Raw genomic sequence first — 57,671 nt, forward strand, 5'->3', positions numbered from 1 at the left:
GCCCGGGGCACGTCACCGCCTCGACGCCCCTGGCGTCGCCAGCGGGCGAGCCCCTCGCGGCGGAGTTCGCCGTCTTCGCACGTTACCTCGGCACGCGCACCCCTCCGCCGCGCGCCGTCGCCGCGTACCTGCGCGCGCACGCATCCGTCGGCGAGTCGGGCGACCGTTTCGACGCGTGGCTGGTGGGATTCGCCCGACGCTCGGCGATGGCGTGCGGGCTGGCCGACTCGTACGCGCGCCTGGTGCGTCCGTACGGCACGCTCCGGCGCAAGCTGACCCTCGTCCTCGCGGTGCTCGAGTCGACGCCCGCCACGCACTCCGACTACGACACGCCGCGCCCGTCCACGGCGGCCGTGGCCTGGCTGGCGATGGTCGCGTTGGGGACCATGTGGACGTTCCGCACGGCCTGCGCCGTCGCCTGCCTCGCGCCGCTGCACCTGGCGGCTCGCCTTGCAGCTGTGGGATCCTCGCGTGGCTAGGTACCTGGTGGTGGGATCGGGGGCCACGGGCGTCCACTTCGCCCAGACCCTCCTGGACCGGGGCGAGACGGTGGAGCTCGTCGACGTGGGGTTCGAGCGCCCGAGTGCCCCCCTCCCTGACACCGACTTCTCGCACCTCAAGGAGCGGTTGGACGATCCCGAAGCCTATTTCCTGGGAGAGCAGGGCGAAGCGGTGGTGTACCCATCGCCCGCCGCCAAGCCGTACGGCTTCCCGCCCAGCAAGGGCCATGTCTTCAGGCGCCCGGCCGAGGTGTCGATCACCGAGCGCGGGTTCTCTCCCATGGTGTCGTACGCGCGCGGAGGATTGGCCGAGGCGTGGACGGGGGGATCGTACGAGTTGCGCGACGAGGAGCTCGCCGACTTCCCGTTCGATGGCGCGGCGCTGCGGCCGCACTACGCGACCGTCGCGCGTCGCATCGGGATCACCGGCGTCGCCGATGACCTCGGCCGCTTCTCGCCGCTCTCCGCCCCGTATCTCTCCCCGCTCCCGATGGACGCCCACTCGGCGTGGCTCCATGCACGCTACGACGAGCGGCGCGCGCGCCTCAACGCGGCGGGGTTCCACCTGGGGCGGTCGCGCGTCGCGGTCCTCTCGCGCGACCTCGGGACGCGTCGTGCCTGCGGCGAGCTGGGACGCTGCCTGTGGGGGTGCCCGCGCGGGGCGCTCTACACCCCGAGCCTCACGCTCGCCGACCTCCTGGCCCATCCCCACTTCACGTATCGCGGGGGGATGCTGGTGCGCCGCGTCCTCACGACCGCGCACGAGCGGGCCATCGGGGTCGTCGCCGTCCCCGCCGAGGGAGGGGAAGAGGTCGAGTTCCGCGCGGACCGGATCGTGCTCGCCGCGGGCGCCCTCGCGACGACGCAGATCTACCTCCAGACGCTCGCCGCCCTCGGGATGGATGAGGTCGTCCTCCCCGGCCTCATGGACAACCGGCACGTGATGATCCCGTTCGTGAACCTGCGGCGACTCGGGGCCGATGTGCAGCTGGCGAGCTACCAGTATCACATGCTCGCCCTCGCCCTCGACACCGGGCATTGGCGCTCCGACGTGCACGGACAGGTGAGCGCACTCAAGGCCGCCGCCGTTCACCCGATCGTCCACTCCCTCCCGTTCGACCTGCGCACCTCGCTGCGCGTCTTCCGGCGCATGCGCGGGGCGCTCGGGGTGGCCAACATCTGGCTCTCCGACACCCGGCGTCGCGAGAACGTCGCGCGGCTCGAGCCGCGCCGCGACGGGACGTTCCGCCTGGTGCTCGAGTATGGCGACGATACCAGCGACCTGTCCGCCACGCGCGATGCCATCCGCCGGACGCGCGCGGCGCTCGGCGCCCTCGGCTGCATCGCCCCGTCGGGAATGGCGAAAATCCTTCCCCGCGGTTCGAGCGTGCACTATGCCGGTACGATCCCCATGATCGACGAGGCGCGCGAACACACCACCGGTCCCGACGGGGCGGTGCGTGGATTCAGCGGTCTCTACGTCGTGGATGGCGCGGCATTCCCCTGGCTCCCCGCGAAGAACCTGACCTTCACGCTCATGGCGAACGCGACGCGGATCGCGTCGGATATCGACTGAGCGGTACGCCCGTCGCCGTTCGCGAAGCGGCATTTCCTGCCGGCTCGTCGCGCAAGGGCTACACTCGCGCGGTGCATGTGGCGAAGGCTCCACATCGCGGCCCGGTCCGGGTGGTTTTTCGCGCGCGAGGCTCGCGCGCCAACTGCGGCATTACTCGTGCATTGGCAACGACTTGGGGCCACGGCGCGACGCGTGCACCGTTCCCCGCCGTGCGGGCAATCGCCTTGCACTATGAGAACACACCAACTGGCAACTTCGGCGCAGCAATGGGACGCGATTTCACCCCTGGCCAGCGCCGTCACGAATACGGGAGCCACCGAATGAGGGAGATGGTCGATCGAATGCCGTTACGGGACGTCGGCGCGACACGTCGCGCACCACACCTCCCGACGCTCTCCGTGGTGCTCCTGTCGCAAGGCGATCGCTCGGCGCTCGAGCGCGCGCTGGCTGCCGTGGCCGCGCGCTGCCGGCGCATGGAGGCCGAGATCATCGTCGTCCGGCCATCGACGGAGGACGAGCTGGCGACGTTGGGCGCTGCCTACCCCAGCGTGACCTTCCTTGGCGCTCCGAACGGGATGGGGAGCACGCAGATGCGCGAGCTCGGGATGAATCGGGCCACCGGCGACATCGTGTCGCTGCGAATGGACGGCACGGTGGGCGACGGGATGTGGCTCGACGCCTTCGGCGGGACGATGGGATGCGTGGACGATGACGTGATGGTCGAGGTGGAGGTCCCACTCGTCCCGGTCGTCGACAACACGGCGATCGCCGCAGGCGAACGCAGGCGTGGACGCGCGTATCTGGCGCCGTCGGTGGCGGCGTCGCCAAGTTGGCGGAGCGAGCCCGTGCGCCCGAGCGTGGGGATCGCCGGCCTCGAGTCTGATGCGCGGGTGATGGAAGCTTCGAACGATCGGTAGGTGGCCGCGCCGGCACTTTCGGTGGTCGTCCCCTCGGTGAACGGGTTCGACGACCTGTCAGCGACGTTGGGGGCACTCGAGCGCCAGCGTCTCGACGTGCCGCTCGAAGTCCTGGTCGTCGATCGCCTCGGCCCTGCGCTGCGCGAGCAAGTACGCTCGCGCTTTCCGCATGTGCGCATCCTCGAGGTCCCCTCGGACGCGACCATCCCCGACATGCGCGCGCGTGCCTTTCGCGAGGCGACCGCCCCGTCGGTGGCGGTCATCGAAGATCACGTGATCGTTCCGGACGGGTGGGCCAAGGCGCTGCTGGCCGCGCAGACACCATCGACCCCGGTCGTCGCCGGGGCGGTCGAGAACGCGGCGACCGAGCGCCTGGTCGACTGGGCGGCGTACCTGTGCGAGTACAGTCACTGCACTCCTCCCCTCCCCGCTGGCCCCGTCGAGTGGCTAACGGGGAACAATGTCGTCTATCCCAGGGAGCTGCTGGAGCGGTACCGGGGGGTGGCCGAGTCGGGAGGGTGGGAGAACCGGTTGCACGACGCCTTCAAGGGCGATGGGATCGTGCTGACGTGTCGCCCGGAGATCGTCGTCGGGCACAAGATGCACTACACGGTCGGGCTCTACATGTCGCAGCGATACCTGTATTCGCGGTCGTATGCCGGGGCCCGCATGCACGGGGCGGGGGTGGCGAAACGGCTCCTGATGGGTGCGGCATCTCTGGCGCTACCGCCACTCCTCTTCTGGCGCACCGTCTCCCGCATTCGGGCCAAGGGGCGCCACACCTCGGAGCTGGTACGTTCGTTGCCGCTCATCGCGCTATTCGTCGTGGCATGGGCTGTTGGCGAGGCGGTGGGCTCGGTGGCGGGAGCGGGGGATTCTCTGTCGAGGGTACGGTAACGTGAGCGGGTTGTCAGCAAACGCACCGCGCAGGGTCGCGCAGCTCAAGGCCGGCGATCGCGTCGTCATCATCGGCGGCGGTCCGGCGGGGTTGACGGCCGGCTACATCCTGGCCAAGGACGGGGTGAAGGTCACCGTGCTCGAGGCTGACACGCAGGTGGGTGGCATTTCCCGCACGGCGCGCTACAACGGCTATCGCTTCGACATCGGGGGGCATCGCTTCTTCACCAAGGTCACCCCGGTGGAGGAGCTGTGGAAGGAGATCCTTGGCCCCGAGTTCATCAGCGTCCCGCGCCTCTCGCGCATCCACTACGGCGGGAAGTACTTCGACTACCCGCTCAAGGCGTGGAACGCCCTCAGCGGGCTTGGCCTGTGGAACTCGTTCCTCTGCGTGGCGAGCTACGTCCGGTGGCACTTCAAGCCGTATCCGGTCGAGGAGAACCTGGAGCAGTGGGTCACGAACCGCTTCGGGAAGCGCCTGTTCGAGATCTTCTTCAAGACGTATACGGAGAAGGTCTGGGGTATCCCGTGCACCGAGATCCGGGCGGAATGGGCGGCCCAGCGCATCCAGGGGCTGTCGCTCGCGAAGGCGATCCTGAATGCCGCGTCGCTCCAGCGGCGTAGCGAGACGATCAAGACGCTGATCAACGAATTCCAGTACCCGCGCCTCGGGCCGGGACAGATGTGGGAAACCGCGGCGCAGCGCATCGAGGCGATGGGGGGGGACGTCCTCCTCCGGCACGAAGTGGCTGCGCTCGAGATGCGGGACGGGGAGGTGGTCGCCGTCCGGGCGCGCACGCCCGATGGCGAGGTGCGGCTCGAGGGCGATCACTTCATCAACACGATGGCGATCCGCAACCTCGTGCGGTCGTTCGATCCGGCCCCGCCGGCCCCCGTCATTGCCGCTGGCGACGGACTCAATTACCGCGACTTCCTCACCGTCGCCCTGATGATCGACCAGGAGGCGCTCTTTCCCGACAACTGGATCTACATCCACACGCCGGGGGTCACGGTTGGGCGCATCCAGAACTTCAACAACTGGAGCAAGGCGATGGTCCCGCGCCCCGGGACCACGTGCCTCGGCCTCGAGTACTTCTGCTTCGAGGGGGACGGGCTGTGGAGCAGCCCCGACGACGCGCTCGTCGAGCTGGCGAAGAAGGAGCTGGGGCAGCTCGGCCTCGCCGACCCGGCGAAGGTCATCGACGGGTGTGTGGTCCGGCAGCAGAAGGCCTATCCCGTGTACGACTCCGAGTACTCGGCGCACCTGCAGGTCGTCCGCCGCTTCATCGACGCCGTCCCGAACCTGCATACCGTCGGGCGCAACGGGATGCACAAGTACAACAACGCCGATCACTCCATGCTGACCGCCATGATGGCCGTCGCCAACATGCGCGGTGCCTCGCACGACGTCTGGGCGGTCAACACCGACTTCGACTATCACGAGGAGCAGAAGGTCGAGCCGGACACCGCAAAGGGGGCCCCCCCGTCCTCGGTCGTGCAGGCCCGGGCGGGAGCTGCGTGACGGCGGAGTGCGGATCGGCGTCGACGCGACGTGCTGGGCCAACGCACGCGGCTACGGCCGGTTCGCCCGGGAACTGATGCGCGCGATGGCCGCGCAGGGGCCGCAGCACCAATTCGTGTGCATCGGCGACCGGCGCGCCTTCGACGCCTTCTCCCTCGACGCGCCCAACGTGCAGCGCATCGTCGTGGCGCTCGGCGAGTCGCCGACCATGGCCGCCTCCGCCGACGGCGCCCGCTCGCCGCGCGACATGCTTCGCTTGACGCGCGCGGTGTGGCAGGCGGCCCCCGACGTCTTCTTCTCTCCCTCCGTCTACACCTACTTTCCCCTCCCTCCGGGCCAGCGCGCCGTGGTCACGATCCACGACGCGATCGCCGAGCGGTTTCCCCGGCTCACCCTCCCGACGCGGCGTGCCCGGCTCTTCTGGAAGCTCAAGGTCTCCCTTGCCCTGCAGCAGGCGCGGTTGGTGCTGACCGTCTCGGACTATGCGGCGCGCGACATCGCGCGGGTGCTGGGCGTTTCCCGCGAACGCATCCGCGTCGCGGTGGAGGCGCCGGCCGCGGAGTACGCGCCCGTGCCCCGGCACGTGGCGGAGGCGGAAGCCCGCGCCGCGGGCGTCCCGGCCGGGGCACCATGGTTCACCTACGTCGGAGGGTTCAACCCGCACAAGCGCCTCGACCTGGCCATTCGCGCGCATGCGTCGCTGGCGGGCGAGCTGGCGGTGGCGCCGCACCTCCTCCTGGTGGGGGCCACGTCGGGCGACGTCTTCTTCGGCGAGCACGCCAGGCTGCGGGCGCTCGTCGACGCGTGCGGCACGGGCGCGCTCGTCCACTGGACGGGGTTCGTCCCCGACGAACGCCTGCGGGCCCTCCATGCGGGAGCGATCGCGACGCTCCTGCCATCGGAGTGCGAGGGGTTCGGCCTCCCAGCGGTCGAGGCGGCGGCGTGCGGCGCGCCGGTCATCGCGACGGTGGAAAGCCCGCTCCCCGAGCTCCTCGAGGGTGGGGGGATCTTCGTGCCGCCCGGCGACGGCGGCGCGCTGCTCGAGGCCATGCGGCGCCTGGCCACGCACCAGGCGTTGCGCGACGCGTTAGGCACCGAGGCGCTGGCGCGCGCCCGCGCCCTCACCTGGGACGGTGCGGCACGCGCCACGCTGGCGGCGCTCGAGGAGGCGGCCGCATGAGCGCCCTCCGCTTCCTCATGCTCACGACGTTCTATCCGCCGTACAACTTCGGCGGCGACGGCATCGGGATCCAGCGCCTCTCGCGCGGCCTGGTCAAGCGCGGCCATCACGTCACCGTCGTCCACGATGCCGACGCCTACAACCTCCTGAACGCGGGGCCCGAACCCGCCGCCTCGCCGCACGACGACGACGAGGGGGTCGAGGTGATCCGCCTCCGGAGCCGCGCCCCCATGCTCTCGGCCCTCCTCACGCAGCAGCTCGGACGCCCGGTGGTCAACGGCGGCCGCATCCGCCAGCTCGTGGAGTCGGGGCGCTTCGACGTCGTCAACTTCCACAACATCTCCCTCATCGGCGGGCCGGGGCTGCTCCGCCATGCGGGCGAGGCGGTGTCGCTCTACATGGCGCACGAGCACTGGCTGGTGTGCCCGATGCACGTCCTGTGGCGGCACGGCCGCGAGCTGTGCACGGGACGCCAGTGCCTTCGGTGCGCCATCAGCTACCGGCGCCCTCCCCAGCTCTGGCGGTACACCGGGTTCCTCGAGCGCGAGATCGAGCGCGTGGATGCCGTGATCGCCATGAGCCGGTTCTCGGCGGAGAAGCACCGGGAGTTCGGCTTTCCGCGGGAGATGGAGGTGCTCCCCTACTTCCTCCCGGATCCCGAGGGGAACGGGGTCCCCGTGGCGGAGGGGGCGCCGCCGCACCCGCGCCCGTACTTCTTCTTCGCCGGCCGCCTGGAGCGCATCAAGGGGCTCGACGATGTCATCCCCGCCTTCCGCGACTTTCCCGACGCCGACCTGGTGATCGCCGGCGACGGGACGCATGGCGACGCGCTGCGGGCGCTGGCACGGGGCATGCCTAACGTGAAGTTCCTCGGGCGCGTCGCGCCGGACGACCTGCGCCAGTTCTACCAGCACGCGGTGGCGCTGATCGTGCCGTCGGTGTGCTACGAGACCTTCGGGATCGTGCTGATCGAGTCGTTCCGGCAGGGGACCCCGGTCATCGCCCGGCGCCTTGGCCCGTTCCCGGAGATCGTGGAGCAGTCGGGGGGTGGGGAGCTGTTCGGCAATCGGGCGGAGCTGCTGGAGGCCATGCGGCGGCTGCAGGGCGACCCGCGCCACCGCGCGCGTCTCTCCGCCGCCGGATATGCCGCCTACGTGAATCGCTGGTCCGAGCGGGTCGTCGTACCACAGTATCTTGGAATCGTGCGGCGCGCCGCGGTGCGCCGCGGACATGCGCGCGTCGCCGACGCGCTGGCGGCGGAGGAGGTCGCGTGAACGTCTTCATCACCGGTGGGTGCGGGTTCATCGGGTCTCACCTGGCCGAGCGGCTGCTCGACCGGGGCGACCGCGTCCAGGTGCTCGACGACCTGTCGACCGGGAGCATGCAGAACATCGCCCATCTGGTCGGACGCCCCGACTTCGGCTACCGCATCGGATCGGCCCTCGACATCCCCCTCGTCACCGAGTTGGTGGACATGGCCGACGTGACCGTGCACCTGGCGGCGGCCGTCGGCGTCAAGCTCATCGTCGAGAAGCCCGTCCACACCATCGAGACCAACGTCCGCGCCACCGAGGTCGTCCTCGGCGCCGCCGCTCGCAAGAAGAAGCTCGTCGTCGTCGCCTCGACGTCGGAAGTCTACGGGAAGTCGACCTCGATCCCGTTCCGCGAGGACCAGGACCTCCAACTCGGCCCCACCTCGCACTCGCGCTGGGCCTACGCCTGCTCGAAGGCGCTGGACGAATGGCTTGCCCTCGCCTACCTGCGGGAACGCGGCGTACCGGTCATCGTGACCCGCTTCTTCAACACGGTGGGGCCGCGCCAGACAGGGCAGTACGGCATGGTGCTCCCCAGCTTCGCCGCTCAGGCGCTGCGGAACGAGCCCATCACGGTCTACGGATCGGGCGAGCAGTCGCGGTGCTTCGGCCATGTGCGCGATGCCGTGGAAGGGATGCTGCGGCTGATGTCGACGCCGGCGGCGGTGGGAGAGGTCTTCAACATCGGCTCCACGCAGGAAATCAGCATCGTGCAACTTGCCGAGCGGGTGCGCGACGCGGCGGGGAGCCGCTCGGAGATCGTCCTCGTCCCCTACGGGGAGGCGTACGCCGCCGGCTTCGAGGACATGATGCGACGCGTCCCCGACGTGTCGAAGCTCCAGGCCGTGACCGGCTTCTGCCCCGACACGTCTCTCGACGTGATCATCCGCGACGTCGTGGAGGATCAGCGCGCCCGGCTGGCGGCCGCCGCTGGAGGGGGCGTTCCCTTCATGACCCTCCGCACGTGACCGGCATGCGCGCGATCCTCACCTATCACTCGATCGACGAGTCCGGCTCCCCGATTTCGGTGGGGCGCGAGGTGTTTCGCGCGCACGTCCGCTGGCTGGCCTCCGGGGCGGTGCGGGTCCTGCCGATTGCCGACCTCGTGGCCCGTGGCGATGACGGCGACGCCGTGGCCCTCACCTTCGACGACGGCTTCCAGAACTTCGCCGACGAGGCGGCCCCGTTGCTGGCAAACGCGGGGCTCCCCGCGACCGTGTTCGTCGTGCCCGAGCATGTCGGCGGGGCGAACGACTGGGGCGGGCGCCATGCTCCCGGGATCCCGGCACTCCCCCTGATGGATTGGTCCACGTTAGGCACGGTAGCCGCGCAGCGGGTCGCGCTGGGCGCGCACACGCGCCGCCATCGCGACCTGACCCAGGTGCGCGGGGCCTCGCTCGAGGACGAGGTGGCGGGCTGCGTGGAGCGCATGGCCGCCGAGCTTGGCTGTCGTCCGACGAGCTTTGCCTATCCGTACGGCGCCGTGGATGCGGCGGCGGCCACGGTGGTGCGCGACGTGTACACCCACGCATGCACCACCGAATTGCGTCCCCTTCGCCACGATGACGATCGCGCCCTCCTTCCCCGGCTCGACATGTTCTACTTCCGCGAACCGGGGCAGTTGGAGGGGTGGGGGAGCGCGGCCTTCCGCAGCCGCCTCTGGCTGCGGGCGCAGGGGCGCCGCGTGAAGCGACTCGTGCAGGGGCGGGCCGCATGAGTGCCGCGCGCCCGTTCTACTCCGTCATCGTCCCGGCCCACCAGGCGTCGGCCATGTTGCCCCGCACGTTAGGCGCGCTGGAGGCGAGCGACTTCCCGCGCGACCGGTGGGAACTGATCGTCGTCGACGACGCGAGCACCGACGAGACGGCGACGGTCGCGGCGCGCCATGCCGACACGGTGATCCGGCTGCCCGGCATGCCGCACGGGCCCGCGTACGCCCGTAACCGGGGCTTCGAGGTCTCGCGCGGCGACGTGGTGATGTTCTTCGACGCCGACGTCGTGGTCCATCCCGACACGATGCGCCGCTTCGCCGAGGTCCTGGAGGCCGAGCCGGACGTGGGCGCCGTCTTCGGCGCATACGACACCAGTCCCCCCGCGCCGGGATTCATGTCGCAGTACCGCAACCTCCTGCATCACTACGTGCACCAGCGCAACGCCGGCGACGTCGAGACCTTCTGGGCCGGGGCAGGGGCAGTGCGGCGACAGGTCTTCGACGATGCCGGGATGTACGATGAGTGGCACTTCGCGCGACCGCAGATCGAGGACATCGAGCTCGGCGCGCGCATCCGTGGACTGGGACAGACGATCCGCCTCTGCCCCGACATCCAGGTCACGCACCTCAAGCGCTGGACCTTCGCCAACGTCGTCCGCACCGACCTCCGCGACCGGGGCATTCCCTGGGCGCGCCTGCTCGCCCATCGCAAGGCGGTCCTCAGCACGGCGACACTGAACCTGCGCTGGATCGAGAAGCTCAACACGATGCTGGTGTGGGGCGCCGTCCTCCTCCTCGGCGTGGCGGCCTGGGATCGCTCGTGGTGGGTGGCCGTCGCCGCGCTGTTCGCGCTGCTGTTCGTCGTTGTCGCCAACGCGCCGATGCTCGGCTTCTTCAGCCGCGTGCGAGGGCCGATCTTCGCGCTCCGGGTGATCCCGGTACACCTGATGTACTATTTTCTGAACGGAATCTCGTTCGGGACCGGGCTCTTCCTGCAGCAGACCATCGGGGCACCGCTCCCGAACCCCACGACGGAAGCGTACGCCGAGATCGGGGTACAGCGCTGGCCCCCCATCCCCTCGAGGCACCGCCGGAGCTCGTGGACCGCCGACCAAGAGTAGTCGTCAAGAGCGGAGGAGTTGCCATGTCACCGAACCAGGGACTGATCCTGGACGAGGGGATGGAGGGAGGACGCGACACGCGTGACGACGAAGCGCGGCTCATGCCGGCGCTGCGGCTCGCCTTCGCCCCGCTGCACAAGGCGGCGTTCGGCACCGCGACCGGGGTGGCCGGGGCCTTGCTCATGGCGACGCTGACCGCGGTCGCCCTCCTCAGTGCGCGCGCCGCCGACTTTCCGCTCGGCCTCCTCTCGCAGTACTTCGTGGGCTACACCGTGTCGTGGGAGGGCGTCCTCGTGGGCGCCCTGTGGGGCTTCGTGGTGTCGTTCGTGGCCGGCTGGTTCGTCGCCTTCTGCCGCAACCTCGCCCTCGCCATCGTGGCCTTCGCCTATCGGACCCGGGCCGAGCTCGAGCAGACGCGCGAGTTCCTCGACCACATTTGAGTCTCGCCTTCCTTCCCTAACGGGTAACCATGACCTCGCCACGCGACGAAAACCTGCAGAGCACGCTGCTGTCGCTCAACGCGCGCGCCTGGGGGATCGCTTTCGGGCTCGTCCTTGGCGGCGGGCTCTTCCTGGCGACGCTCGTCCTCGTCGTCAAGGGAGGGCCTACACCAGGACAGCATCTGCAGCTCCTGGGGGCGTTCTTCCCGGGATACCGCGTGAGTGTGCTGGGGAGTCTCGTCGGATTCGTCTACGCCTTCGTCGTCGGCTACGCCCTCGGGCGTGTGATCGGCGAGGTGTACAACCGCCTCGCCCTGCGCTGAACAGGCGCTGCCGCCGGCGGCTGCGTGACGCTCCGCCGGCCGGGCGCCGCCGTCCCAATCCCCCCACTGCCTGATATGCCCGCCTTACGTGTCGCCGTCGCCGGCCTTGGCAATGCGGCGGTGAACTTGCACCTGCCGGCACTCGCCGCCATCCCGCACGCCCAGTTGGTGGGCGGTTGCGATCCGAGCGAGTCGACCCGCCTCGCCGCGGGCAAGCGGTTTGCCTTCCCGGTCTTCGCCACCCTCGGCGAAGTGCTCTCGTCCACGCGTCCCGAGGCGGTGATCATCTGCGCCCCACCCAGGGCGCACCGCGCCCTCTGCCTGGAGGCGCTGGCCGCGGGGACGCACGTGATCTGCGAAAAGCCCCTGGCGACGAGCGTGGCCGAGGCGGAGGAGATCCTGGCCGCCGCGGCGAAGGCCGGGCGGCGGCTGGCGCTGAACCACGAGTTCCGCGAGATGCCGGCCTTCCGCGCCATGCTCGATGCGATCCGCGCGGCGGAGGGCGGCGCCGTCTTCGCGCAGGCGTGGCAGAACATGGATCTCCCGCCGTGGGCCGAGCCCGGATGGCGCGGCACGCTCCTCAACGGCGTCCTCTACGAGGCTGGGATCCACCTGGTCGACTTCGTCGTCGCAGCGTTCGGCGAGACGCCACGTGCGGTCACGGCGACCATGTCGTCCTGCGGCACGCGCGACGAACAATCGGACGCCGTGGCCCTGGTTGCCCTGGAATTCTCGCGCGGCCGGCTGGCGCAGGTCACCCAGAACCGCCTCTGCAAGGGAGAAACCCAGTACTTCGAGGTCCGCGTGGACACGCCCCATGCCTCATACCGGGTGTCGTACGGCGGTCGGGCCCGCGTATCGTTGGGGCTCCTGCGCAGCCGCAAGCCGCACCTGCGACTGGAACTGGGAGGAGCGGGGATGGCGTGGCGCGAGGTGGCGCACGACCGCGCCGCCATCGCCGCGAATCCGGGCAACGCCCCCATGATCGCAACGCGCAACCTCCTCGACCGGACGCTGCGCGCCTTCATCGACGGCACCGCCGCCCCCGCGCCGGGTGAAGCGGGACGGGACATCCTCAAGGTGCTCGCGGCGGCCTATCTCTCCGCGGCCGAAGGGCGACGCGTCGCCCTCGACGACCCGGCGGTGGCCGCCTACACCTTTCAGGCCTGAGCGGGCGCGGCTACCAGCCGCGGAACTTGAGGAGCACGGCCGGCACCGTCTTCAGCATGATGCGGATGTCGAGCCAGATGTCCTGTGTCTTGATGTACTGCAGGTCCCAACGGACCTTGGCCCGCACATCCTCGAGGCACGCGTCGTAGTGCTGGTTGATCTGCGCCAGCCCGGTGAGCCCAGGGCGAACGCGGTGCCGGTACCGGTACTCGGCGATGTCCTCGCGCAGGCGCGCCACGATGCTGGGGCGCTCCGGACGGGGGCCCACGATGTTCATGTCGCCGCGCATGATGTTCCAGAGCTGCGGGAGCTCGTCGAGCCGGAACTTGCGAAGCATCCGGCCGAGGTTGGTCACGCGCGGGTCGTTCTCCTGCGCCCAGACCGCCCCCGAGAAGCGCTCCGCGTCCACCCGCATCGTGCGGAACTTGAAGATCGTGAAGACCTGCCCCCCGAGGTCCTCGTGCCGCCGCTCGCGGAGGGCGAGCGTGTCGCGCCACCTCCGGTCGAGCCCCACCCGCGTCTGCGCGTAGATGATCGGGCCGCGCGACGTGAGACGGATCGCGATCGCGATCAGGAGGAGGACCGGCGACAGGAGGAGGAAGCTCGTGCCGGCAATCGCGATGTTCAGCGCCCGGTTGATCGACTCCGACCGCTCGCGAGGGAAGACTTCGGTCACGGCGTCGCGCTCATCGCCCCGGGAACCATCCACCGAGCGCGGACGCTCGATGCCGCGCCCGCCCTCGCCCCCTTCCAGGCGGCGCTGGCGCCGCGTGGAAGGCGTCGGGATGCGGGCGGGGTAGTCTCCGGCGAACTGCGACACTCTGGACTCCATCGTCAGGACTCGGGGGGACACGTCGGTCGGGAGGGGGAGCGATCGTGCGGAAGCGGAGGACGTCCTAGAAGATCCTGCCGCGGTTGCTGTTGCTCAGGACGCGAACGAGGAAGATGAGTGGGGTCACGACGCCGAGCACCTTGACCCACGTCTGCACCCCCGACGTCGCCGTCGCGGGCGGGACGTAGATCTCGTCGCCATCGCGAAGCGACAGATCCCCGACCGTTCGCGCGAGCCGGATCGCCTCCTGGAACTGCTTCTTCCCAATCAAGACCTTCCCGCTGCGCTTGACCTCGGCCTGGTCCAGTCGCGCGCCCGGACCGATCCCCCCCGCCGTCATCAGGACGTCGGTGATGGCCTGGTCCACAGGGAAGGTCAGGAAACCATTGCGGGCCACGCCGCCCGTCAACGTCAGGCGGACCATTCCCGTCGCCGAGACGACGGGGTTCTTGAGATAGCGGCTCAACTCCGTGGTGAGGAAGCCGCCAAGCTCCGAATCCAGGACGCCCGCCAGGGTGATGTCCGGAATGTTGGGGAGCTGGAGGCGGCGGTCGCCTCGCACGGTGAAGGTATCGGTGAGTGCCGAGTCGCCCAGAACCACGATGTAGATCCGGTCGCCGGGGAGGAAGTCGCCATTGCGGAGGCGCTGCCGGATCGCGACCGCGTCCGAGAGGAGCTTCTCGCGCGTTTTCTGGTCCGGTGCGACTACCGCCGCCTGCTCGGTCGCCTTGGCCGCCTGCTCCAGTTCGGCTCTCGTCGCCTGTCGCCTCCCCTCACCCAGCGAACTCTGGGCACCGGCGCCACTCGGCGCGGACAGGAGTGCCCCGGCAAGGGCCGCGACGACCACGAGTGATTTCATCGATCCGGAAAGTGGGTCAGGCATACGGTTGCAGCTCTATGCACCCTTCGTGCTAACACGGTTCGCGGGGGCGCCGACCCCCAATGGTGACGCATCATACTTTGCTGGTGCTGCGAACGGCATCACGGATGATGGCTCCAGCGACGCGGGAAGGTGGTCCGGCCCCGGCTTCGTGGCGCCGGTGCGTCACGATTCGCTCTGGGAGGCGCCGTGCCGGAGGTGGCGGTGCCGGTGGCTGAGCTGGCGGTGGCTGGTCTGCGGGTGGCTCACCTGCCGGTGGCTCACCTGCCGGTGGCTCACCTGCCGGTGGCTCACCTGCCGGTGGCGGACGTTCAGAAGGGGGTCGTGACCACCTGGGAAGCGGTGCGACGAGAGCCGGGAAGAGGAGGGCGACCCGGCACATGTCGAATGGCGCCCGAGGTCGGTACAAGGACGATTCAACGTGGCCCTCGTCGCACATTTGCCGCGCTGCGTGGCCCGAGTCCGATGGGGGGTGGGGACCAGGACGTGGGCGGCGCATGCCGCGCGTCACCTGTTGCACCGGCGCCGCAATGCGGGGGCCAGCCGCGCCAGAATGCCCCCCTGTACATGCGAAATCGCCCATTCTCCCCTCCGGTATGGCTGCACGACTCCTGCATGTAGGTGGGCACGAGGCCGGGCGCCCCGCATGTGGGACCTCGGCCCTCGCGACTTCCGCAGGCTTCGACCGCACGCGTCCCCTCCCATGCCCGAACACCAAGCGGATCCGTCCCCCCCGCCTCTCGTCCTACTGGCGAACGATCAGGAGTGGTCGGCGCGTTCGCTCGAGAGCGTGCTCGGGCCGCACGGCTACGCCTCGGTGCGGGCCTTCACGGGGCGGCAGGCGATCGAGCTGGCGCGGCGGGTTCACCCCGATGTGGTCATCATCGATTCCAGCATGCCGGACATCACGGGGATCGAGATCTGTCAGCGCCTGCGCGAGGACCCCGAGTTTCCGCGTTCGACCCCGATCGTGGTGATGACCTCGGGGCCGGCCTCGCGCGCCCAGCGCCTCGAGGCGCTGCGGGCGGGGGCCTGGGAGTTCCTGACACAGCCGATCGACGCCGAGTCGCTCCTGCTCAAGCTCGACCTGTTCGTGCAGGCGCGGCGCGAGATCGACCGGTCGCGCGACGAGAGCCTGCTCGATTCCGCGACGGGGCTGTACAACGTGCGGGGGTTGGCGCGCCGGGCGCGGGAGATCGGCGCCGACGCAAGCCGGCGTCGTGCCCCGCTGGCGTGCGTGGCCATCAGCCCATTGCTCGATGACCAGGGTGCCGGCTCGGACCATCTCGACGAGCGTATCGCCGCGCATGTGAGCGACGTGTGCCGACGCATGGCCCGCTCATCGGACGCCGTCGGTCGCCTCGGGCGCGCCGAGTTCGCGATCATCGCCCCCTCCACCGATCCCGAGGGCGTCGTGCGGCTCGTGCACCGCCTTCGCGAGGAGGTCGAGGGGGCGCCGGTCACGGTCGACGGGGAACCGTATCCCGTGCGCTGCAAGGTGGGGTACAGCGCCGTCCCCGACTTCGCCCGGTCGTCGGTCGATGCCGTCGAACTGTTGCTGCGTGCGGCGAGCGCGCTCCGTCAGGCGCGTGGCGCCGAGACGGTGCGCGCCACCCTCCAGAACGACGCGCTGGAGCTTCCGCTCGCGCGCTGACGATTCCCGGAATGCAGCGCGCCGGCCCATGCACTGGGCCGGCGCGTCGTGCGTCGTGCGTCGTTGCGCGCGGGTCAGCCGCGCCCGTTGCCGCCGCTCCCTGACCCGAGCAGCGCGGCGTTGCCTTCCTCCGCTCCCTCCAGCGCGCGATACCCTTCGAGGTAGTAGTAGTACTTGAACTGCGGCAGCTCGCCGATGTCGTTGAGGATGGCCCCGACCAGGCGGATGGGCATGCGATCGAGGACGGTGAGCTTTGCCTGCGCGAGCTTGCGATCGGTCTCGCCCGCGCGCAGCACCAGCACCATGCTGCCCGTGGCGGTACCGATGGCGAAGGGATCGATCCCCGCGCCCAGCGGCGCCGTGTCGACGATGATGGCGTCGAACTGCGTGCGGAGGTCGCGGATGAGGGTCGTCATGCGCTCCGACGCGAGGAGCTCGGGGCCATGCCGGCGTCGCTTGCCACACGGCACGATCGAGAGGTTGATGTGCTGCTGCGTGGGACGCAGCACCTCGTCGAGCGTCGCCTCGCCCGCGAGATAGTCGACGAGTCCGGGTGCCTGCGCGCAGGGCGCGAAGATGTCGTGCAGCGTCCCCCGGCGGATGTCGCCGTCGACGATGACCGTGCGGTAGCCGGAGTCGGCGAGCGCCGATGCCAGGTTGGCGGAGACGAACGACTTGCCGTCGCCCGGTCCGGGGCTCGACACCGCCAGCTGGACCGGTCCCAGCCCCTCGAAGGCGCTGCGCACCGAGAGGGCGATGGTGCGGAACGACTCGATGAGCTGCGACGCCTCCTCGAGCCGCGCGGCGGCGCTCGTCGGGTTGCGGTACGTGGGAATCGCGCCCACGATGTCCAGCCCGAGCTCGTGCGTCGCCTGCTCGGGATAGCGGAAGCGCTTGTCCAGGCGGTCCAGCAGGATCGCCAGGGCGAGTCCCAGTCCGATGCTCGCGGCGATCGCCACCAGGATGATGCTGAGCGTGGTGTCGGACGAGGGGAAGCGCGGCGCCACGGCCGTGTCGAGGATCGACACGTCGGGCAGGGCGTTCCGCTCGGAGAGGCGCGCCGACATCGCGCGCTGCTGCAGGTCCACGTACATCGTCTGCGCGATTTGCAGCTCGCGGTTGAGGCGCATCTCCTCGACCGTTCGCGCCGGGATCTGCTTGAGTTCCTGCGAGGCGCCGTCGATCCGGCGCTTCATTTCCGCCTCGCGCGAGCGCAGCTCCTGCAACGACGACGCGACCAGGGTCGGGATCGACTGCGACTCCATCACCTCGATCTGCTGCTTCAGGTCCTTCACCATCCGGTATTCGTCGGTGTAGGTCTTCTGCAGGTTGACGAGCTGTCCCCTGGCCTGGTTGAGGTTGGCGATCTCCGCCTGGAGGCTGGTGTTGGAGGCGGTGGCCGACCCCACCGAGCGCAGCGCCTCGAGCGAGATCTTCCCCCCGCGGCCGCGCCCTTCCTCGACGATGCGCTCCAGCGCCTCGCGGTCGCGCCGGACCTGCTCGTAGTTGACCCGGTCGCTGAAGTACGCCTGGAAGACCGGGTTCATCGTGGTCGAGACCCCGGGGGTGATCGCCATCTGCTCGGAGGGGAGCGTGATGGTGTTGATCTTGAATCGCTCGAGGGCCGTCTGCGCCGCCGCCAGCTGCTGCGCCGCTTGTTGCAGCTGCTCCTCGGTCGCCTCGGCCGACACGGTCAGGTTCTCGCGCTTGAGGCGCACGGCCTCGCTCACGAACTCGCGCGCGAGCGTGTTGAGCGTGGTGGCCAGGAGCCCCGCCTTCGACCCCGAGAGCTGGAAGCGCATCAGGTTGGAGTTCTGCCCCACCGTGACCGAGAGCTGGCTCCCCAGGTTGAAGGCCGCCTCGCGCGGCGTCACGACGTAGAAGCCGACCTGCTCGCGCCCCGCCAGCAGCTGCGCCGACGGTTGCCACTGGAAGCCGACCGCGCGCCCGATCGAGTCGCCGACCGCGCCGCGCTCGACCACCACGTCCTGCTCGCCCCGCTGCTGCGCGGGACGCGCCAGGACGTAGCTCGACCCCTGGATGGTGAGACGATAGGGGCCGGGCTGCAGCGAGTCGGACGGGTAGAGGTCGCGCACCACCAGCGTGTCCGCCGCGACGTCGGGGTAGACGTACAGCGCGAGCTTGGAGACGACCTTGTCGAGGACCGAGAACGAGCGCGCCAGCTCCATCCAGGCCACGTCGCTGTTGACCAGCCCGGGGGCCGACACGGGCCCCATCCGACCACTGGGCCCGGGGGTCGCGGCGATCCAGATGGAGGCGCTGACGTCGTACTTGGGCTTCACGAAGCGGGTGAGCGTGACCCCCGCCGTGCTCCCGACCGCGATGACGGCCAGCACGAGCCACTTGTAGCGCTTGATCGCCGCGAGTGTTCGCGCGAGCTGGTCGCCGACCCCCCCCTGGGAGGGCGGCGGCGCCGAGGGCGCCCCCCCCCATTGGGGCATCGGGGCGAAGCCGTCCTGTCGCGGGACTGCCGCGGCATTCGCGGCGGAGGGGACGAGATTGGCGGACATGTCAGCGGAGTCTTCGAATGAGTGCGGCCGACTTCAGACGATCATGCGGCCAAAAGGGCGCACAATCCGGCCTCGCCCTGACTCGGTACGGACACGGACCGGGAGGTGGGGCGATCGACGTTCGAGCCGACATCCCGATGCAATTCCGGGCCCAGTGTCCCAGCTGTGCCCCGGCTGTGACCCCGCGCACCCCGGTGCGTCCTTCAGCAGCACACTGTCGACGTGACTCAACATGGCTGTCGGAGGTGACAGACAACTGCTGTGGTGGCCATGCGGCGGTGTAGCTTGACCTCGGCAAGTCTAAATCGTATTTAACGCAGCGAGACACTGCAGCGCGACCCGTTGCACCGCCGCCACTACAGCTTAAACGCCCACGGTGGCCATGCGGCAGGGCTCCCTCCCGCGTCGTCTGACGTCTCGCCTCGATTCCAAACGCTCGCGACCCACACTGGTTGAAATCGATGGCCACAGGTGCTGCAGTGCGTGACGGGGACCGGGGGTCCTCCGCCCCCGCCGATTCGCGCGACCCGCTCTCCATCTCTCCCGAGGTCAAGGCCAACCTGAGCCTGCTCATCGTGGATGACGACCGCACCCTCCGCGAAGGGTGCGCCAGCGTCCTCCAGATGGACGGGTTCAACGTCACGACCCTCGGCCGCGGTGACGAGGCCATCGACCTGGTCAAGCGGCGACGGTTCGACATCGTCCTCGTCGATCTCTACATGACCCCGGTCTCGGGCATGGAGATCCTCAAGGCGACCCTCGACGCCAGCAAGGACACCATCGTCGTGGTGATGACCGGCAACCCCAGCGTCACGACCAGCATCGAGGCGCTGCGGGCAGGGGCCTGGGACTACCTCCCCAAGCCCTTCTCCGCCACGCACCTCCAGGTCCTGGTCGGGCGCGCCTCGCACGCCGTGATGGTCGCCCGCGAGACGCGAGACCTGCGGGTTCAACTGTCGAAGCAGAGCGGCAACAGCGAGAAGGTCACGCTGCTCGGCGTCTCCCCGGCCTTCCGCAAGGCCGTCGACCTGGCGCGCAAGGTGGCCACCACCGACGCCTCCGTCATGATCATGGGGGAGAGCGGGACCGGGAAGGAGGTCATCGCCCAGTTCATCCACGCCCACAGCCGCCGCGCGTCGCGACAGCTCGTCCCCATCAACTGTGCCGCGCTCCCCGAGGGGCTCCTCGAGTCCGAGCTCTTCGGCCACCGGAAGGGGGCCTTCACCGGCGCCGATCGCGACAAGCCGGGATTGCTGGAAATCGCGAACGGCGGGACGCTCTTCCTCGACGAGCTGACCGAGATGTCGCTCCCGCTGCAGGCCAAGCTCCTGCGCGTCATCCAGGACGGCGTCGTCCGGCGCGTGGGCAGCGAGAAGGAGGATGCAGTGGTCGACGTGCGGTTCCTCTCGGCAACCAATCGCATCCCGCACGAGTGCGTCACGAAGGGCACGCTGCGCGAGGACCTCCTCTATCGCCTCCGCGTCGTCCCCATCCACCTTCCGCCGCTGCGCAAGCGGCTGGAGGACATCCCGCTCCTCGCGAACCACTTCCTCACCCACTACTGGGAGCGGCACCGCGGGACCAGCGAGCCGCAGCCGCGCCTCTCGGAGCAGGCCATCGAGTTCCTGCGCTCCCGTCCGTGGCGCGGCAACGTGCGCGAATTGCAGAACGTGATCGAGCAGCTCTCAGTCCTCACCGAGCCAGGGCACCTCGTGCTCCCCGAGGACGTCCCGGTCTACGACGACATGCCAGCCGAGCCGGTGCAGACGAGCTTCATGCCGACCGTCATGAACGAGTCGTTCCATGTCGCCAAGGACAAGCTGGTCGCGCACTTCGAGCAGGAGTATCTCGCGCAGCTCATCGCCCGGGCCGGGTCCAACATGTCCAAGGCCGCACGCCTGGCGAACATCGACCGGACCACCCTCTACCGTCTCATGGAGAAGCACGGGTTTCGGCGCGACGAGCTGACCGCCGCCTCCGACGAATGACGGCGCACGCCACCTGTTCACGGCAACCGGTGAAGAACCACGGAGGGGCACGAGGGCAACAGGCACCCGACACGAGCGGCCCGGGCGACGCTGCAGGAGCGGTCGACCAGGGGGGCGCGGCGACCGTGATGTGCCCCGCCATCAGGCGCGCGCTCACGTCGGCCGCCGCCGAGGTGACGGCGTCGTGGCACCCGGCCGAGCACACCGCCTCGTCCACCGCAGACGTTCGCACGGCCCTCGCTGTGGTGACGGACGCACTCGCGCGCGTTCTCGCGGGAATGCCGGCCGACATGGGGCAGCTCCCTCCGTTTGTCCCGGCGCGTCGCCTCCTCGAACAGCTCCGCCGCGCGTTCCTCGCGCATGCGGACGCCCCAGAGGTCCACGCCGTGGCCGAGGACGTCGTGCGCGTGATGCGCGCGTTCGAGGGCGTGCAGGTGGCGCTCGACGAGGATGCGGCACACCGGTTCGCCGCCCGGCTCACCGGTAGCGACGCCCAGCAGCTGGTCGTCGAGATGGCGCACGACATGCGCTCGCCGCTCGGCTCCATCCTCATCCTCGCCGAGCGGCTCCGAGCCGGCGCTGGGGGCGAGCTGGCGCCGATCCAGCAACGACAGCTGGGGCTGATCTACAGCGCCGCCTTCGGCTTGAGCGCGATGGCCGGTGACGTGATCGAGCTTGCCCGCGGCGGGACGACCCTGATGGACCAGCAGCCGATGGCGTTCTCGGTCTCCGAGGTGCTGCAGTCGATCCTCGACATCCTGCGCCCGATGGCCGAGGAGAAGCGCCTCACGATGCGTCGCACGGGACCGTCGGCCGACGTGCGCATCGGGCACCCGGCGGCGCTCAATCGCGTCCTGTTGAACCTGGCCACCAACGCCATCAAGTTCACGAACACCGGTGCGGTCGACGTGACGTGCCACGAGCTGGACCGGACGCGGGTGGAGTTCTCGGTGCGCGACACCGGGCGCGGGATTCCCGAGTACGTGCTGTCGAACCTCTTCGAGGCGTTCCGGCGGCGGCAGGTCCCGGGCGACTACGCCTTCTCGAGCGCCGGACTGGGGCTCTCGATCTGCCAGAAACTCGTCGGGGCCATGGGGGGGACCCTGGGCGTCGAAACGGAGCTGGAGAAGGGGACGCGCTTCCACTTCATCCTCGACCTCCCGCAGCCGGATCGCATCTAGGGAGGCGTTCCACTGCTCTGGACGCGAGGCGTCAGCCGGGGCAGGTTACAGGCTGCACGCTCCACCCCTTCCGCTGAGGCCCGCATGACCGATCGCCGCCGCTTCATGTCCTCGATGGTGCGCGCGGGCGTTGCGCTCCCCGCCCTGAAGGGATCGGCCTTTGCCACCTTGTTCCGTGCCGAGGACATCGTGCGCGGCAAGTCTCCCATCGAGTCGGCGGACGACGAGGCGTACTGGTCGCAGATCCAGATGGCGTTCGACGACGACCGAACGCTGGTGAACCTCAACAACGGCGGGGTCAGCCCGGCACCGACGCACGTCATGGACATGATGATGCGCGACCTCCGGTTCTCGAACCAGATCCCGGTCGATCACATGTGGCAGGTGCTGGAGCCGCGCATCGAGACGGTCCGGCGTGACCTGGCGCGCATGTTCGGCTGTGACCCGGAGGAGATGGCGATCACGCGCAACGCGTCCGAGGCCAACGAGACGATGATCCTTGGCATCGACCTCAAGCGGGGCGACGAAGTGATCGTCACCAACCAGAACTACCCGCGCATGATCACGACGTGGGAGCAGCGCGTGCGCCGCGAAGGGATCGTGCTCAAGCAGGTCTCCTTCAAGGTTCCGCCGCCCTCGGACGAGTATATCGTCGAGCAGTTCCGCGCCGCCATCACGCCGCGCACGCGCGTCATCGAGGTCACGCACATCACCAACCTCACGGGGCAGATCCTTCCCGTGCGGCAGATCGCGCGGATGGCGCGCGAGAAGGGGATCGAGACCTTCGTCGACGGGGCGCACGCCTTCGCCCACTTTCCCTTCACGCGCGACGAGCTCGACGTGGACTACTACGGGACGTCGCTGCACAAGTGGCTGCACGCCCCCATCGGAACCGGCTTTCTCTACGTGCGGCGCGACAAGATCAAGTCGCTCTGGCCCATGATGGGGGCCGGCGCGTCGCAGGACGCCGACATCCGCAAGTACGAGGAGATCGGCACGCACCCAGCCGCCAACCACAACGCCATCTCGCTCGCCGTGGCATTCAACCGCGGCATCGGGATGGAACGCAAGGCGGCGCGCCTTCGCTACCTGCGGGACCGCTGGGCCAAGCGGCTCCTGGCGGAAAGCGCGCGCTTCAACGTCCTCACGCCGCTGGACGACCGGCAGTCGTGCGCGATCGCCCTCGTCAACATCGAGGGGGTCGACACCCCGAAGCTCCAGCAGTGGCTCTGGCACAAGCACAAGGTGATGACCGTCGCCATCGTGCATCCGGAGTTCCACGGGCTGCGGGTGACACCCAGCGTCTACACCACGCTCGACGAGGTCGACCTGTTCGCCGAGCTGATGATCAAGGCGTCGAAGCAGGGGATCGCCGCCTGACCGCCAGCCGCAAATCGCGCGGCGCCCCGGTCCCGGCGCCGCTCGCTCCGCGCTTCCATCGTTATGCGCTCCCTCGAACGGGGCGCGGCGTGCGCCATTGGCTCATGAAGACCGAACCCGACGTCTTCTCCTTCGCCGACCTCATGCGCGCCAGGGACCGCACGACCTGCTGGGACGGTGTCCGCAACTACCAGGCGCGCAACTTCATGCGCGATCACATGCGCGCGGGCGACCGCGTCCTGATCTACCATTCGAATGCCGAGCCGCCGGCGGTGGTGGGAACCGCGCGCGTCGTGCGCGAGGCCTATCCCGACCACACCGCATTCGACCCCACCGACGACCACTTCGACCCCGACAGCGATCCCGCCTCGCCCACGTGGATGATGGTCGACGTGCAGGGGGAGCGCCCGCTCCACCCCGTCACCCTCCCCATGATGCGTCAGGTGCCGGGGCTCGAGTCCATGGAGCTCCTGCAGCGTGGGAGTCGCCTCTCCATCACGCCGCTGACGGCCGACGAGTGGGCGATCGTGACGCGACTCGGCCGGTCAGCGCAGCCTGCCGACGAGTAGCCAGACGCCGCTGGCCAGGCCGATGAAGATGATCGCCTGCCGGACGCGCCCCTGCGCGACGCGCTGGGCCAGGCGCGACCCCCCGTAGCCTCCGGCCGCCGCGCCCAGCGCCATGGCGATCGCGACTGGCCAGTCGACCAGGCCGCTGAAGGTGAACGTGGCGGCCGCCATCAAGTTGGTGCAGAGGCCTCCCCAGTTCTTGAGTCCGTTCATGCGGTGGATATTGGTGAATCCCATGAAGCCGAGGGCGGCCAGCATGAGGATCCCGATTCCGGCGCCGAAGTAGCCGCCGTAGACGCCGACCGCGAACTGGTAGACGAGTGCCGTGGTGGACGGCGGGACGCGCGCCGGATCGGGCGGCTCGACCTCGCCTTCCGCGACGCGAGCCGCAGGCGAGTGTTCGCGGAGCCAGCGCATGGCCGGGCGCTGGATCAGGAAGAGCCCGGTCGCGCCGAGGACGAGCCAGGGGACCAGGGCGTCGAAGCGGTCGGCCGGGGTGACGAGGAGGAGGAGGGCGCCGACGAGCCCTCCCGCCAGCGACGGCATGGCGAACCGCACGGCCCAGGCGCGCACGCCGCGCAGCTCTCCCAGGTATCCCAACATGCTCCCCACGGCTCCCGGCCACAGCGCCACCGTGCTGGTGGCGTTGGCCGTGATGGCGGGGATCCCGAGGCCGATGAGGGCCGGGAAGGTCAGGAGCGTCCCTCCGCCCGCGATGGAGTTCACGGCCCCCCCCGCCGCAGCGGCCAGGACGATCAAGGCAAGTCGGGCAACGTCGGACACGGAATGGTGGGCCGGGGGGTGGTGGAACGAGGGGCGGTCTGGAGAGGTTCGGGTATGAGGGCGTGCCCCGATCGGGGGTGAGGGCCTCCGCCGGCAGCACGTGGCGGAGGCCATCCGGCCGGCGGTCCCTGCACGCCGAAGTAAGCAGGGCGCGCAGCTGGCGGCAATGTCGAGCCCCACGACACTCGACTAGCTTGCGCTCATGATCATTTCCACCTCGTAGCGACATCAGCGGAGAGACCGGGATATGAGCACGACGGCGACGCCACAGGCGCCTCAAGTCAACACCGACGCCCTCGAGATCCGCGATACGCGGACCGGCAAGACGTATTCGATCCCCATCACCGACGGCACCATCCGGACGAGCGACCTGCGCCAGGTCAAGGTGGATGCGGACGATTTCGGCCTCATGGGCTACGACCCCGCGTTCATGAACACGGCGTCGTGCCGGAGCGCCATCACCTTCATCGACGGCGACAAGGGGATCCTGCGCTATCGCGGCTACCCGATCGAGCAGCTGGCGGAGAAGGCGAGCTTCCTCGAGGTGGCGTACCTGCTGCGCAACGGCGAGCTCCCCACGCAGCCCGAGTACGACCGGTGGGTGCACGACATCACCTACCACACGTACGTGCACGAGAACATCAAGCGCTTCCTCGAGGGGTTCCGCTATGATGCGCACCCGATGTCGATGACGGTGGCGGGGGTGGCGGCGCTGTCGTCGTTCTACCCGGAAGCGAAGGACATCTTCGACAAGCACCAGCGCGACATCTCGATCATCCGCCTGCTGGCCAAGGTCCCGACCATCGCCGCCTTCGCCTACCGGCACGTGAAGGGGCTCCCGTTCATCTATCCGGACAACGACCTGTCGTACGCCGAGAACTTCCTCTCGATGATCGCGCGCATGTCGGAGCCGCAGTACGAGTCGAACCCCGTCTTCACGAAGGCGATCGAGATCCTGTTCATCCTCCACGCGGACCACGAGCAGAACTGCTCGACCAATGCGGTGCGCGCGGTCGGTTCGTCGCACGTCGATCCCTTCAGCGCCGTGGCCGCCGGAATCGCCGCCCTCTACGGGCCGCTGCATGGCGGCGCCAACGAGCAGGTGCTCCGCATGATCGGCGAGATCGGCGACATCAAGAACGTCCCGGCGTTCGTCGAGAGCGTGAAGCAGGGGAAGGGGCGCCTCATGGGCTTCGGTCATCGCGTCTACAAGAGCTACGACCCGCGCGCCAAGATCGTGAAGAAGCTCGCCGACGAGGTCTTCGCCTCGGTGGGGATGGACAAGGACCTCGAGATCGCGATGGAGCTCGAGCGCATCGCCCTCTCGGACGACTACTTCGTCTCGCGCAAGCTCTACCCCAACGTGGACTTCTACACGGGGCTGATCTACCGCGCGATGAAGTTCCCGACCGACTACTTCACGGTCCTCTTCGCCATTCCGCGCGTGGCCGGGTGGCTGTCGCAGTGGGAGGAGATGCTGCTCGACAAGGAGCAGAAGATCGCCCGCCCGCGGCAGGTCTACACCGGCTATGACGAGCGCCCGTACAAGTCGACGCTCGACTACAGCAAGAAGGTCGAGAAGCTCTAGTCGGGCGCCGCGCGTTTCGGCGGGCGAACCTTGGAGCGGGGGTGGCCGGAAGGCGCCCCCGCTTTTCGTGGCGTCGTCGGCGCCCCCGCGAGGCGGCTCGTCGGCTGCTTCCGTGCCTCGGCCGCAGGGCGCCCCCTCCGCACCTCCGCCGACCGCGTGGCGCAGAGCCGCTGCACGGGACACTGGGCGCAGTGGCGAACGCGCGCGGTGCAGAGCAGCGCGCCGAGCTCCATCAGCGCCTGGTTGTGCGTCCATCCGGTGTCGCCGCGACGCGGGAGGACCGACGCCGCGATGCGCCACAGCTGGCGCAGGTCGCGCGGGCGCTTGGGGTCGAGCCGCGGCGCGAAGACGCGAGCCAGGACGCGCGCGACGTTGGTGTCGACCAATTCGGCGCGACGCTCGAAGGCGAACGACGCCACGGCTCCCGCCGTGTAGTCGCCGATGCCGGGGAGCGCCCGCAGGGCCGCGGGATCACGCGGGAGCGCCCCGTCACCGTCGCGCGTGACCAGGACGGCGAGGGCGTGGAGGTTGCGCGCGCGCGCGTAGTAGCCGAGCCCTTCCCATGCCTCGAGCACGCGCGCTGGCGGAGAAGCCGCCAGGTGGTCCAGGGAGGGGAAACGCTCGAGGAAGCGCGAGTAGAACTCCACCACCCGCGACACCTGCGTCTGCTGGAGCATCAGCTCCGAGACGAGGACGTGGTACGGGTCGCGCGTGCGCCGCCACGGCAGGTCGCGCCCGTGCTTCCGGAACCAGGTGCGCAGGCGCCGGGAGAAGTCGCGGGCGATGGCGGGCGAGGGAAGCGCGACGGCGCGCGAGGCGGTCGGGCGCTGCATGGCGGCGAAAGGTAGCGGCGCGCCGCGAGCGGGAGAACCGGCGGAGGGGGCCCGATACGCCCCCTCCGCCGGTGGAGCCGGTTCAGTACTTCGCGACCGTCGGATCCACGTCGTCGGCCCATCGCAGGATGCCGCCGGCCAGGTTCCAGGCCCGCGTGAAGCCGGCGGCCTGCAGCTGACGGACGGCGGTCGCGCTGCGCGCCCCGCTGCGGCAGTGCACCACGATGTCGCGGCCGCGGTCGAAGGTCGGGATGGCCTCGCCGAATGCCCCCAGGGGAATCAGGCGCCCGCCGGGAATCCGCGCGATCGCATGCTCGTGGGGCTCGCGCACGTCCAGCAGGAGCAGGTCGTCGCCTCGCCCCAGCCGCGCCGCCAGCTCGCGCGGGGTGAGCTCGGGGACCGGGGCGTCGGCCGCGGCGGCCGGGACACCACAGAACGCATCGTAGTCGATGAGCGATTGCAGCTCGCGGGTGCCGCACGCCGGGCACGTGGGGTCGCGCCGGATCTTCACCGAACGCTGCCTCGCGCCCAGCGAGTCGACCAGGTTCAGGCGCCCGATCAGCGGCTCCCCGATCCCGAGGATCAGCTTGATCGCCTCCGTGGCCTGCAGGATCCCCACGATCCCCGGCAGGATGCCCAGCACCCCGCCCTCGGCGCAGCTGGGGACCAGCCCCGCCGGCGGCGGCTCGCGATAGATGCAGCGATAGCAGGGACCCTCCGCCGTGCAGAACACCGAGACCTGCCCATCGAAGCGGAAGATCGAGCCGTACACGTTCGGGCGCCCCGTGAGGACGCAGGCGTCGTTGACCAGGTAGCGCGTCTGGAAATTGTCGGTGCCATCCACCACGAGATCGTACCGGCGCACGATCGCGAGCGCGTTCGCGGACGACAGGCGCACCTCGTGCGGCTCGACGACCACGTGCGGGTTGACCTCGCGCAGGCGGTCGGTGGCCGACTGCAGCTTGGTGCGCCCCACGTCGCTGGTGCCGTGGATGACCTGGCGATGCAGGTTGGTGATGTCGACGCGGTCGAAGTCGACGATGCCTAACGTGCCGACTCCCGCCGCGGCCAGGTAGAGCGCGGCCGGCGACCCGAGCCCGCCGGCGCCGACCAGGAGCACGCGCGCCGCCTTCAGCCTGCGCTGTCCTTCCACCCCCACCTCCGGGAGGAGGAGATGGCGCGAGTAGCGCGTGAGCTCGTCGCGCGTGAGCTCGTCGCGCGTGAGAGTCGGGAGGGCGCCGACGTCCGGCGCCACGATGGGGTCGAGTGTCGCCGACATCGCTCAGCCCCCCGCCACGGCCGGGACGATGGTGACCTCGTCGCCATCCTGCACCGCCGCGTCGAAGCCGCCGACGAGCCTGACGTCCTCGTCGTTCAGGTAGATCGTCACGAAGGGATACGGCGCCCCCTGCGCGTCGCGCAGGCGAGGGCCAAGTTGCGGGAAGCGGACCACGAGCGCGTCGAGCGTGGCGCCGACCGTGGCGCCAGCGGCTTCGATGGCGCGAGTGCCGCCGGCGTGGGCGGCGAGGACGGAGGGGAGGTGGACGGTGACAGGCATATCTTGAGAAGACGAGAAGACGAGAAGACCGGTACTTCAGGATGAGGCGATCAGGGCGGCCACTTCACGAATCTTCGGGGTGATGACGGGGGCGTCGCGGAGGGTGTCCTGCACGGCTTCCACCGTCTTGAGGCCGTGTCCCGTTAGGCATACCACCACCTCGTCGTCGGCGCGAAGTGACCCCCGCTCGGCGAGCTTCGTCGCGGCGGCGAGCGTTACGCCGCCCGCTGTCTCGGCGAAGACTCCCGTGGTCTCGGCGAGCAGGCGGATCGCGGCCACGAGCTCCCGGTCGCCCACCGCCTGCCCGCCCCCGCCGCTGTGGCGAAGGATGTGGCTGGCGAAGAGCCCGTCGGCCGGGTTCCCGATGGCGAGGGAGCGCGCGATCGTGCGGGGGATCTCGGGGACGAGGGTGTCGTCGCCGCGCTCCGTCAGGCGCACGATGGGGGCGCACCCCTCGGCCTGGGCGCCGTACTGTCGCGGGAGCTCGCCCGACACCAGGCCGGCATCACGCGCTTCCGTGAACCCCTTGCGCAGCTTGGTGACCAGCGAGCCCCCCGCCATCGGCGTGACCACCGCCGTGGGGAGGCGCCAGCCGAGCTGCTCGGCGATCTCGAACGCCATCGTCTTGCTCCCTTCGCCGTAGTAGGCGCGGAGGTTGACGTTGACGATCCCCCAGCCGAAGCGGTCGGCAACCTGCGCACACAGGCGGTTCACGTCGTCGTAGGTGCCCTTGATCCGCACCAGCCTGGGGGCGAAGACGGTGGTCGCCACCAGCTTGCCGAGCTCGAGGTCTTCGGGGACGAAGATCCACGCGGGCTTCCCGGCGCGCGCGGCGGCCGCGGCGACGGCATTGGCGAGGTTGCCGGTCGACGCGCACCCGATCACGTCGATGCCGAACGCTTCCGCGGCATTGATGGCCGTCGTGACGACGCGATCCTTGAACGAGAGCGAGGGAAACGAGTGGGCGTCGAGCTTGAGCCAGAGGCGGGCCACACCGAGGCGCTCGGCCAGGCGCGGCGCCTCGACGAGCGGCGTCCACCCGACGTCGAGCGCGTGCACGGGGGTCCCCGCGAACGGGAGCCACTCGCGATAGCGCCACAGCGAACGCGGGCGGGCGGCGATCTCCTCACGGGTGGGGAGGGGGCGCGCGGCGTCGTAGACCGGCTCGAGCGGGCCGAGGCAGTTGGGGCAGATCGCCTGCGGCGTCGCCCCCGCCTCCTGGCCGCACGAGGCGCAGGCCAGCGGGAGCGGGGTGAGGCGGGTGGTGGGAACGAGTGGGGGAGTGAGGGTCGCGCTCATGCGGCAATCCGTCCGGTATGGGTTCCAACGAGGGCGCGCGCCGCGGTGAGTACGTCGCCCAACAATGCGGAGGCGGTGTGCCGCCCACCGGCGCCTGCGCCGTACCAGGTGAGCGGGCCGGCGAGCGCGCTCTGGACGGCGACGACATTGATGACCTCCTCGGCGCGTGCCAGCGGGTCGCCGGCCTCGAGGATCTTCGGCTCGACGCGCAGCTGCAATCCGTCGTCCTCCCAGGCCTCGGCCACCAGGCGCACGCGGCAACCGTGGGCACCGGCCACGCGCACGACGTCGACGATGTGCGCGTCGATCCCGCGCGTCGGGACGTCGGCCAGGGTCACGGCTCGGCGCCAGGCGAGCGTGGCGAGGATGGCGAGCTTGGCCGCCGCGTCCTGCCCGCTCAGGTCGGAGGCAGGGTCACCTTCCGCGAACCCCGCCTCCCGTGCCGCCGCGAGCGCGTCGGCGAAGCGGTCGCCGCGCTCGAGCCGCGTGAGAATGTAGGTCGTGGTGCCGTTGAGGACGCCGCGCAGGTCGTGGATCTCCTCGCCGTCGAGCGAGTCGCGGAGGGCGCGCACGATGGGGAGGGCGCCGGCGACTGCGCCTTCGCAATGAAGGAGCGGGTGACGGCGCGCGAGGGCGTCGAGCAGCGGACGGTCGCTCGCTATCGCGAGTTTGTTCGCCGACACCGCGGCCGCCCCACGTGCGATGGCGCGCCGCAGCCAGCCGGCGGCGCCGGGGTCTCCACTGGCCTCGACGACGATGTCGACGCTGGTATCCGCGGCGAGCGCCGCCGCGTCGTCGTGCACGCGGATGCCGGGAAGCGCGTCGCGATGGCGGTCCGGCGTGCGGACGGCGGCCTGGGTGAGGCGGACCCGGACGCCGAGCCGCTGGCTGAGGCGGTCGTGACTGGCCTCGAGGGCGGAGGCAAAGGCGGCGCCGACGGTGCCGTTTCCGATGAGCCCGACGCGGAGGACGGGTGGTGCCATGGAGTGTGTCGTCTCCCCCACTCCCCGCCGCCCTGCCGTCGGGACAAAAAAAATCCCGACGGCAAAAGCCCCGGGACGTGGCTTTTTAGCGAAATGTTTTACGTGGCCGCAAGTTGCCGTAAATCGCCACGAGCTTCGGTTGTGAGGAACGATTCTATCGGTCGCCTCGCCGACGCGCAAGTGCCCCCTGGATATCAGGACTTCGCGTCTTCGCGTCTTCGCGTCTTCTCGTCTTCTGCCCCTATGACACTTTCCTCGTCTTTCTCCGCAGGAAGTCCATCAGGATGTACTGCCCCAGCGTCATCGTGTTGGTGAAGTACGCCTTGCCGCGGCAGATCGACGAGACGTGCTTGACGAACTCCACGAGGGCGCGATCGCGGGCGAGCATGAAGGTGTTGATCACGATCCCCGAGCGCCGGCACTGGGCGACCTCGCGGATCGTCTCCTGGATCACGTAGGCATCGAGCCCCATCGAGTTCCGGTAGATGGCCCCGTTCGGCATGGTGAGCGCACTGGGCTTGCCATCGGTGATCATCACGATCTGGCGCATGTCCTTCTTCTGCGCCATCAGGATGCGTCGGGCCAGCTTGAGCCCCTCGGCGGTGTTCGTGTGGTAGGGCCCGACCTGCGCATGCGCCAGCGTGGCGATCGGGATCTCCTCGGCGGAATCGTGGAACAGGACGACCCGGATCGTGTCGCCGGGAAACTGCGTGCGGATGAGGTGGGTCAGGGCGAGAGCGACCTTCTTGGCCGGCGTGAAGCGATCCTCGCCATAGAGGATCATCGAGTGCGAGCAGTCGAGCATCAGGACGGTCGCGCACGACGAGCGGTACTCCGTCTGCCGGACCATCAGGTCGGGATAGTCGATATCCAGCGGGAGGGCGAGCGACCCGGTGCGGGCGAGCGAGTGCTTGAGCGTCTCGTTGACGTCGAGGTTCAGCGTGTCGCCGAACTCGTAGGGGCGGCTGGAGGCATCGGACTCGATCCCGGTGGCCAGGAAGGGCGTGTCGTGGCTCCCGAGCGAGCTGCGGCCTAACGATCCGAGGATGTGACGGAGGCTCTTGTAGCCGAGGAAGTCGATCCCCTTGTCGGTCAGGCGGAAGTTCACGTCGCGCGAGGCCGCCCGGGCCAGTCCGCCCGGCCCCTCGACCGCCGCGTGCGAATCCGGGACCTCGGGCGGCGCCTCGAGCTTGAGGTAGCCCTGTTCCATGAGGCGCTTCACCAGTTCGTCGAGCAGCCGGGCCAGCGACGCCTGCGCCTCCTCGTCATCGTCGCCCCGGAGCGCGTTGAGCATCTCCGGGGTGAACTGCCCGCTGTCGATCAGCGCCTGGAGGATTGCCTGTTTCAGCGCCTCCAGCGAGCGATCGGCGTCCTCGCCCGTCTCTCCCCAGAACGGGTGGTACTGCGCCCCGCCCGCGAAGCCGGACTGGAGGAGGAAGTCGGACAGCTGCTCCAGCAACGCCTCGAGATCGACCGCGTCGGCGGCCTCGGGCGAGAACTTCGTGTAGGTGTGGAAGCGCATGGCGCCCTCGGGGGAGGGAGGTACAGCAGGGGCGGCAATCGGCCACCTCCTAGCATACAACCCCGTCGTCCCCCGCCGCGATCCCGCGCTCTCGACAGGAGGTATAGCTTTCGCTCGTGACGTCTCCCCCCCGATCACGCAATCCGTTCCGGGTCCTGGTCACCCACGCGAACTTCCGTCGCTTCTGGGTGGGGCAGACCCTCTCCCTGATCGGGACGTGGATGCAGTCGATGGCGCAGGGGTGGCTCGCCCTGCAACTCTCCGACAGCGCCTTCATCGTCGGGCTCGTCGCGGCGGCGGGATCGCTTCCGATCCTCCTCTTCTCGCTCCACGCGGGGGTCCTGGTCGATCGAAGCGACAAGCTGCGCCTCGTGAAGATCGCGCAAAGCCTGCTCCTCGTCGAGGCAACGCTGCTGTGGTATTTCACGTGGTCTGGCCACATCAACATACCGGGGCTCGTCCTCCTGGCGCTGGCGGGGGGGACCATCGGGAGCGTCGAGATCCCGGCGCGCCAGTCGCTGATGATCGATCTCGTCGGCCGCGACGACCTGCGCGACGCCATCGCCCTCAACTCGTCGGGGTTCAACCTCGCGCGCATCTTCGGCCCGGCCGTCGGCGCCGCGATCATCGCCAAGTTCGGGCTGGCCTGGTGCTTCGGCGTCAACGCGCTGAGCTACCTGACCGTGCTGATCGGGCTGGCGCGCATCACCCTGCCGCCGCGTCCCCCGATCGTCGTGACCATGTCGCCCCTCGAGGGGATCCGCGAGGGGCTGGCGTACATCGCCCACCATCACGAGCTGCGCGGCCTCGTGTGGCTCATCACCGTGTATTCCATCCTCGGCATCCCCTACCTGTCGCTCATGCCGGTCATGGCGCGTGACGTGCTGGGGCTGGGGGCGGGAGGCTACGGCGTCATGCTGTCGGCGGTCGGGGTCGGTGGCATGATCGGGGCGCTGGGGCTGGCGGCGTCGGCGCCACGCTCACGGGGGCGGCTCCTGACCCAGACGTCGTTCGCCTATGGCGCGCTGCTGGTGGTCCTCTCGTTCACCCGCATCGCTTCCGCGGCGTACCCCCTCCTGTTCGTCATCGGCCTGGTGATGATCGTGAACAATGCGCTCGCCAACACGTTGATGCAGTCGATCGTGCCCGACGAGTTTCGCGGCCGGCTGATGGCGATCTATTCGCTGATCGTCGTCGGCCTCCCGCAGGTGGTGGGGGCGTTCGGAGCGGGGGCGGTGGCGCGCGTCGTCGGCGTGGATGCCGCCATTGGCGGGGCGGCGATCCTGATGCTCCTCTTCGGGTGGTGGTTGTTCCGGCGCTATCCGGACGTGCGCGAGCTGTAGCCGAGCCCTCGGGGATTGCTGCGCGGCTGGCGCTGCGCGGCTGGCGCTGCGCGGCTGGCGGGCGCACTTTCGCAGCCCCCCATCGGACCCGATTCATGCCTCCAACCCCGCAGCCAGGCCCGCGTCGCCCGTTCGCCCACCCGATGCGCACCGCAGTGCGCGCGGCATTGCGCACCGCGACGCACACCTTGACGCATACCGCGGCGTACCCGGCGGCGCTCGTGACGATCGCCGCCCTGGCGATGCACCCCTCCCCCCTGGCCGCGCAGCGTGGCCGCCCGCCGGCATCGCCAGGCGCAACGATTGATTCGTCCGCCTGGGCGTCGCTGTCCTGGCGCCATATCGGGCCCGAGGGGAATCGCGTGACGTCCGTCGCAGGGGTGGCGGGTGACCGGACGACCTACTACGCCGGCGCCGCCTCGGGCGGCATCTGGAAGACGAGCGACGGCGGCAACACCTGGCGCCCGATCTTCGACGACCAGCCGGTCTCCTCGATCGGCGCCCTCGCCACCGCTCCCTCCGACCCGAACGTCGTCTGGGCCGGGACGGGGGAACCGTTCCTCCGCTCGCACATCTCGATCGGGTGGGGCGTCTTCAAGTCCACGGACGCGGGGAAGACATGGGGCAGGATGGGACTCGACGACACCGGCCGCATCTCGCGCATCCTCATCCATCCCACCAATCCGGACATCGTCTACATCGCCGCGTTGGGGCACGCCTACGGGCCGCAGCCCGACCGCGGCGTCTTCCGCTCCGCCGATGGCGGGCGACACTGGGAGAAGGTCCTCTTCGTCAACGACTCCACCGGGGCGTCGGACCTCGTGATGGACGCCTCCAATCCGCGCATCCTGTACGCCGGGATGTGGCAGGTGCAAGTCAATACCTGGGGGCGTTACTCCGGCGGTGCCGGGAGCGGGATCTGGAAGTCCGAGGACGGGGGGACGACCTGGAAGCGCCTCGCCGGGCACGGCCTTCCCGCCACCCCGATCGGCAAGGTCGGCCTGGCGCTCTCGAAGGCGAACCCGCAGCGCGTCTACGCCCTCATCGAGGCCGGCGACGGCATTCCCGCCACCAACGTCCCCGAGACGACGCGCGGGCGCCTGTGGCGCTCGGACGACGGGGGACGCAGCTGGCAGGTGGTGAGCTACGACTTGCAGCTCGCGGGGCGCACGCACTACTACAACCGCATGGCGGCCATGCCCGACAATGCCGACGAGGCGTACTTCCTCTCCGCCAACTGGGCCAAGACGCTGGACGGCGGCACGACGACGATCGACCCGCCCACCGCCAACATTCCGGGCGGCGACCACCACGACATCTGGATCGACGGGACGAACGCCAACCGCATGATCGTCAGCCACGACGGCGGCATCTCCATCACCGAGAACCGCGGGCAGAGCTGGCGGCGCATCGCCCTCCCCATCGCCCAGATGTACCACGTCGCCGTCGACAGCCGCGTCCCGTACAACGTCTACGGCAACCGGCAGGACGGGCCGTCGGCGATGGGGCCGTCCAACAGCAAGATGGTCGGGTGGTTCGGCGACGGCGTGATTCCGCGCGGCGCGTGGACCTCGGTCGGCGGCGGTGAGTCGGGGTGGGCCCAGCCCGACCCGGTCGACACGAACCTCGTCTGGTCCAGCGCGTCGGGCTACGGCTCGGTCGGGGGGATCGTCTCGCGCTACGACGTGCGCACCGGGTATGCGGTCCCCGTCGAGGTGTGGCCGCAGGCGACGATCGGCCATGCCGCCGAGGAGGTGAAGTACCGCTTCGTCTGGACCTTCCCCCTCCACATCTCGCCGCACGACCACAATCGAGTCTACGTCGGGTCGCAGCACGTGCACGTGACCACCGACGGCGGCCGCTCGTTCCGGGTCATCTCTCCCGACCTGTCACGCAACGATCGCTCCCGGATGATCCGCTCGGGCGGCCTCACCCCCGACAACATCGGCGTGGAGTACGCCGGCGTGGTCTTCGCCATCGCCGAGTCGCCGCGCACCCCGGGGGTCATCTGGGCGGGGACCAACGACGGGAGGGTCCACCTCACGCGCGACGGCGGCACGACGTGGACCGACCTCTCGGCCAACCTCCCCGGGCTCCCGCCGTGGGGGACCATCTCCAACATCGAGGCGTCGCGCTACGACGAGGGAACGGCCTACCTCTCGGTGGATGGCCATCAGGTCAACGTGCGCGACCCCTACATCTACAAGACGACCGACTTCGGGAAGAGCTGGACGCTGGTCGTCAGCGGCATCCCGAAATCGCCGCTCTCCTATGTGCACGTGGTGCGCGAGGACCCGGCGCGGCGGGGCCTCCTCTATGCCGGAACGGAGAACGGGATCTACGTCTCGTTCGACGACGGTGCGCGCTGGCAACCGCTGCAGAACAACCTTCCGCGCGTGCCCGTGTACTGGATCGAAGTGCAGCCGCACTTCAACGACCTCGTGATTGCAACCTACGGGCGCGGCTTCTGGATCATGGACGACATCACCCCGCTTCGCGCCCTCGCGGCCGACGTGGCGTCCAGGGACGCGACGCTCTTCGAGCCGCGGCTCGCCTATCGGTTCCTCAACGTCGAGCTGCCGTTCTATGACGCGGACGATCCGGTGGTGGGGACCAACCCGCGCTATGGTGCCTCACTCAACTTCTGGCTCAGGCAGGACGCGAAGGATTCGGTGACGCTCACCATCGCCGACACCTCGGGAAGGCTCGTGCGCACCATCAAGGCCAGCGGCAAGGCCGGGGTGAACCGCGTCATGTGGGACCTGCGGACCGAGCGCACCCGGGAGGCCAAGTTGCGCGCGGCCAATCCGTACGCCCCCGAGCAGAAGTATCCGCCGGAAGGGAAGTCGGCCCCGGGGGTCGGGCGATTCGCGATGCTCGTCCCACCCGGGACCTACACGGTCACGCTGCGCGGCGCCGGCGTCGAGGAACGGCGCTCGCTCGTCGTGCGCAAGGATCCCGCGTCGGGCGGGAGCGAGGAGGAGATCCGGCGCCAGGTGACGCTTGCCGCCGACATCATGGCCGACATCGACGCCACGGTCGACATGATCAACGCCCTCGAGGCGGCCCGGGCCCAGGTGACCACGCTGAAGGCGACGCTCGCGGACGACTCCACGCTCGCCGACGTGCGCACCGCGGGCGATTCGCTGGCGCGCAAGCTCCAGGACGTGGAGGAGCTCCTCTTCCAGGTGAAGACCACGGGGCGCGGGCAGGACGACGTGCGATGGCCGTACCGGCTTGCCGAGCAGTTGCTCTATCTCGCCGGGAGCGTCACCAGCTCCGACTACGCCCCCACGGGCCAGGCGCTGGAGGTGCACGGGGTGCTGAAGGAACAGTTGCGCCAGGCGCGGCGCCGCTACGACGCGGTGATGGGGCGCGACCTCGATGCCTTCCGCGACCTGCTTCGGCGCCGGAACGTGCGCAACGCGCTCGTCTCCTGACCCCGCCTTCTGAGCATCCTGGCCACCAACGCGAGACGGCCGGCGGCATGGAGTGCCGCCGGCCGTCTCGCATTGCCCCTCCGGCGGCCCTACGAGGCCGTCTTCCGCCTGACCACCGTGACCTTGAGGGAGGTGGGGTACTTCCGCGAGTGATGCACCTTGTTGTGCGCCACCACGCCGGTCTTCTCGTCCCAGTTGCGCCCGCCGGTGTTCATGTTGCGGTCGAAGCGCGGGAAGTTGGAGCTCGACACCTCGATGCGAAGGCGGTGCCCGGCCTCGAAGTAGTTGCTCGTCGTCAGGGGACCCAGCGTCACCTTGTAGACCTTCCCCGGCTCCATGAAGACTTCCTTGTCGTACCCCTCGCGATACCGGGCACGCTGGATCGTCTCGTCCAGGTTGTAGGCGCGCCCGTCCGGGTAGACGTCGAGCAGCTTGACCGTGAAGTCGGTGTCCTTCACGTCCGTGGAGACGTACAGCGTGAGCTCGATCGGGCCGCTGACCTCCATCCCTTCCTTGAGCGGCTCGGTGCTGTAGACGAGGATGTCGTCGCGCTCCTCCATCTTCTGCTGGTCCAGCGCGCCTCCCACGACCGCGTTCCCCGTGCAGCACACGTTTCCCCCGTACGACGGCAGCGGGTTCATCGGGTCGTACGTGAAGGCGTCGGGCTTGTCGTCGCGGGGCGGCCTGGAGGCGAGCATGCCATCGCCCTTCGCGCTGTTCGCCTTCCCCCCGCTCGACAGGAAGTACGTCAGCGACTCCGCGCCGCGCGGCGGCCAGCTGTCCGACGCCTGCCACTTGTTGATCCCCATCGTGTAGTAGCGCACCTTCGGGAGCGTGTCGAGAAGGCGGCTCTGCTCGCCCTTGAGGAAGATGTCGAACCACCCGTAGGTGAGGGCGTCGTAGTCGTACCGCGCGTCGCCGACGCTGCGCTCGCCGACGATCGTGTTCTCGGTGGCGCGCTTGTAGGAGCAGTGGAGCGTCGGGGCGATCACGGCGTATTGCTGGTTGGCGACCTCCGGGCGCGCCGTCCGGCGCACGTAGTTGTACGTCGCCAGGTTCGGCCCCACCGACACGTCGTACCACGACATGAACCAGAGCCCGGGGACGTTGATCACCATGTTGTCGTGGAAGAGCCCGCCCCGGTACCAGGCCGGATCGTTAGGCGTGCGCTTGATCATCGCCCCGCCCGAGGCGATCCCCGGCATGGAGTCGGCGAAGATGCCGCGCGGCCCGTCGACCGCCGTGAGGATGTCCATCTCCGGGAGGGTCCGCAGCGCCTTGTCCCAGTCGACCGGCGGCAGCTGCTGCGCCAGGTCGAACGACTTCGAGAAGCGGATGCGCTCCTCCTGCGTCAGGTTGGGGGGCATCATCGGGCGCACCTGGTTCTGCTCGCCGTAGAGCCAGGCGATGAACAGCATCTGCACGGCCCCGCCGCGGTACCAGTTCCCTTGCTCGTACCATCCATCGACGCGCCCGACCCCGGCGCCGAACCCCTGCGGGATGATGGTCGCCAGCCCCGGGGGGGCCTGCGCCGCCACCGCCATCTGCCACTCGGCGGTCGAGGAACAGCCGATCAGCCCCACCTTGCCGTTGGCCCAGGGCTGCGTCGCGATCCACTGGATGGCGTCCTGGCCGTCGGTGAGTGGCGGCCCCAGGATGTCGTAGTTCCCTTTGGAGAAGAAGTGGCCGCGCTCGTTCATGAGCACGTAGGCGTAGCCGCGCTTCACCGCCTCGAGCTGCGGCGACATGTCGGACGGCGCGCCCAGCCGCACGTCCCACCAGTTGAAGTTGTACGGGGTACGGACGAAGATCGCCGGAACCTTGTCCCCGGCATTCTTCGGACGGTAGATGTCGGCCTGCATCCTGAGGCCGTCGCGCATCGTCACCATCACCTTGCGGTCGATGATGGCGACGCGTTGCAGCTCGGCCTCGAGCGAGTCGCGGCGCGCCCGCAGCTGCAGGACGTTGGCCTGCTGTGGCGGTTGCGCCTCCGTCGGGAGGGCGAGGAGGAGGAGGGGGGCCGCGGTCGCGAGCCGGCGGAAAAGGGTGCGCATGCGTCCGGTCTTGTGGATGTGGGCGGGACGTTCACGAATGCCCCAACGCTCGTCCGCGCCCACGCCCGTGCAAGAGGGAATTCCCCGCGCCACGCGCAAGAAAGTGGGGAAGATGCCCCGCCGGGGCCGCGACTCAGGGGATCGGGAGGCGCCGCAGCGCGGCGATCTCCGGTCGCAACGTGGTCGAGCCGGGGTGTGCGACAAGCGACGGATAGAAGTGATGGTTCACCGTGGGATACGGCACCGCCTTCGTGGCCGAGGCCACGCGCTGCGCGAAGTACTCGGCCAGGAGCCAGTCGTTGTCGAGCGGGAGGTGCGGCCCATGTTCCTTCGCCGCGGCGCCGATCGGGATCACGACGAGGGGCGTGCTGTCCGGCAGCGCCGCCGCCTCGGTCCACGGCACCTCGGCGATGCGTACGCTCCCCACCGCCGTGAGGGCGCGCCGCCGTGCCGCGAGCGACGGCGCGTCCTGCGGCCACGCGTCGCCCGGCGCCGCTCCTCCCCGCGCCGACGCCGCGCCGAGAGGCTCACCCCGCCAGATGCAACCGGCGCACGACCGACTCGATGAGCGTCACGCCTCCATCGATGCCGAGCCAGTCGGTGTTCACGCACAGGTGGTAGTTGGCCGGCGAGAGCCAATCCCGCTTCCAGTTCCGGCGCACGTACTCGAGGCGCTGCCGGTTGGTCTCGTCGACCAGCCGGAGGGCGTCGGCAACCGGAATGCCCCGGCGGGCCGCGACCCGGGTGGCGCAGGCGTCGCGCGGCGCCACGCAGAGGACGTGCACGGCGTCCTCGCGATTCGCCAGGCACATCTGCGCCCCACGCCCGACCAGCACCACCGGTCCGCGCGCCACCGCTTCGTCGATCACGCGCCGGGTCGCCTCGAGGATCCGCTCTTCGGTGGGGGGGAGCGGCGCCCCCAGGGGGGCAGCGAGCAGCTCCTGCGAGCTGTACGCGAAGGCGTCGGCGATGCGCTCGGCCAGCGAGGGGCGGCGCTCCTCGATGGCCTCCATGTGCGCGGGAGTGACGTGGAGCCCCACGGCCACCCGCTCCACGAAGGCGTTGTCGAGCAGCGCCCATTGCAGCCGGCGGGAGAGTTCCGCGGCCACCTCGCTCCCCCCGGCGCCGAACGTGCGCGAGATCGTGACGACCGGCATCGTCGGCTACCGGTTGCCCAGGGTGCGGCGCCGCACGACTTCCGCTGGGGCGTACCCCAGGGCCTCCCAGGTCGCATTCCCCTCGGCATTCTCCACCGTGCAGTGCAGGCGGACCTCGCGCAGGCCGTGGGCCCGGCACCAGGCCTCCGCTTCGCGCAGCAGCGCGCGGAGGACGCCGCGGCGCCGGTACGCTGGGGCGACGTATGCCGAGGTGAGGAAACCGTAGCGCGTGGGATGGACGAGGCGCGGCGCCCGCGAGACGGCGCACCGGAGCAGCCCGATGCCGTCGCCCCCAGCGAGCGCGAGGAGCGACACCTCGCTCGGCGTGGCCAGCTGCGCTTCGCACAACAGGCGCGCCTGCCGCGCCGCGTCGCGCCGCGGCCGGGCGAACAGCGGACTGTGCGCCTCCTCGCGCAACAGCTGCAAGCGCAGCGCCACGACCGTCTCCAGGTCGTCGGGCGTCGCGACGCGGACGACCATGCCGGGGGGTGGGGCGAGGAGGGGCGTGGGCACCGGCATCGTCATCAGGCGGAGAGCCCGCCGCCGAAATCCTGCTGCCCGCCGCGCGAGCGCCGCTCCTGCGGCGCGCGGCCATACCGTCCCGCGTCCGAGCGCGACAGCTTGCGCCTGGCGACGAGCGACTCGAGGACCAGTTCGCAGGCGGCGGCCGTGGTCGCGGCATCGCCGGCCGGCGCCAGTCCCACGCGGTGCACCAGCGACGCCAGGCCGGGGACCGCCTCGAAGGCGCGCGCCAGCACCGTGGAGTCGACGTCGTCGGTCACCTGGAGCGCCGCACCGTCCTCGAACCAGAGGATCACGTCGTCCAGGTTCACCCCGCCGGCCCGGTCGTGGAACGTGGCATCGGCGGCGCGCCGGATGAGCTCCCGCGCGATGTTCGCCGCCCCCGCCAGCTCTCCCTCGTACTCCAACTCGATCTTGCCGGTGATGGCCGGTAGCGCCGCATACACGTCGGACATGCGCGGGACGACCTCGGCGCTTCCCAGCAGCAGCGCGCGGCGCTCGGCGTTCGAGACGACCCCCTCCAGCAGCGCGATCGGCATGCGCTGCGAGACCCCCGAGCGCCGGTCGATCCGCTTGTCCGTGCGGGCCTCGAAGGCGACCCGCTCGATCACCTCGGCCACGAAGTCGGGGATGCGCACCGGGAGCGAGCCGCGCTGCGTCCACGCCTCCTGCGCCGTGATCGCCATCCCCAGCTCGACCGTCTCGGGGTAATGCGTCAGCACCTCGCTCCCGATCCGGTCCTTGAGCGGCGTGATGATCTTGCCCCGCGCCGTGTAGTCCTCGGGATTGGCGGTGAAGCAGAGCAGGACGTCGAGCGGAAGGCGCACCGGATAGCCCTTGATCTGGACGTCGCCCTCCTGCATGATGTTGAACAGCCCCACCTGCACCTTGCCGGCGAGGTCGGGGAGCTCGTTGAGCGCGAAGATCCCGCGGTTGGCCCGCGGCAGCATCCCGTAGTGAATCGTCAGCTCGTCCGACAGGATGTGCCCGCCGCGCGCGGCCTTGATCGGGTCGACGTCGCCGATGATGTCGGCGATGGTGACGTCGGGGGTTGCCAGCTTCTCCACGTAACGGCTGCCGCGCTCCACCCACGCGATCGGCGTCTCGTCCCCCAACTCCTCGATGCGCTGGCGCGCGTACTTGGAGATCGGCGCGTACGGGTTGTCGTTGATCTCGCTCCCGGCCACGATCGGGATCCGCTCGTCCAGGAGCGTGACGAGCGAACGGAGGATCCGCGACTTGGCCTGCCCGCGCAGCCCGAGGAGGATGAAGTTGTGCCGTGCGAGGATCGCGTTCACGACCTGCGGCATCACCGTCTCCTCGTATCCCACGACCCCCTCGAACATCGGGCCCCCCGCGCGGAGGCGTACGATCAGGTTCTCGCGCAGCTCGTCCTTGACCGAACGGAGGACGCGCGCGCGCTCGCCCAGGGGGTGTGCCTTCAGGGCGCCAAGGGTGTCGGGAAGGGGATGGTGCGGCAACGGCGACTCCGGGTGTGAGGTCGAAGCTACAACGCGCCGCCGTCCGCTCAAGTTCGCTGGCGGCGCCGCCAGCCGCTCAGTCGGCCGCGCTCACCTCGACGAGGTTGTCGTAGAAGACGGGGCCGTGCCCCATGTCGGTCTCGCGCTGCGACGTCGTGGCGTTGGCGTTCTGCCCGTCGGGGGTGAGCTTTCCCCACCAGACCGACGGGGCCCACACGACCCCCTCGCGCACGCCCGCCTCCACCCGCAGGCGCGCCAGGAAGTGTCCACGGTCGTTGTGCACCACGACCATCGCGCCATTGCCCAGCCCGCGTCGCTCGGCGTCGACCGGGTGCATCATGCACTCGGGTTCCGCGTCCTTCCGCAGCGAGGCGATGTTCACGAACGTCGAGTTCAGGAAGTAGTGCCGTGGCGACGAGATGAGCGAGAGCGGGTACTTCGCCGCCAGCGACGGCGCCGTCTCGGGGAGTTCGTATGGCGGCGTATAGGTGGGCAGCGGGTCGAACCCCATCGCCTTCAGTCGCCCCGAGTAGAACTCGCACTTCCCGCTCGGTGTCGCGAAGCCGCCGTCTGCGTACGGTGCGTACGGGGTCGGGACGTTCAGGCGCACCCAGCCGTGTTCCATCAGGCGCTCGTACGTCACTCCCTTCATCCGCTCGTGCGTCGAGTCCAGGGCCAGGCGCACCAGCGCGACGTCGTCGTCGGCGAAGAGGGCGGGGGCGAGCCCCATGCGGCGCCCCAGCAGCCGGAAGATCTCGGTGTTCGGCTTCGCCTCGCCGATCGGGGCAATCGCGGGGCGGTTCAGGGTGGCGTAGTGGTGGCCGTACGCCAGGTGCACGTCCCAGTGCTCGAGCTGGGTGGTGGCCGGCAGCACGTAGTCGGCCCAGTCGGCCGTGCCCGTCTGGAAGTGCTCGAGGACGACGGTGAAGAGGTCGTCGCGCGCCAGCCCGTGCAACACGGTGTTGCGGTCGGGCGCGACCTCGGCCGGGTTGGAGTTGTACACGACGAGGGCACGCACGGGCGGCCCGCCGACCCCCGCGTCCGGACGCGTCAACGCCTCGCCCAGGCGGATCATGTTGATGGTGCGCACATCCGGATTGATGTCCGGGCGCCCGAGGGCGGCGGTGTTGAAGCGGAAATTGGCGCTCGTCGACAGCTGCACGCCGCCCCCGGCGTGCCGCCAGTGTCCCGTCACCGCCGGCAGGCAGGCGATGGTGCGCACCGCCATCCCGCCCCCGCCGTGCCGCTGCAATCCGTAGTTGATGCGGATGAAGGCGGACCGGGCGCGCCCGTAACGCTGGCCGAGCGCGCGGATGGCCGCGGCGTCGATCCCGGTGATCGGGGCGGCCCGTTCGGGGGACCACTCGCGCACCCGCTCCCGCAGCTGCTCCGCGCCCAACGTATGACGCGCCAGGTAGTCATCATCCTGCCGTCCCTCGTCGAAGACGACGTGCATGATGGCGAGCGCCAGCGCGGCGTCGGTGCCGGGACGGATCCCGAGCCATTCATCGCACTGCTCCGCCGTTCGGGTGCGAACGGGGTCGATGGCGATCACGCGCGCTCCCCGCTCACGCGCCTCGAGCACGAACGGCCAGAGGTGCGGATTCGACGTGAGGGTGTTCGTCCCCCACAGGAGCACGAGGTCGCAGTCGGGGATGCCCTCGGCGTCGGCGCCGATGTTGGCCCCGACCGTCATCATCATCCCCACCTTGCCGGCGGTGGCGCAGATCGTCCGGTCGAGCCGTGACGCGCCCAACGCATGGAAGAAGCGCCGGTCCATGCTCTCCCCCTGCAGGAACCCCATCGTCCCCGCGTAGGAGTACGGGAGGATCGACTGGGGGCCGTCCGGCGAGTCGGCGATGGCCCGCAGGCGCGCGGCGATGTCGCCAAGCGCCTCGTCCCACGACACCGGCTGGAAGCGTCCCTCCCCCTTGCGGCCGATGCGCTTGAGCGGCGTCGTCAGCCGCTCCTTGTGGTACGTCCGCTCCAGGTAGCGGTTCACCTTGGCGCAGAGGAAACCGTTGGTGAACGGATGCGCCGGATCGCCCTGGATCCGGATCGCGCGCCCGTCGCGAACCGTGACGATGGTCGAGCACGTGTCCGGACAGTCGTGGGGACACGCCCCGCGCACGGTCGTGGTGGCCGCAGTGCCTTCGTCGGCGCTGATCACGGAGCGTTGAGCGCTGGAGGGTGGGAGCAGGGAAAGCGGAGCGCGGGCGCAGGATTGCAGTCTAGCAATTGCGCCCGCGCGCGCAAATCGGGGCTCGTCGCGGAAGGCGCGTCGGCCCGGACGCCGCATCGGGCCCTGCGCGCGCAAATCCATGGAATTGCCGAGCTTGCGAGCCGATTATCGGTGGGATTGCGGCCCCGACTGTGACGAAACGCACAGCTCCGGTTGGGCTACCGGAGGGAAACATGTTGCCACAGTTGGACTTGGGGCGTCAGAAACTCTTGACTCTCCGGCCCGATCCCGTAGATTTGCCCCCCTGTTGGGTCGAGGGGGGGCTTCCTCTGGGAGCCATCCCCACTTGGCGGCGTCTAGGCGCACGACGCAGCCAACCTCGGCGTGACAACTGAAGACCGAGAGCGCGGCGTGCTGCGGCCGGACAGGCCAATGACGCATAGGTCTTGGAGTCCGGCTGTAAATCGCATCTCATCCCCATTCCCCGTCCCCTGGAGATCTCGCAATGAAGCGTTTCGCTCTCGCCGCCGCCGTCATGTTCGTCGCCGCCTGTGGTGGTGCCAAGGAAGAGGCCACCCCGGCCGCTGACACCGCCGCTCCGGCCATGGCCCCGGCCCCGGCTCCGGCCGACAGCGCCGCCGCCATGGACACGACCATGAAGCACGACTCGGCTGCTGACACGACCAAGCACTAAGCTCGCTCTCCCGAGCGACACGACGGGCGCGACCTTCCGGTCGCGCCCGTCTGCGTTTTCCCTCCAACCCGCGCCTTACCCCTCGCCAGACGGGAAGGGGAGGTCCACGATCCGTGCGCGCGCACGCCCCGCCGTCCAGGTCGCGTCGACCTCGCTCCCGCTCTCCACTTCACGACGCACCATCGCCAGGGCGATCCCGCCCAGCCGCGGCGAGACGACCGAACTGCGCACGTCGCCCACCAGCTTCCCCCCCGCGTCGTGGAGCTGGGCCGCCGATGGGATCACCGTCGCCTCGTCGAAGCGGAGCCCGCGGAGGTGGCGATTCACGTGCCCCCGGAAGTGGATGCGTGCAACGGTCTCCTGTCCCGTGTAGCACCCCTTCGTGAAGGAGATCGCGTGGAGCGCCTCCATGTTCCCTTCCTGCGCCAGCGTCGAATCGTCCATGTCGACTCCCCACTCGGGGCGTCCGCTCTCGATCCGGGCGATCTCGAAGGCGTCGAGCCCGGCGGGTCTCGCACCGGCCGTCACGAGCGCGTCCCACGCGGCCCCCCTGGCCTCGATGGGGACGATGAGCGAGAAGCCTTCGAGTCCCACGTCCGGGACGCGTGCCACGAGCAACGTGTGCCCGAAGGCGTCGATCGGGCGGTGGGCGAACTCGGCCATCGCGGAGAGTTCCTCACGGGGGAGCCCCACTGCCGCCGCCACCACCGCGTGTGCGCGCGTGCCGTAGACGCTCACGTCGGCCGTCGAGGCCGTGACGTCGGCGTAGCGGGCCAGTCGCGGGTTCACGTACTTGCGGATCATCGCCCACCACCCCGCCGCGGCGCGGGGAGCGACGTCGACGAGGATGTCGTCGTCCCGGGCGAAGAGGCGCGGGTCGGCGAGGATCTTCCCCTTGGCCGTGAGGGCGGCGGCGTAGCATCCCTCGCCAGGCGCAATCGCCAGGATGTCGTTGGTCACGAGGCCGGTGAGGACGTCGCGCGCCTTGGCGCCGGCAAAGGTGCCGCGCGAGCGGTAGGAGCGGTCGACCACGATGGCGCCGCGCGTTCCCGGGGCGGCGGTGGCGCGCCGGAGCGCGGCATACTCGCCGGCGACGTCGCCGTAGTCGCGCGCCACGTCGGCCAGGAGGGCGCATGCCGCAGGCGCCGCGGGCGTTCCGGGCATGGCGCCGCCAGCTGCCATGCTGGGGGAGGGTGAGGTTGAATCCTGGTGGTCCGTCATGCGAATCGTTCTCCTTCGCGGGCGACGAGCGCCTCGATCGTCGCGACGTCGAGTCCGGTGATGGCGGGGACGATGGCCTCCGCCTCCATGGCGAGATGCGCGGGAACGTCGCCGACCACGATGCAACGGAGGCCGGCGGCGTGCGCCGCCTGGATGCCGACAATGGAATCCTCGATCGCCACGACGACCCCTTCGGGAGGGACGGGGCGGCGGCGCTCGAGTCGGCGCAGCGCGGCATGGTACGGCGCCGCGTCGGGCTTGCCGGGGAAGGCGTCCTCGACCCCGATCACGCAGGCGAAGGCGTGCTCCAGTTGCGCGAGCGACAGCACGAACTCCACGTCGCGGCGTGGGGAGCGGGACACGATGCCGAGACGAACGCGAGCGGCGAGACGTTCCACCGTCTCGCGCGCGCCATCCACCAGCACGATTCCCTTGCCGACGTGGGCCGAGAAGACGCGGTCGACGCGCAGCGTCAGCAGTTCGAGGTCGGTGTCGTCCACCAACACTGCCCGCCGGCGGAGCGCCCCCCGGATGGCGTCGGGGGTGGCGAGCCCGGCACACGACTCACGGTACTCCTCGGGCGTGAGGCGGAACCCCTCCTCGCCGAGCACCGAGAGGAGCGCCTCGCGACGCGCGCGTGCGGTGTCGGCGAGGACTCCATCGAACTCCAGGAGGACGGCGTCGATCACGCGTCGTGACATCGTCTCGCTTCAGCCCTCGCGCCGGGCGTAGGACGCGTCGAGGAGGTCCACCGGGTGCACGGCTCGCTGGGCGCTCCCCGCGCGCGCGAGTCCGGCTCCGATCTGCATGAGGCAGCCCGGATTCCCGGTGGCCACGAGCGCGGCTCGCGTCGCCCCGATGTGCGCCAGCTTGGGCGCGAGGACGACATCCGACGTGTCCGGCTCCACGAGGTTGTAGATCCCGGCGCTGCCGCAACACTGGTCGGCGTCGACGAGCGGCGTCAGCTGCAATCCGGGGATGGCCCGCAGGACGGCCAGCGGCGGCTCCGTGACCCGCTGGGCGTGCTGCAGGTGGCAGGGCGCGTCGTAGGTGACGTGCAGCGGGAGTGGTGCCCCGGGGCGCGGGCCCGCCGCGGCCAGGAGTTCGCTCACGTCGCGCACGCGCGACGCCATGCCCTCGGCCCGTTCGCGCCAGGCGGGGTCATCGTGCAGGAGATGCCCGTATTCCTTCATCATCGCGCCACACCCGGCCGCGTTCACGGCGACGATGTCGGCCCCGGCGCGTTCGAAGGCCGCGATGTTGTGCCTGGCGAGCTCGCGCGCGGTCGCCACGTCGCCGGCGTGCGCGTGCAGCGCCCCGCAGCACCCTTCGCCCGGCGCCGCGACGACGCGGTAGTCGTTCACCGTCAGCACGCGCTCGGTGGCGCGATTGGTCCCGGCGAAGAGCCCTTCCATGACGCAGCCGCGCAGGAGCGCCACGCGTCCGCGCGAGCCGTCCCCCCGGGCCGCATACGGCGCCCGCTCCACGGGGACCTCGGTCGACTGCAGCATGGCGAACGCGAAGCCGAGTCGCCCCCTGGTGCGCGAGAGCAGGCGCGCGATCCCGGTGGCGCGAGCCAGCCGCCCCATCGCCAGTGCGACCGCCAGGGCCCACGGTCGCGCAAACGTCCCGAGGACCAGGCGCGCGACGAGGGGGAGGGGGCGGCGTGCCGCGAGGGTGGCGCGGGTTGCCTCGAGGAGCTGGCCGTACGGCACACCGCTCGGGCAGGCGCTCTCGCAGCCGCGACACCCCAGGCAGCGATCGATATGCGTCTGCACCGTGGGGTCGTCGAGCGCGAGGTCGCCCTCCACCAGCGCCCGCATGAGCACGATGCGGCCGCGGGGAGAATCGTTCTCGTCGTGCAGCGCCAGGTAGGTGGGGCACGCCTGCAGGCAGAAGCCGCAGTGCACGCAGGTGTCGAGTCCCGGCGTGGCTTGGGCGAGCGGGGTGCCGGGGATCGCGCAGGGCTTGGCCGTCGGGAGGGAGCCACTCATGCCGTGGGGGCCAGGAGGCCCGGGTTCAGGATGTGATACGGGTCGAAGGCGGCGCGCACTCGGCGCGAGAGCCGGTCGGACGCCGCGGGGGGGAGGACGTCCCATGCCTCTGCGGGGAGCCGCTCGCCGATCACGTGCCACTCGCGAGCCAGCGAACGCACCAGCGGCGCCACCGTGGCCGCGTCGCCCGCGGGGACGACGACGCGCGCGACGCCGCGCTCGACGGACGCCTGGCAGTGGGCGCCGGGGGTGTGCGCGAGCGCCGCCGTCACGCCGAGCCAGAGGGGGGCCAGGCGGGACGGGCGCCCCGACACGCGCAGGGTGAAGGCGCCGGCCGGGTCGGCCGCCGCCAGGTGGTCCCAGGCCGTGGCCGGCAGCTCCCGTGCCGTACCGATCGATGCAAGGTGGCGCCGTTGCGCGTCGACGCCCACGGGATTGCCCGCCAGGCGCAAGAGCACGGCGTCCCCCTCCCCGGCCTCGAGCGCGGCCATGCGCCCGCCGCCGACGAGTTCCATGGCCAGCGGGGCCAGGGGCGCGGCGCGGAGCGAGCGCAGCAGGGTGGCCAGCGCCTCGGCGTCGCGCGGCGCGTCGAGGGCGAGCGTGCATTCGGCCTCCGGGCGTGCGCGCAGGCGCACCGTCGCCTCCGTGATCACGCCCAGCGTCCCCCACGCACCGACGGTGAGGCGCACGAGGTCGAACCCGGCCACGTTCTTCACCACGCGCCCTCCACCGCGCACCACGATCCCGCGCCCGTCGACGAACTCGAGCCCCAGCGACAGGTCGCGCGGATGGCCGAGCGCCGCGGCCAGCGGGCCGCAGGAGGCGGTGGCGAGCGCCGCGCCTAACGAGCCGGCCGCGGCTCCGACCGGGTCGAGCGGGAGCCACTGGCCGTTGGCGCGGGCGGCGGCGTCGATTTCGGCGAGGGACGTGCCGGCCCGTGCGGTGAGGGTCAGGTCACCCGGGTGGTATTCCACGATCCCGCGAAGCGCCGAGACATCGAGGATGCACGCGGCGCTCGTCACGGGGCGCCCCGCGTCGAGCCAGTGCCCGGCGCCACGGATGCGGAGCGGGATGCCCAGCGCCGCCGCGTCCCGGACGGCGGCGGCGACGTCGGCCGTGTCCCGGGGGTGCAGGGGGGAGTCGAATGGTGCGGGGGGGGCGTTGGGGACAGCTGCTGCGGGGCCCCCCCCCGACCACATCATGCCGTCCGGACCGCTCACTGGCGTCATCGTTCCATTCCCGGCCTCATGGTTCCATCTCCGGCATCCTCACGCTCCGGCATCCTCACGCTCCCCGCGTCGCCGGCACCGCCGACCATTCCCGGCACGAGTGCACCGGGACCACCTTCCCGGGGTTCGCGCGCCGCTTCGGGTCGAACACGTCGCGCAGCCGGCACATCGCATCCAGCGACTCCGGGGAGAAGATCAGCGGCATGTACTCCACCTTGTCGAGCCCGATCCCGTGCTCCCCCGTCACGCTCCCCCCGGCGGCGACGCACGCCTGCATGATGGCGCGCATCGCCCGGTGCACGCGCGCGCTCTCGTCGGCGTCATTGGCGTTGTACGGGATGTTGGGGTGCAGGTTGCCGTCGCCGGCGTGGAAGACGTTGCAGATCGTGAGCCCTTCCGCCTCGCCGATGCGCGCGATCTCGCGCAGCACCTCGGGCAGGCGGGTCCGCGGGATCACGGCGTCCTGCACGACCAGGTGCGACGACACCCGCCCCATCGCCCCGAACGCCTTCTTTCGTCCCTGCCACAGGCGCGCGCGCTCCGCCTCGTCGCGCGCCTGCCGGACCTCCCGCGCCCCGTTCTCGAGACAAATGATCCGCAGCCTCTCGGCGTCGGCGTCGATCCCCGCCTCCAGCCCGTCGAGCTCCATCAGGAGCACCGCCGCCGCGTCCACCGGGTACCCGGCGGCGTAGATCGACGCCTCCACCGCGCGGATCGTCGGCTGGTCCATCATCTCCAGCGCCGCGGGAACGATCCCCGCGGCGATGATCGCCGAGGTCGCGCGTGCCGCCGCGTCCATGCTCTCGAAGTCGGCCAGCAGCGTGCGGACCGCCTGCGGGTTGCGCGACAGGCGCACCGTCGCATCGAGCGCCACGCCGAAGCACCCCTCGCTTCCCACGAACGCGCCCAGCAGGTCGTATCCCTCGCCCTCCCCATCCGCACTCCCCAGCGTCACGATCTCACCGTCGGGAAGCAGGACCGTCAGCGCCACCACGTGATTGAGCGTGACCCCGTACTTGAGGCAGTGCGGCCCGCCGGCGTTCTCCGCCACGTTGCCGCCGATCGTGCACGCCGCCTGGCTCGAGGGGTCGGGGGCGTAATGGAGCCCGTACGGCGCCACCGCCCGCGTCAGGTGCACGTTGACCACCCCCGGCTCCACCACGGCCACCCGGTTCTCGGCATCCACGGAGAGGATCCGCGTCAGGCGATTGAGCCCCAGCAGCACCGATCCCTCGGCCAGCGCCCCGCCGGAGAGCCCGGTCCCCGCGCCGCGTGGGACGAAGGGGACTCCCGCCTCGGCCAGCGCGCGCACGACGAGGACGACTTCCTCGCGCGTGCGGGGGAAGACCGCGAGCGCCGGTTGCTTGCGGTAACCCGGAAGCCCGTCGCTCGCGTACACCAGCAGCTCGCTGGCGCGTCCCAGCACCTGCCGCTCGCCGACGATCCCGGCCAGCACTCGTCCCAGCGCCTCGGGATTCATGCGTGCCCTCCCGTCCCGTTGCGCTTGGCCCGCGCGTGCACCTGCGCCCGTCGCTCGATCGACTCGACCACCGGCGCCAGCGCCTCGTCCAGCAGCTGCAACCGCTGCAGCGGCGAGCGCGACGCCAGCACCCGCTGCTTGTCGGCCAGCTCGAGGTCGATGAACTGCGCGATGGCGAAGGAAAGCGCCGCGGGTGATGCCGGGAGCTCCGGGAGCGGCGTGGCGTCGTCCTGGATCGCCCGCGCCGACCGCCCCACTCTCGCAAACAGCTCCCGCAATCGGTTTGCCAGGTCCTCGAGGGCGGCCATCGATTCCGGCACGTCCTCGAACGATGCCACTCGCGCGACATGATACGGCGCAGGATCGTCGACGAACGCCTCCAGGACGAAGCGGTCCCCCCCGATCACCATGATGTTCGACCTCCCGTCGGGGAGCGATTGGGCGGATTCGATGTGGGCGCGGCACCCGGCGGTCCCCTCCGGGATGGCGCGCTCGGCGATGACGGGCGTGCGGCAGATGATTCCGAACTCCCGGTCGCCCGCGAGGCAGTCGGACAGCATCTGGCGGTAGCGCGGCTCGAAGATGTGCAGCGGCTGCACCGCCCCGGGGAGGAGGACCAGGGGGAGCGGGAAGATCGGAAGTCGGTCGGGGGCTGGCATGGCAGACTTGATGTTACCACACGGCGCGGTCGCGATGGAATTGGCCACGCGTGGCGAACCCGGGAATCGCCCCGCGGCGGCCGGCGGCCGGGAGAGGGGGAAAGACACGACGGCCGGGAGCGTGTGCCCCCGGCCGTCCGTCATCCACGTGGTCCGTCGCTACGCCGCCGACCAGAATCCGGCCAGCGCCCGCCCGTCGGGCGATTCGCGCAGCTTCTCGAAGGCGCGCTCGCGGATCTGCCGGATGCGCTCGCGGGTGACCCCCATCAACGCCCCGATGCGCTCGAGCGTCATCGCCTCCGAGCCCTCCTCGAGCCCGTAGTAGAGGTAGAGGATCTTGCGCTCGCGCGGGGTGAGGTACTTGCGGAAGACACGCTCGATGAACTCCCGCATCAGCTTGTAGTCGGTGACTTCCTCGATCTCCGCACCATCGACGCCGGCGAAGCGCTCGCCTAACGTGGATGCCTCGCGGTCGCTGCGATCGATCGGGGCGTCCAGCGAGACTTCGGTGGCCGACATCTGGCGGGCCGAGCGCACGTTGTCGGGCGTCTCGCCGATCAGGCGCGCCACTTCGTCATCGGTGGGGTCGCGGCGCAGGACCTGGCCGAGGATCGTCTCCGCGCGTGAGAGCCGGATGAGCTGCGAGTTCTGGTTGAGCGGAATCCGCACCGATCGCGTCTGCTCGGCCAGCGCCTTGAGGACCGCCTGGCGCACCCACCACACCGCATAGGAGATGAACTTCACGCCCTGGTCCGGATCGAACTTCCGCACCGCCTTGAGAAGCCCCTCGTTGCCGATGGCGACGAGTTCGCTGAGGTCGAGTCCGTGCCCCTGGTACTTCTTCACGTAGGAGATCACGAACCGCAGGTTCGCCGTGACGAGCCGCTCGGCGGCGCTCTCATCGCCCTTCTGGGCCAACCGCGCGAGGCGACGCTCCTCGGCCGGGTCGGTGATGAGCGGAAGCTTCTGGATGTCCTGGAGGTATTGATCGAAAGCGGTGGAGGGGGAGGAACGGATGAAGCTCTTCGTTCCCTTGGGCCGACTCTCGGTCACTTGCTGCATACACGCCCCTAACCGTCTATGTGGCGAATCGAGCGACAGTCGCTCACCGGCGTCCTGCTGATCGGGCGGCCACGATAAGAAAGGGTATCGCAACCGTCAACAGCCAATTTTGATGCCAGCAGGCCCGGGCGCCGCCGACTGGCCGTATCCGTCACAGCGGCAACGGGTTGGCCAGAAACCCCTCCGCAATCCTGAGCGATTCGATCGGATCGACTCGCGGCCAACGAGGCAGCAGGATACCGAAGAGAACCCGGCGCCAGCGCTCAGCGCGACTCCGGTGGGCGCCCCCTGGTCCCGACGAACAGGATGACGCTGATGGCGAAGACGGCGGCGATGAGGACGACCGCCATGGGGACGTCCAGCAGGTACGAGCCGAACGAGAGGAGGACGATGAAGAGGATCATCCCGAGCATTGCGGCGCCGCGAGGCGTCATGGGCAACTCCGTCAGGGGGAGACAGGTGGCGCACGCCGCGGGTGCCGCCACCCCGGCGCGCGCCTCCCGGTCAGCGGGTGGACGAGAGGGCGGCGAGGACGACGTCGTCGCCCACGGCGATGCCGAACCGCCGGTCGACCCGCGCCATGGTGCCGATGCGTGCCGGGAGGGCGAAGACGATCCGGCTGTTGCGCGACTTCTTGTCGATCCGCATCAGGTCGATGAGCGTCGACGGCGGCATCCCCGGTGGACACTGCGTCGGGAGCCCCACCGCGCGCAACGCCCGCTCGATGACGTCGCCCGTCCCGGGCTCGGCGATGCCGAGGCGCTCGGCCAGCAACGCCTCGCACGTCATCCCGATCGCGATCGCCTCGCCGTGCAGCAGGGTGAAGCCGCTGGCCGCCTCGATCGCATGCCCGATGGTGTGACCGAAGTTCAGGACCTGGCGTACGCCGCCCTCCCGCTCGTCCTGGCGCACCACGTCGGCCTTGATCGCGATGCTGCGCGCGATGAGGGCGGTGAGGCGCTCGCCGTGCCACGCCACGTCGTCCCCCGACACGAGCGTCGCGCCTAACGCCACCGCCTCGTCGAGGTAACCGGCGTCGGCGATGGCTCCGTGCTTGATGACCTCGGCCAGTCCCGCGCGCCGGTGGTCGGGGGGGAGCGTCTGCAGCGCCGTCGGGTCGACGAGGACGGCGTGTGGCTGGTGGAAGGCGCCGACGAGGTTCTTCCCGGCGGGGGTGTCGACCCCGACTTTTCCGCCCACCGATGCGTCGACCATCGCCAGGAGCGAGGTGGGGCACTGGACGACGGGGATGCCGCGCATGAAGGTGGCGGCGACGAAGCCGGCCAGGTCGCCGACGACACCGCCGCCCAACGCGACGACCGTCGTGTCGCGCCCGCAGCGCTCGTCCGTCATCCAGTCGGTGAGCGCGGCCCAGGTCTCGCGCGTCTTCTGCTGCTCGCCCGAAGGGATTGCCCGGACGATGGTGCGGGTGTGCGGGAGAAAGTGCCGCAGCGATCCGACCACGGCCGGGAGGTGCAACGGCGCCACGTGGTCGTCGGTGATGACCGCGACGGTGTGGGCGGGCGCCACCTCCGCCACCACCCGCCCCACCTGCTCGAGGAGCCAGGGGGCCACTCGCACCCGGTAGCCCAGCAGCTCGACGGAACGCTCGGGGGCGCTCGCGCTCCCCTCGGCTGCTACCACGTCACCTCGCCTGCCCCGGCGCGCCGGTTGGCCACCCGCGCCAGCATGAACAGGAGGTCCGAGAGCCGGTTGAGGTAGATCACGACGAGGTCCGGGAGCTGCACCTCGCGATGCAGCGCGACGACGCGCCGCTCGGCGCGCCGACAGACCGTGCGCGCCACGTGCAGCGCCGAGGACTTCGGCGTCCCCCCGGGGAGGATGAACGACTTGAGCGGCTCCAGCTCGCGATCGCACTCGTCGATCGCCCGCTCCAGTTCGGCGATCCGTCCGTCGTCGATGCGCGCCTTTTGCAGCTGCTCGCGCATCTTGTCGCGGTCCGGCGTCGCCAGCAGCGCCCCGATGGAGAAGAGGTCACGCTGGATGGGGACCAGCACCTCGTCGATGCGGGGCATCAGCTCGACCGAACGCGCCATGCCAAGGCAGGCGTTCAGCTCGTCGACGGCACCGTATGCCTCCACCCGCGGGTGGTCCTTCTCCACGCGTCCGCCGCCGAACAGCGCGGTCTGTCCGGCGTCGCCGGTCTTGGTGTAGATCTTGAGGGTCATGGATGAAATCTAGAAGACGAGAAGACGAGAAGACGAGGAGACGAGGAGACGAGGGCGGGGGGGGCAGGGGGGGCGGGAGGAGGGGGCGGCTGCGCTGCGACGCAGCCGGCGGCTTCGGACCCCAATTACGTTTCCCCCATGCCTACTCACGACCTCGTCGACATCACCATCATCGGCGGCGGCCCCACAGGGCTCTTCGCACGATTCTATGCCGGGATGCGGGGCGCCACCGCCCAGATCATCGACGCGCTCCCCCAGCTCGGCGGCCAGCTGACCGCCCTCTACCCCGAAAAGTACATCTTCGACGTCGCCGGATTTCCCAAGATCCTGGCCAAGGACCTCGTGCGCGCGCTGGTCGAGCAATCGGCCCAGTTCGGTGGCAAGGAGTTCCTCCACCAGGAAGTGCGGGGGCTCGACGAGCGGGATGGGCACTTCGTTCTCCAGACGACGGCGGGCGAGTATCCCACGCGCGCCATCCTCATCGCCGCCGGGATCGGGGCCTTCGCCCCGCGGCGCCTCCCGCAGCCGTGCGCGGAGCCCTGGTACGGGCGAGGCATCGATGACGTGGTCCTCGACCCCGAGGTATACCGGGGGAAGCGTGTCGTCATCATCGGCGGCGGCGATTCGGCGTTCGATTGGGCGCACCAGCTCACCGGCAAGGCGCTGCACGTGACGGTGGTCCACCGGAGCGACCGTTTCCGCGCGCACGGTGCGACCGTCGCCGAGGTGCAGCGCGCGGCGTCGGAGGGGGCGGTGGAGATTCTCACCTTCCACGAGCTGCATGACATCGTGAGCCAGGACGACCGCCTGACCGGCGTGGTGGTGCGCGAGACGAAGACCAAGGCCACTCGCGCCGTCCCGTGCGAGGCGGTCCTGCCGATGCTGGGCTACGTGAGCGACCTGGGCGAACTGGCCAAGTGGGGGCTGACGCTCGAAAAGGACGAGATCGTCGTCAATTCCATGATGGAGACGGGGCGCCCCGGGATCTATGCCGCGGGCGACGTCACGACGTATCCCGGCAAGCTCAAGCTGATCGCGGCCGGGTTCGGTGAGGCGGCGACGGCGGTGAACCAGGCCGTCCACTGGATCTACCCCGAGAAGAAGGTCGCCCCGGGGCACTCGTCCAACATGGCGATCTTCGGCCAGAAGGACGACTGATCGGCGGCTCTCCCCTCCCGGCGGGCGCCGGCGCCCTGCGGGGCGCTGGCCGGGTCACCCCCCGGCCGGTGGCTCGTCGCCCCGACGCAAGGCCGCCTCGGCGGTGAAGCCGCTGGGGTAGCGCCGCTCGAGCTTCTCGAGGTTGCCGTGCGCCACGTCACCTAACGACAGGTCGAGCGCGGTGGCGACGGCGCTGAGGCACCAGAGCGCGTCGCCTAACTCGCGCGTGAGGGCCTCGCGATCGAGCGGGCGCTGCTGGAAGAGGTGCTTGCGCACGGTCCCCAGCACCTCCCCCGCCTCCTCCGCAAGCCCGGCGGCGGCGTCGAGGAGGCGCGCCTGCCCGTCGAGCGCGGGGTTCAGCGTGCGACGGGCGAGGGCCTGGTAGGCGTCGAGTTCCACGGGGCGGGGGCGCTGCGGCAGGGCGTGACGCGCGCGTCCGGAATTGCGCCGCTTCCTGCCGTCCGATTGACAGTACGGGTGAGCGGACGAGAACTTACGCCCATGGGACACGACCCGTCAAACACGAGGCAAGTTCGCTTCGATCCGTGAGTTATCTCCTGCTGGCCGACGACAACGAAGACATGCGCCTGATGCTGCGCGAGCTCTTTCGCGCCTCGGGTCATGAGGTGTCGATGGCCGCGGACGGAGTCGAGGCGCTCGCGTCCATTGCGGCGCGCGAGCCCGACCTCGTGATCCTGGACCACTCCATGCCCCACATGAGCGGGCTGGAGGTGTGCCGGCGCCTCAAGCAGAACCCGTTCACGGCGCGCGTCCCGGTGATGATGCTCACCGCGCAGAGCGGCGTGGAGAGCAAGGTCGAGGGCTTCGCCGCCGGCGCGGACGACTACATCGCGAAGCCCTTCGATCCGCGCGAGCTGCGCGCCCGCGTGCAGGCAATGCTTCGTTTGGTCCAGCGCGAGGGCGACCGGAACCCGACCAGCGGCCTCCCGGGAGGGCGCGCGATCGAGTCCGAGATCATGGACCGGGTGCAGGCCGGGGCGCGCTTCGCGGTCTGCTACCTGGACCTCGACAACTTCAAGCCGTTCGCCGACACGTTCGGCTTCGCCATCGCGGACGAGGTCATTCGCGGGCTCGGTGCCGCGATCCGTGAATCGTCCGCGGCCGTGGCGGGCGATGCCGCGGTCGACTTCGTGGGGCACATCGGTGGCGACGATTTCATCGTCATCACCACGATGGCGCGGGCGGTGCCACTCATGGACGAGTGCACCCGCCGCTGCCGCGGCGTCGTCGAAGCGGCGGTCGGGCCCGACGCCGCGGCGCAGGGGAGTTACACGGGCGTCGACCGCGAGGGGCGGGTGCGCGAGTTCCCGCTGGCCGGGGTCTCGGCCGCCGTGCTCGACGTCGATCCCGCCGGCTGGCAGAGCCTCGCCCACCTCGGCATGCGCGCCGCCGACGTCAAGCGACGCGCCAAGATGAAGGGGACCGGCGCCGTCCTCGTCGAGACCGCCTGACGTGCGTCGCCGACTCGGGGTGGCCCTCGGGGTCGCGTGGCTCTGCCTGGCCCGTGGCCTTGGCGCCCAGGCGCTCGAATGCG

At 70.2% G+C, this 57,671-nt stretch carries 50 protein-coding genes, 1 pseudogene and 1 other annotated feature (1 of these 52 running past the window's edge); of the genes and pseudogenes, 25 read left to right on the forward strand and 26 right to left on the reverse strand.

Annotated features, from left to right (window positions below; translation table 11 throughout):
* The 13 genes and pseudogenes from ABS52_07850 to ABS52_07910 all read left to right on the forward strand — a co-directional run bounded on the left by ABS52_07850 (window position 1) and on the right by ABS52_07910 (window position 12,670).
* Window positions 1-479: pseudogene (locus tag ABS52_07850) on the forward strand (hypothetical protein).
* Between the two features lie 7 nt (window positions 480-486).
* Window positions 487-2,076 (forward strand): hypothetical protein, encoded by a 1,590-nt coding sequence (locus ABS52_07855; GenBank protein ID ODT03668.1) that lies wholly within the window; start codon window positions 487-489, stop codon window positions 2,074-2,076.
* A 329-nt stretch (window positions 2,077-2,405) separates the two neighbouring features.
* The gene (locus ABS52_07860; protein ODT03669.1) at window positions 2,406-2,993 is read left to right on the forward strand and encodes a hypothetical protein; all 588 of its coding nucleotides are present in this window, start codon (window positions 2,406-2,408) and stop codon (window positions 2,991-2,993) included.
* Entirely contained in the window at window positions 2,994-3,890 is an 897-nt protein-coding gene (locus ABS52_07865; GenBank protein ODT03670.1) for a hypothetical protein, read from the forward strand.
* A 10-nt stretch (window positions 3,891-3,900) separates the two neighbouring features.
* Window positions 3,901-5,412: an FAD-dependent oxidoreductase gene (locus tag ABS52_07870; protein ID ODT03760.1), complete on the forward strand. Its 1,512-nt coding sequence runs from the start codon at window positions 3,901-3,903 to the stop codon at window positions 5,410-5,412.
* A 7-nt stretch (window positions 5,413-5,419) separates the two neighbouring features.
* Window positions 5,420-6,592, forward strand: coding sequence for a hypothetical protein (locus tag ABS52_07875; protein ID ODT03671.1), 1,173 nt, complete (start codon window positions 5,420-5,422; stop codon window positions 6,590-6,592).
* Entirely contained in the window at window positions 6,589-7,866 is a 1,278-nt protein-coding gene (locus tag ABS52_07880; GenBank protein ID ODT03672.1) for a hypothetical protein, read from the forward strand. The genes ABS52_07875 and ABS52_07880 overlap by 4 nt, the downstream gene beginning before the upstream one ends.
* Complete coding sequence (locus ABS52_07885) at window positions 7,863-8,873, forward strand: nucleoside-diphosphate sugar epimerase (protein ID ODT03673.1); 1,011 nt, start codon at window positions 7,863-7,865, stop codon at window positions 8,871-8,873. Before ABS52_07880 ends, ABS52_07885 begins: the two co-directional genes overlap by 4 nt.
* Window positions 8,870-9,622 (forward strand): hypothetical protein, encoded by a 753-nt coding sequence (locus ABS52_07890; GenBank protein ID ODT03674.1) that lies wholly within the window; start codon window positions 8,870-8,872, stop codon window positions 9,620-9,622. Before ABS52_07885 ends, ABS52_07890 begins: the two co-directional genes overlap by 4 nt.
* On the forward strand, window positions 9,619-10,737 hold the full coding sequence (locus tag ABS52_07895) for a hypothetical protein (GenBank protein ODT03675.1): 1,119 nt from the start codon (window positions 9,619-9,621) through the stop codon (window positions 10,735-10,737). The genes ABS52_07890 and ABS52_07895 overlap by 4 nt, the downstream gene beginning before the upstream one ends.
* Before the next feature lie 23 nt (window positions 10,738-10,760).
* Window positions 10,761-11,177, forward strand: coding sequence for a hypothetical protein (locus tag ABS52_07900; protein ID ODT03676.1), 417 nt, complete (start codon window positions 10,761-10,763; stop codon window positions 11,175-11,177).
* 29 nt (window positions 11,178-11,206) lie between these two features.
* Window positions 11,207-11,500, forward strand: coding sequence for a hypothetical protein (locus ABS52_07905; protein ID ODT03677.1), 294 nt, complete (start codon window positions 11,207-11,209; stop codon window positions 11,498-11,500).
* Between the two features lie 75 nt (window positions 11,501-11,575).
* Window positions 11,576-12,670 carry a hypothetical protein gene (locus tag ABS52_07910; GenBank protein ID ODT03678.1) on the forward strand — a complete coding sequence of 365 codons (1,095 nt, stop codon included), beginning with the start codon at window positions 11,576-11,578 and terminating at the stop codon, window positions 12,668-12,670.
* A gap of 10 nt (window positions 12,671-12,680) precedes the next feature.
* On the opposite strand, the gene ABS52_07915 is transcribed toward ABS52_07910, so the two are convergent.
* Together ABS52_07915 and ABS52_07920 are read right to left on the reverse strand one after the other, a co-directional pair.
* Window positions 12,681-13,490: a hypothetical protein gene (locus tag ABS52_07915; protein ODT03679.1), complete on the reverse strand. Its 810-nt coding sequence runs from the start codon at window positions 13,488-13,490 to the stop codon at window positions 12,681-12,683.
* A gap of 76 nt (window positions 13,491-13,566) precedes the next feature.
* The gene (locus tag ABS52_07920; protein ODT03680.1) at window positions 13,567-14,349 is read right to left on the reverse strand and encodes a hypothetical protein; all 783 of its coding nucleotides are present in this window, start codon (window positions 14,347-14,349) and stop codon (window positions 13,567-13,569) included.
* 736 nt (window positions 14,350-15,085) lie between these two features.
* Between ABS52_07920 and ABS52_07925 the strand changes: the two genes are divergently transcribed.
* Window positions 15,086-16,036, forward strand: a complete 951-nt coding sequence (locus ABS52_07925; GenBank protein ODT03681.1) for a hypothetical protein — start codon at window positions 15,086-15,088, stop codon at window positions 16,034-16,036.
* A gap of 74 nt (window positions 16,037-16,110) precedes the next feature.
* Here ABS52_07925 and ABS52_07930 read toward each other — a convergent pair whose 3' ends face one another.
* Window positions 16,111-18,567, reverse strand: a complete 2,457-nt coding sequence (locus ABS52_07930; GenBank protein ODT03682.1) for a hypothetical protein — start codon at window positions 18,565-18,567, stop codon at window positions 16,111-16,113.
* A 560-nt stretch (window positions 18,568-19,127) separates the two neighbouring features.
* Here ABS52_07930 and ABS52_07935 point away from each other — a divergent pair.
* The 4 genes from ABS52_07935 to ABS52_07950 all read left to right on the forward strand — a co-directional run bounded on the left by ABS52_07935 (window position 19,128) and on the right by ABS52_07950 (window position 23,685).
* A complete protein-coding gene (locus tag ABS52_07935; GenBank protein ODT03761.1) occupies window positions 19,128-20,555 on the forward strand; it encodes a hypothetical protein in 1,428 nt (475 codons plus the stop codon).
* 128 nt (window positions 20,556-20,683) lie between these two features.
* On the forward strand, window positions 20,684-21,736 hold the full coding sequence (locus tag ABS52_07940) for a hypothetical protein (protein ODT03683.1): 1,053 nt from the start codon (window positions 20,684-20,686) through the stop codon (window positions 21,734-21,736).
* An 84-nt stretch (window positions 21,737-21,820) separates the two neighbouring features.
* A complete protein-coding gene (locus tag ABS52_07945; GenBank protein ODT03684.1) occupies window positions 21,821-23,116 on the forward strand; it encodes an aminotransferase V in 1,296 nt (431 codons plus the stop codon).
* An 89-nt stretch (window positions 23,117-23,205) separates the two neighbouring features.
* On the forward strand, window positions 23,206-23,685 hold the full coding sequence (locus tag ABS52_07950) for an EVE domain-containing protein (GenBank protein ID ODT03685.1): 480 nt from the start codon (window positions 23,206-23,208) through the stop codon (window positions 23,683-23,685).
* On the opposite strand, the gene ABS52_07955 is transcribed toward ABS52_07950, so the two are convergent.
* The gene (locus ABS52_07955; protein ODT03686.1) at window positions 23,662-24,468 is read right to left on the reverse strand and encodes a hypothetical protein; all 807 of its coding nucleotides are present in this window, start codon (window positions 24,466-24,468) and stop codon (window positions 23,662-23,664) included. The two genes, ABS52_07950 and ABS52_07955, sit on opposite strands and share 24 nt — an antisense overlap.
* A gap of 301 nt (window positions 24,469-24,769) precedes the next feature.
* Here ABS52_07955 and ABS52_07960 point away from each other — a divergent pair, with 301 nt between their 5' ends.
* Window positions 24,770-26,056 (forward strand): citrate (Si)-synthase, encoded by a 1,287-nt coding sequence (locus ABS52_07960; protein ID ODT03762.1) that lies wholly within the window; start codon window positions 24,770-24,772, stop codon window positions 26,054-26,056.
* Here the strand turns inward: ABS52_07960 and ABS52_07965 are convergent.
* The 6 genes from ABS52_07965 to ABS52_07990 all read right to left on the reverse strand — a co-directional run bounded on the left by ABS52_07965 (window position 26,053) and on the right by ABS52_07990 (window position 32,251).
* A complete protein-coding gene (locus ABS52_07965) occupies window positions 26,053-26,889 on the reverse strand; it encodes a hypothetical protein (GenBank protein ID ODT03687.1) in 837 nt (278 codons plus the stop codon). The two genes, ABS52_07960 and ABS52_07965, sit on opposite strands and share 4 nt — an antisense overlap.
* Before the next feature lie 82 nt (window positions 26,890-26,971).
* Window positions 26,972-28,144, reverse strand: coding sequence for a molybdenum cofactor biosynthesis protein MoeB (locus ABS52_07970; protein ODT03763.1), 1,173 nt, complete (start codon window positions 28,142-28,144; stop codon window positions 26,972-26,974).
* 27 nt (window positions 28,145-28,171) lie between these two features.
* Window positions 28,172-28,447, reverse strand: coding sequence for a molybdopterin synthase sulfur carrier subunit (locus ABS52_07975; GenBank protein ODT03688.1), 276 nt, complete (start codon window positions 28,445-28,447; stop codon window positions 28,172-28,174).
* A gap of 36 nt (window positions 28,448-28,483) precedes the next feature.
* Window positions 28,484-29,746: a threonine synthase gene (locus ABS52_07980; GenBank protein ODT03689.1), complete on the reverse strand. Its 1,263-nt coding sequence runs from the start codon at window positions 29,744-29,746 to the stop codon at window positions 28,484-28,486.
* Complete coding sequence (locus ABS52_07985) at window positions 29,743-30,750, reverse strand: hypothetical protein (GenBank protein ID ODT03690.1); 1,008 nt, start codon at window positions 30,748-30,750, stop codon at window positions 29,743-29,745. Before ABS52_07985 ends, ABS52_07980 begins: the two co-directional genes overlap by 4 nt.
* 44 nt (window positions 30,751-30,794) lie before the next feature.
* Window positions 30,795-30,869, reverse strand: a binding site (SAM riboswitch).
* Between the two features lie 101 nt (window positions 30,870-30,970).
* Window positions 30,971-32,251 carry a hypothetical protein gene (locus tag ABS52_07990; protein ID ODT03691.1) on the reverse strand — a complete coding sequence of 427 codons (1,281 nt, stop codon included), beginning with the start codon at window positions 32,249-32,251 and terminating at the stop codon, window positions 30,971-30,973.
* 116 nt (window positions 32,252-32,367) lie between these two features.
* Here ABS52_07990 and ABS52_07995 point away from each other — a divergent pair, with 116 nt between their 5' ends.
* Together ABS52_07995 and ABS52_08000 are read left to right on the forward strand one after the other, a co-directional pair.
* Entirely contained in the window at window positions 32,368-33,594 is a 1,227-nt protein-coding gene (locus ABS52_07995) for a hypothetical protein (protein ODT03692.1), read from the forward strand.
* 242 nt (window positions 33,595-33,836) lie between these two features.
* Complete coding sequence (locus ABS52_08000) at window positions 33,837-37,034, forward strand: sialidase (GenBank protein ODT03764.1); 3,198 nt, start codon at window positions 33,837-33,839, stop codon at window positions 37,032-37,034.
* A gap of 89 nt (window positions 37,035-37,123) precedes the next feature.
* Here the strand turns inward: ABS52_08000 and ABS52_08005 are convergent, their stop codons facing one another.
* From ABS52_08005 to ABS52_08030, 6 genes are all read right to left on the reverse strand, one after another.
* Window positions 37,124-39,088: an acylase gene (locus ABS52_08005; GenBank protein ID ODT03765.1), complete on the reverse strand. Its 1,965-nt coding sequence runs from the start codon at window positions 39,086-39,088 to the stop codon at window positions 37,124-37,126.
* Window positions 39,089-39,221: 133 nt separating this feature from the next.
* Window positions 39,222-39,515, reverse strand: a complete 294-nt coding sequence (locus ABS52_08010) for a hypothetical protein (GenBank protein ODT03693.1) — start codon at window positions 39,513-39,515, stop codon at window positions 39,222-39,224.
* Window positions 39,516-39,615: 100 nt separating this feature from the next.
* Window positions 39,616-40,245, reverse strand: coding sequence for a hypothetical protein (locus ABS52_08015; GenBank protein ODT03694.1), 630 nt, complete (start codon window positions 40,243-40,245; stop codon window positions 39,616-39,618).
* A gap of 6 nt (window positions 40,246-40,251) precedes the next feature.
* The gene (locus tag ABS52_08020; GenBank protein ODT03695.1) at window positions 40,252-40,725 is read right to left on the reverse strand and encodes a hypothetical protein; all 474 of its coding nucleotides are present in this window, start codon (window positions 40,723-40,725) and stop codon (window positions 40,252-40,254) included.
* Between the two features lie 44 nt (window positions 40,726-40,769).
* Window positions 40,770-42,248: a magnesium chelatase gene (locus tag ABS52_08025; protein ID ODT03696.1), complete on the reverse strand. Its 1,479-nt coding sequence runs from the start codon at window positions 42,246-42,248 to the stop codon at window positions 40,770-40,772.
* Window positions 42,249-42,324: 76 nt separating this feature from the next.
* Window positions 42,325-44,418, reverse strand: coding sequence for a molybdopterin oxidoreductase (locus tag ABS52_08030; protein ODT03697.1), 2,094 nt, complete (start codon window positions 44,416-44,418; stop codon window positions 42,325-42,327).
* Window positions 44,419-44,935: 517 nt separating this feature from the next.
* Between ABS52_08030 and ABS52_08035 the strand changes: the two genes are divergently transcribed.
* Entirely contained in the window at window positions 44,936-45,124 is a 189-nt protein-coding gene (locus tag ABS52_08035) for a hypothetical protein (protein ODT03698.1), read from the forward strand.
* A gap of 75 nt (window positions 45,125-45,199) precedes the next feature.
* Here ABS52_08035 and ABS52_08040 read toward each other — a convergent pair whose 3' ends face one another.
* From ABS52_08040 to ABS52_08080, 9 genes are all read right to left on the reverse strand, one after another.
* Window positions 45,200-46,288, reverse strand: coding sequence for a hypothetical protein (locus ABS52_08040; GenBank protein ID ODT03699.1), 1,089 nt, complete (start codon window positions 46,286-46,288; stop codon window positions 45,200-45,202).
* A 53-nt stretch (window positions 46,289-46,341) separates the two neighbouring features.
* On the reverse strand, window positions 46,342-47,046 hold the full coding sequence (locus ABS52_08045) for a hypothetical protein (protein ODT03700.1): 705 nt from the start codon (window positions 47,044-47,046) through the stop codon (window positions 46,342-46,344).
* A 9-nt stretch (window positions 47,047-47,055) separates the two neighbouring features.
* A complete protein-coding gene (locus ABS52_08050; GenBank protein ODT03701.1) occupies window positions 47,056-48,339 on the reverse strand; it encodes a hypothetical protein in 1,284 nt (427 codons plus the stop codon).
* On the reverse strand, window positions 48,336-49,541 hold the full coding sequence (locus tag ABS52_08055; GenBank protein ID ODT03702.1) for a hypothetical protein: 1,206 nt from the start codon (window positions 49,539-49,541) through the stop codon (window positions 48,336-48,338). Before ABS52_08055 ends, ABS52_08050 begins: the two co-directional genes overlap by 4 nt.
* A gap of 82 nt (window positions 49,542-49,623) precedes the next feature.
* Entirely contained in the window at window positions 49,624-51,048 is a 1,425-nt protein-coding gene (locus ABS52_08060; GenBank protein ODT03703.1) for a glycolate oxidase subunit GlcD, read from the reverse strand.
* Window positions 51,045-51,707 (reverse strand): hypothetical protein, encoded by a 663-nt coding sequence (locus ABS52_08065; GenBank protein ID ODT03704.1) that lies wholly within the window; start codon window positions 51,705-51,707, stop codon window positions 51,045-51,047. Before ABS52_08065 ends, ABS52_08060 begins: the two co-directional genes overlap by 4 nt.
* Before the next feature lie 159 nt (window positions 51,708-51,866).
* Window positions 51,867-52,769, reverse strand: coding sequence for a hypothetical protein (locus ABS52_08070; GenBank protein ODT03705.1), 903 nt, complete (start codon window positions 52,767-52,769; stop codon window positions 51,867-51,869).
* 504 nt (window positions 52,770-53,273) lie between these two features.
* Window positions 53,274-54,365, reverse strand: coding sequence for a 3-dehydroquinate synthase (locus tag ABS52_08075; GenBank protein ODT03766.1), 1,092 nt, complete (start codon window positions 54,363-54,365; stop codon window positions 53,274-53,276).
* A gap of 41 nt (window positions 54,366-54,406) precedes the next feature.
* Window positions 54,407-54,958 (reverse strand): ATP:cob(I)alamin adenosyltransferase, encoded by a 552-nt coding sequence (locus ABS52_08080; protein ID ODT03706.1) that lies wholly within the window; start codon window positions 54,956-54,958, stop codon window positions 54,407-54,409.
* Between the two features lie 138 nt (window positions 54,959-55,096).
* On the opposite strand from ABS52_08080, the gene ABS52_08085 reads away from it, so the two are divergent.
* Window positions 55,097-56,116: a ferredoxin--NADP(+) reductase gene (locus ABS52_08085; GenBank protein ODT03707.1), complete on the forward strand. Its 1,020-nt coding sequence runs from the start codon at window positions 55,097-55,099 to the stop codon at window positions 56,114-56,116.
* 54 nt (window positions 56,117-56,170) lie between these two features.
* On the opposite strand, the gene ABS52_08090 is transcribed toward ABS52_08085, so the two are convergent.
* Window positions 56,171-56,515, reverse strand: a complete 345-nt coding sequence (locus ABS52_08090) for a hypothetical protein (GenBank protein ODT03708.1) — start codon at window positions 56,513-56,515, stop codon at window positions 56,171-56,173.
* Between the two features lie 146 nt (window positions 56,516-56,661).
* Here ABS52_08090 and ABS52_08095 point away from each other — a divergent pair, with 146 nt between their 5' ends.
* On the forward strand, window positions 56,662-57,588 hold the full coding sequence (locus tag ABS52_08095) for a hypothetical protein (GenBank protein ID ODT03709.1): 927 nt from the start codon (window positions 56,662-56,664) through the stop codon (window positions 57,586-57,588).
* Window position 57,589: 1 nt separating this feature from the next.
* On the forward strand, window positions 57,590-57,671 hold the beginning of the coding sequence (locus ABS52_08100) for a hypothetical protein (protein ID ODT03710.1). Its footprint extends 2,189 nt past the window's final position; 82 of the gene's 2,271 nt are visible here — the first part of the coding sequence; the start codon lies at window positions 57,590-57,592; the stop codon falls past the right edge of the window.

It is taken from the genome of Gemmatimonadetes bacterium SCN 70-22, from assembly GCA_001724275.1.
GTDB lineage: Bacteria > Gemmatimonadota > Gemmatimonadetes > Gemmatimonadales > Gemmatimonadaceae > SCN-70-22.

Excerpts from the sequence above, each read along its gene's own strand:
- ABS52_07990 (ODT03691.1), bottom strand. The coding sequence starts at position 32,251 with ATGCGCTTCCACACCTACACGAAGTTCTCGCCCGAGGCCGCCGACGCG.
- ABS52_08065 (ODT03704.1), bottom strand. The coding sequence starts at position 51,707 with ATGCCAGCCCCCGACCGACTTCCGATCTTCCCGCTCCCCCTGGTCCTC.
- ABS52_07860 (ODT03669.1), top strand. The coding sequence starts at position 2,406 with ATGGTCGATCGAATGCCGTTACGGGACGTCGGCGCGACACGTCGCGCA.
- ABS52_07910 (ODT03678.1), top strand. The coding sequence starts at position 11,576 with ATGCCCGCCTTACGTGTCGCCGTCGCCGGCCTTGGCAATGCGGCGGTG.
- ABS52_07975 (ODT03688.1), bottom strand. The coding sequence starts at position 28,447 with ATGCCTGTCACCGTCCACCTCCCCTCCGTCCTCGCCGCCCACGCCGGC.
- ABS52_08060 (ODT03703.1), bottom strand. The coding sequence starts at position 51,048 with ATGAATCCCGAGGCGCTGGGACGAGTGCTGGCCGGGATCGTCGGCGAG.
- ABS52_08055 (ODT03702.1), bottom strand. The coding sequence starts at position 49,541 with ATGATGTGGTCGGGGGGGGGCCCCGCAGCAGCTGTCCCCAACGCCCCC.
- ABS52_07905 (ODT03677.1), top strand. The coding sequence starts at position 11,207 with ATGACCTCGCCACGCGACGAAAACCTGCAGAGCACGCTGCTGTCGCTC.
- ABS52_08085 (ODT03707.1), top strand. The coding sequence starts at position 55,097 with ATGCCTACTCACGACCTCGTCGACATCACCATCATCGGCGGCGGCCCC.
- ABS52_07880 (ODT03672.1), top strand. The coding sequence starts at position 6,589 with ATGAGCGCCCTCCGCTTCCTCATGCTCACGACGTTCTATCCGCCGTAC.
- ABS52_08000 (ODT03764.1), top strand. The coding sequence starts at position 33,837 with ATGCACCCCTCCCCCCTGGCCGCGCAGCGTGGCCGCCCGCCGGCATCG.
- ABS52_08050 (ODT03701.1), bottom strand. The coding sequence starts at position 48,339 with ATGAGTGGCTCCCTCCCGACGGCCAAGCCCTGCGCGATCCCCGGCACC.
- ABS52_07940 (ODT03683.1), top strand. The coding sequence starts at position 20,684 with ATGTGCCCCGCCATCAGGCGCGCGCTCACGTCGGCCGCCGCCGAGGTG.
- ABS52_07925 (ODT03681.1), top strand. The coding sequence starts at position 15,086 with ATGCCCGAACACCAAGCGGATCCGTCCCCCCCGCCTCTCGTCCTACTG.
- ABS52_08070 (ODT03705.1), bottom strand. The coding sequence starts at position 52,769 with ATGCAGCAAGTGACCGAGAGTCGGCCCAAGGGAACGAAGAGCTTCATC.
- ABS52_08080 (ODT03706.1), bottom strand. The coding sequence starts at position 54,958 with ATGACCCTCAAGATCTACACCAAGACCGGCGACGCCGGACAGACCGCG.
- ABS52_08045 (ODT03700.1), bottom strand. The coding sequence starts at position 47,046 with ATGTCACGACGCGTGATCGACGCCGTCCTCCTGGAGTTCGATGGAGTC.
- ABS52_07965 (ODT03687.1), bottom strand. The coding sequence starts at position 26,889 with ATGCAGCGCCCGACCGCCTCGCGCGCCGTCGCGCTTCCCTCGCCCGCC.
- ABS52_08020 (ODT03695.1), bottom strand. The coding sequence starts at position 40,725 with ATGGTCGTCCGCGTCGCGACGCCCGACGACCTGGAGACGGTCGTGGCG.
- ABS52_07930 (ODT03682.1), bottom strand. The coding sequence starts at position 18,567 with ATGTCCGCCAATCTCGTCCCCTCCGCCGCGAATGCCGCGGCAGTCCCG.
- ABS52_08035 (ODT03698.1), top strand. The coding sequence starts at position 44,936 with ATGAAGCGTTTCGCTCTCGCCGCCGCCGTCATGTTCGTCGCCGCCTGT.
- ABS52_08005 (ODT03765.1), bottom strand. The coding sequence starts at position 39,088 with ATGCGCACCCTTTTCCGCCGGCTCGCGACCGCGGCCCCCCTCCTCCTC.
- ABS52_07980 (ODT03689.1), bottom strand. The coding sequence starts at position 29,746 with ATGAGCGCGACCCTCACTCCCCCACTCGTTCCCACCACCCGCCTCACC.
- ABS52_08040 (ODT03699.1), bottom strand. The coding sequence starts at position 46,288 with ATGCCCGGAACGCCCGCGGCGCCTGCGGCATGCGCCCTCCTGGCCGAC.
- ABS52_07945 (ODT03684.1), top strand. The coding sequence starts at position 21,821 with ATGACCGATCGCCGCCGCTTCATGTCCTCGATGGTGCGCGCGGGCGTT.
- ABS52_07900 (ODT03676.1), top strand. The coding sequence starts at position 10,761 with ATGTCACCGAACCAGGGACTGATCCTGGACGAGGGGATGGAGGGAGGA.
- ABS52_08015 (ODT03694.1), bottom strand. The coding sequence starts at position 40,245 with ATGCCGGTCGTCACGATCTCGCGCACGTTCGGCGCCGGGGGGAGCGAG.
- ABS52_07895 (ODT03675.1), top strand. The coding sequence starts at position 9,619 with ATGAGTGCCGCGCGCCCGTTCTACTCCGTCATCGTCCCGGCCCACCAG.